This window comes from Vibrio sp. 10N.261.55.A10 (genome assembly GCF_041470825.1).
Taxonomy (GTDB): domain Bacteria; phylum Pseudomonadota; class Gammaproteobacteria; order Enterobacterales; family Vibrionaceae; genus Vibrio; species Vibrio crassostreae_C.
Map to the genome: position 1 here is coordinate 57,672 of NZ_JBFRNC010000016.1, position 54,723 is coordinate 112,394.

The window sequence follows — 54,723 nt, forward strand, 5'->3', positions numbered from 1 at the left end:
CCCAAATAAAGCAGACCAGCAAAAAATGCTTGAAGCGATCAACGCGACTAGCCTAGACGCACTGATCGACGAAACGGTTCCTGCACAAATCCGTCTTGAAAAACCAATGACACTTGCTGCGCCACTGAGCGAAATGGACATGCTGACCTCTCTAAAAGAGATCGCTAACCTAAACCAAGTGAAACGTACTTTCATTGGCCAAGGCTACTACAACACATTCACTCCAAACGTTATTCTACGTAACGTTTTAGAGAACCCAGGCTGGTACACAGCTTACACACCATACCAACCAGAGATTTCTCAAGGTCGTCTTGAAGCTCTACTAAATTACCAACAAATGGTCATGGACCTTACAGGTATGGAAATCGCGAACGCGTCTCTTCTTGACGAAGCGACAGCGGCTGGCGAAGCAATGACACTGTGTAAGCGTGCTGGTAAAAGCAAGAGCAAAGTATTCTTCGTTGCTGACGATGTTCACCCTCAAACACTAGAAGTTGTTAAAACTCGTGCTGAGTACATCGGTTTTGAAGTAATGGTTGGCGCTCTTGAAACACTTCCAGAGCAAGACGTATTTGGTGCGTTAGTTCAATACCCTGGCACAACAGGCGAAGTTCGTGATCTAACAGACATCATTGCGAAAGCTCAAGCTAACAAAACACTAGTTACAGTTGCTACTGACCTACTTGCTTCTGCTTTACTTAAGCCTGCGGGCGAGATGGGCGCAGACGTAGTTATCGGCAGCGCACAACGTTTCGGTGTTCCTATGGGTTACGGCGGTCCACACGCTGCATTCATGGGTACTCGTGAAAAGCATAAGCGTACAATGCCAGGTCGTGTAATCGGTGTTTCTATCGATACTCACGGTAACCAAGCGCTACGTATGGCAATGCAAACTCGTGAGCAACACATCCGCCGCGAGAAAGCGACATCGAACATCTGTACAGCTCAAGCACTTCTAGCAAACATGGCGTCTTTCTACGCGGTTTACCACGGTGCAGAAGGCCTACGTACTATCGCTCGTCGTACACACCACATGACAGCTATCCTAGCGGCTGGCCTGACTAAAGCGGGTTACGAGCTAACAAACAACAGCTTCTTCGATACCATCACAATCAACTCTGAAGAGAAGACAGATGCACTGTACGCGAAAGCACAAGCAGCAGACATCAACTTGCGCCTTCTTAAAGGTAAGATCGGTATCAGCTTAGATGAAACAACCACAGTCGACGACGTGAATGCCCTATTCGCTATCTTCGACGTAAAAGAAGACGTTCAAGCGCTATCTTCTGACATTGCATCAAATGAGTTTGCGGCAATTCCAGAAAACTGTCGTCGTGAATCAGAGTTCCTAACTCACCCAGTGTTCAACACGCACCACAGCGAAACGCAAATGATGCGTTACCTAAAACAGCTTGAGAACAAAGACTTCTCACTAACGCACGGCATGATCCCACTGGGCAGCTGTACGATGAAGCTGAACGCTGCTGCTGAGATGATTCCAGTAACATGGCCTGAGTTTGGTTCAATTCACCCATTCGCACCTCTAGAGCAAGCGGCGGGTTACACAGCACTAGCAAAAGATCTTAAAGAGAAGCTATGTGAAATCACCGGTTACGACGATTTCTCACTACAGCCTAACTCTGGAGCATCTGGCGAATACGCAGGTCTAATCGCGATTCAACGCTACCACGCAAGCCGCGGTGAAGGTCACCGTAACGTTTGTCTGATTCCAAGCTCGGCGCACGGTACTAACCCTGCAACAGCATCAATGGTTTCTATGAAGGTAGTGGTTGTTAAGTGTGATGAAGATGGCAACATCGACATGACAGACCTAGCAGCGAAAATCGAGAAGCACAAAGAAAACCTATCAAGCATCATGATCACTTACCCTTCTACGCACGGCGTATACGAAGAGCAAGTGAAAGAAGTGTGTGAACAAGTACACGCAGCGGGCGGTCAGGTTTATCTAGACGGCGCGAACATGAACGCTCAAGTAGGTCTAACTTCACCTGGCTTCATCGGTTCAGACGTATCTCACTTGAACCTACACAAAACATTCTGTATCCCACACGGTGGTGGCGGTCCGGGTATGGGTCCTATCGGTGTTAAATCACACCTAGCACCTTTCTTACCAGGTCACATCGAAAACGGTGTACAGGGATCAGACTACGCGGTATCGGCTGCAGATCTAGGTAGTGCTTCAATCTTACCTATCTCTTGGGCTTACATTGCAATGATGGGCGAACCTGGCCTAACAGACGCGACTAAAGTGGCGATTCTGAACGCGAACTACGTGATGGAAAAACTACGTCCTCACTACCCTGTTCTTTACCGTGGCACTAACGGCCGCGTAGCGCACGAATGTATTATCGATATTCGTCCACTGAAAGAAGACACAGGCATCAGCGAAGAAGATATTGCTAAGCGTCTAATGGACTTCGGTTTCCACGCACCTACTATGTCTTTCCCAGTAGCAGGCACGCTAATGGTTGAGCCAACTGAATCTGAAGATTTAGAAGAGCTAGACCGTTTCTGTGAAGCGATGATCGCAATCCGTCACGAAATGGCAGCAGTGAAAGCGGGTGAATGGCCACTAGACAACAACCCTCTAGTGAACGCACCGCACACGCAAGTTGACCTTTCAGGCGCAGAATGGGATCGCCCATACTCTCGCGAACTGGCTTGCTTCCCATCGAAAGCAACAAAGAACTCGAAGTACTGGCCTACTGTTAACCGTGTAGACAACGTATACGGCGACCGTAACCTAATCTGTTCTTGCCCAAGCATCGATAACTACGAAGGCTAATTCGTAGCGTTGTCACATCACAATAAAGTTTGTGACTAGATTAATTAAGTCTGTGACCGCAATTAAGTTTGTGACGTAAACCATATAGAAAAGCGAACCGAATGGTTCGCTTTTTTCGTCGTTGTATCGGTCTCTTTGGCCACCGCGTTCAATTATGGACTAAAAGTACAAAAGGCTTGTACATCCGTTAGCTTGTCTCATGAGTCTTAGGTAAACGCCCCATGAACCTACAGGGCGATATTACTAATGTTTGAAGTTCCAAGGCAGGAGTGCATCGATATCGGGCTCTGCTTTTGCTAGCTCTTTCATGCACTTGACCATATAGTCATAGAGGATAAGGCCGTTGGCTTTTGCAGTCTCGACGATACTGTAAAGCATCGCGCTCGCCTCAGCGCCATTTGGTGTGTTGGAGAATAGCCAATTTTTCCTGCCAATAACCAGCGGTTTAATTGCGCGTTCAGCGCGATTATTATCGATAGATAAGTGACCATCGTCGATATAACGAATGAGTTTAGGCCATTGCCCGAGCGTGTACTTTATTGCTTTGCCTAGTGGGCTAGAGCCTATCACCTTCTGGGTTGTCATCCATTGGTAAAGCTCATCCAGTATCGGCTTGGCATACGCTTGACGCTCTGCTTTTCGCTCTTCGGCAGGCACTCATTTTAAGCGTGATTCTATCCCGTAGAGCTTTTGGATTTTAGCCAGCGCTTTATCAGCCTTGCCCGATTTACCTTTCCCTTGAAGCTTCTTCGCGTCCATAAACTTGCGACGAGCATGCGCTAAGCACCCCACATTGGTGACGTGATGAAGTCCTTCATAGGCCGCGTAGCCATCGGTTTGTAGATAACCGTTGTAGTCACCTAAAAAAACACGGGACATGCCCTCGCGCGACTGTTTTGATAGTCGTACAAGGCGATGTTTTTCACATTCGGCAGTGCCGCTTCGGGCGAGTCAGCGCCTGAGCAGTAGAGCCACATATAACACTTCTTCTCTTCCTTGAGCACATTGAGCGGCGTTTCATCCGCCTGAACCACCACTTGCTGAAGTAGGTGGTCTTTCAAAGCGGCATAGAGTGGTTTGAACTTATCACTGACTTGGATAACCCACCTTGCCATAGTGGTTTGTGATAGCTCGATACCCTACTGGGTAAGCAGCGACTCTTGGCGGTACAGTGGCATCGCGTATTGATATTTACCAAGGGTGATGTTGGCCAACAAGCTTTCTGTGGCAAAGCTTTTAGGGATGATGCTCTGGGGCGCTGGCTTTTGAAAGATACGGCTGTTGTCTTCAGTTTGCTCGCACTGACGACAAGCATATTTAGGTTATCAAGCTGTCCGTTCTTAATCATAGTCCAAAGATCTACCCCTGCAAGAGTAGCTTTTGCTCCTTCATCAGATTTCCACCCTAGGCACTGGTGCATTTTACCTTTCACTCTACGGTGACTTTGTTCAGATACATTACCTGAAGCACTTCAATTAGATTGAGCATCTTCCCCGTTAACCAAAGGCTGACGTTGATATTATGTAACGCTAATGCGTTAGCACCACTCTTATCTATCACGACCTTTTCGGGCAAGCCATTATGGCTAATTTCCTGGTGAAGAAGGCGCGAGCTGCCTTCTCGTCACGGTATTCGCACAGTAAAAAATCAATCACATTACCGCATTTATCAACGGCTCGGTAATAATACTTCCACTGGCCTTTGACGTTAATGTAAGTCTCATCCATCCGCTACGAAGTAGCGACAGGCTTCTTTCTTCGGTTTCACGGTAGCTCAGCTTATAAGAAACGTAATAACGAACAGCCGGAAGAATGATGTCGGAAGGAAAGTGGCGCCTGTAAATTTGATGGCCATAGCGTCGGCAGTGGTGAATTTTGATGAAGAGTTTAACCTATCACCACTGTTTACGACATAACCTGTAATTGTAATATTGTCCACCTTTTCTGATTTTTAAGTCTAATATTAGAAGATTGATTTTGGTATTCAAAGCGTGATAGCAATGTTCTTTACTTTCGATATTGAAGAGGTAAGTGATGACAAAAGTATTTTTGGTCTTGATCGGAGTTGTACTTTTCGGTTGTCGTGATGATTCTACTGAGTTCAGCTTTACCCCTGCTCCTGAAGAGGAATCACCTCAACCCATTACTTTTGAGGCTCAAATAGGTGAAGTGACTATACAAGGCCTCAAAGAACCAATAATCACAGTCGCCCCTTCACTTTCTGCGACTGAAGACGGTACCTCACTGGTTACAATAGAAACGTTCAAAGGGATACCTTATGCTTACTCGGGCGATAGTAGCGAAGGTGATTTTTTCTTCGGTGCGCCTGACCGTTTTGAACACAGTGTGATGCTGCCTCTAGTACAAGCGGTGACCGAAAATAATTCGTATACAGACTTTGGGAACATATGCCCTCAGTTTGGCTCAACAGAATTGTACTCAGAGACCTGCCTTTACTTGAACGTATGGAGACCTAATAATGCGACTTCAGGTGATTTATTACCTGTGTATGTTTATATCCATAGTGGTTCGTTTGAAACGGGATCTGGACACCTGCCCAATATAATTCCAGATGTCGCCGTTGCACAAAGTACAATGAGTGATAACCCCTTTATCGCTGTTACTTTTAACTACCGTCTTGGTTTATTGGGAAAACGGTGGGTTGAAGATGCAGGTCAAACGAAAGGGGGCAACTTTGCGGTTGGTGATCAAAAGCGAGCTCTAGAGTGGGTTAGCCAACATATCGAAGACTTTGGCGGAGATAGTACAAACGTCACTGTATTTGGGCAAGGTGCTGGTGCGACATCAATTAATGCGCTTCAGCAAACAACCAGTGGAGAGCGCGATCCTGAAGATGATATTGCCGGTAATTTCTTTAGCAGAGCGATTATGCAAAGTTTACCGCTCGGACTTTCATTTGAATCATACGCTGCAGCGAAAGACCAATACGACACTTTAGAAACTGCAATGGCAACGCTGTATCCTGATTTAAGTATTAACCAATTGACGGTTGATCAGATTTTAGAACTACAAAAACAAGTAAAAGCAGAAATAACGGGACGCTTGTTTGGTTTACCTGACCAAACCATCGAAAGTATGGTCAGTGACATCTTGGGCTGGATTGAAGATGGCGATAGCACGGAATCGATTGTGGCGAAGCTTACTTTGAAATACGCATCGGATATTGCAGCAATCGAACCGAGAGCGAAATTACTTCCCTTTTCACCCTACATTGAGTCCCATCGTGAGTGCATAAAGACATTCCTTGGGGTTTGCACAGAATATGAGGAATACCCAGGCTATCACGTAACAAGCCTCGCTCATGAAGCTCCTTTAACCGTCCCTTCTATTATAGGATTTAATAACAATGAAACGGATAGTTATATAGCGGAGTTAAAGTTACTATTCTTGATTAATATAGAATTATTACCGGGTATTAAATTACTTGATGTTGTCCTATTTTTAATAGGAGATAGTGATGATATTCGTGATTTTCCACAAATAGCAGATATACCTGCGTACACGTTAATATCATCAATCCTATATGTAGATCGGTTGACCGACACGCCTTTACGCTTTGATGATTTCTCACCATCGGAAAATCCTACCACTTTAGATGGGGTATCAGAAGAGATAAGAAAGTTTAATCAATTAAATAATCAATTGATATATAAATGTGCTATTCGTGATTACGCAAAAGAAGTCGATCATGACATCACTCCTATCATTTATCATTTTGACTATGTCGCAAGTTTTAATAACCAGCTGATTGAAGACTCTATTTTTGACACAATAGGTAATTTGGCTTGCTTCGGTGGAAAAGCCTGTAACCAAGCTGAAATTCCTTTTGTATTTAATCGATTATATAACCAAAGCGGATCGAAGATAGCGCCTGATGAAGGTGACCTTCTTCTTATGGGAGAAGTATCGAGTTTGTGGTTTAGCGATGAATTATTCAACCCTGAATATCGATACCAAGAAGATACAGATAACATATTGGTGATAGTTAATAATGCCACGGATGATGGTGGCGAAATAAACAAGAATATTACAGCGTGGGATGCTACGATAAATATGGGTATTGATGCTAGCACATCACAAGGTATTTGTGATGCTATTTACTAAGTCGTCTTTTATTACAGTGAGGTAGGAATGATGCTACATATGCTAAATAGAGTTTGTTGGATAGAGATGAAAGTAAATCATCGAAATTTTTTTTTATTTTATTTCGTAGATCTTGGTGCGTAAGTTTCTTTTCTTTTATTTTGATACTCTCTAATATTGCTAATGCAAAAGAAGCTTCGATTTTTGAGCAGTATGGCATACCGGAGCACCTACCTAAGTATGGTATTAGTACTTTATCTCAAGGTGATCATATTGTTGAGCACGTTCGTAAAGTCACTTCAATTAATGAGGAGGCTTCATCTTCATCTTTTTATTTAGTGCAAACAACAGATTTAAAGGGAAATATTGATTTGAGGATTAAATATTTTCAGGATCAAATTTCTCAAATAGATGGTGAACCTTCACTCTCAGAAGATGGTGGAGCGATAGACTCCATTGAATATTTGACTAAAACAGAATATCGACTTCGCGCCTACTCAGATAGTTACGATCGGTCTTCGGTTACCGTTGAAGAATTAGATGAACGTCGTGCAATTGTACGTTTTAACTATTCTAAGTATCAACTACCTCAAGATGTCGCCTATTTTCGTTTCATGCGAGTTGAGATAAGTGTTGAAGATCGCAAGCCTGTTAAAATGGTGATCACTAATTCGCAACCATTTACCTATGGTACTTATAGAATTGAGGATTATAGACAAGAAATCTTAATCAGTGAGCGTTACAATGGTCAATTTTACGTTAAAAGCAAAACCATTGTGGCAAACGGAGTAACTAGAAAAAAAGAAAAGCTTACTCTGTCATTGCTCATGACTCCCGTCGCTTTTTATGACGATGTAGATGGTGTCGAAGTTCTAGATAGTGAAAAGCTTGAAGAAGCATCAGATCCTCGTATTCGAGAAGAAAAGGTCGAGGTCAGTAGTTTTTTCCCACTGATGGGAGACTTAGTCCGTAGACAAGGTATTGATATTCCTCTTCCATACGGTTTTTCTGTCGCTTATCGCAATCAAGATATGGATCTTGGCTTTCAATCTTTTAATTTAGGTCTCGGAGCATTAGGCCTTCAGAATTTAGATAAGGACTTTGAACCGACAGAGACCTTCGCCAAAGTTAATGCTGAGAGTTTTAGTATAAGGGGAGATGTCTATATTTTGCCTTTCTGGAATGTTTACGCTTTAGCTGGAAAGATTAAAGTTAAGGCAACCATTGATGCGCAATATACATCGGAGAGTTTAAACGAAGTTAAAGATAGTTTAAACGGCATCGATCCTGGATTAGGTGATGCCTTATGTAGTGCGCTAAGCAATGAAGGACTCCCTCTGTGTAGCCCTGGTCGATTGAAGCTTCCTTTAAGTCTTGACTATGATCTGTTAGGTGTGGGTACTACACTAGCCGTCGGGTATAAAGAATTTTTCGCCACGCTTAATATGACCGCATCTCAAACACGATTAGAGGGCTCTTCGAGCTGGGGTGATACTCTGTTTGTTGCTCAACCAATGGTTGGTTATCAGCTTGTTGATTATAGAGCTCAGTTATTAATTGGTGCTGAATATCAAGGCTTAGATTCTACGTTAGCCGGTAATCTAGGTTATGTAGATGCGTTACAAGGTGAGTTCACTTATGACGTTGATGTTTCTCTAAATCAATGGGCTTATTTGATTGGTTTTAATAAGCAAATAGGTAAACACTATAATATCACAGCCCTTTATAATAAAGGTGAAACAAGAGAAGCATATACAGTTAGTTTGGGCTATCGATGGTAAATGATTGTGTTAATACTAAGCTGAAATATGGGGAGTATCCGTAGCTCAATTTATTTAACATTAATCTAACAATGTGGCCATGAAACATCTTAGTTTCTTATGGCCATTTTTTTGTTCGGGTAGCATTCTGATTTAAAGGCTCTCCGCCACTTGAAACGCAACACCTCACCCGCGAGAAGAGATGCATCAAGCACTTGCGTATTTTCATCCAAGCACATCGAAGTTGATTATAATCGAACAAGAAGGACAGTGCTCTTGGATATCTAAGCCCAGTTAACTTTGAAAAACAATATGTCGCTTATGCGTATTTCGGTGATTGCGATCGGCTGTTTCCCCCCGTGTCAGCATAGTTGTCGTCTAGATTTTTAAGGGGATAACAATGCCAGCTAATCCGTAAGCGTGCCATGAACACCGCATTCTAATCCTTCAGCACGAAGAATAAGATCAACTCTCCAACCCAAAGGAGAGTTGAAATGGCAAAACGACGTACCAACCTAGAATGGCAATCACTGTTTGAGCAATATGAAAGCAGCAGTGTTACCCAACGCGCTTTTTGTGAAGAGCATGGACTGAGTTTATCCACGTTCTTTGCCAAACGGCGTCAACTCCAAACAGCAAGCCAATCGGAATCTGTCGGATTTGTTAAAGCCGAAATCGTTGAAAAGACAACCAAGTATCAGGCCCAGATAGCTACGGCGAACATGACACTTCTCATCAATGATGTGGAGCTGAGCATTCCTCAAGGCACGCCAGCCACCTATCTTGCTGAACTCATTGGAGCGTTGTCATGAAAGGTATGCTCAGCGCTTCAGACATTTACCTTTATCGTGAAAGCGTCGATTTTAGAAAGTCCATCAACGGCCTTGCAGCGATTATCGAAAATGATACTGACTTGCCTCTTGGCAGCGGTGCGCTGTTCCTGTTTACCAATAAACAGCGCGATAAGATTAAAGTGTTGTACTGGGATAAAACAGGCTTCGCCCTCTGGTATAAACGCCTTGAAAAAGCCAAGTATAAGTGGCCTTCAAAAGAGAAAAATCAGGTGTTTACCCTCACTCAATTTGAGCTTGACAGACTGCTTTCAGGCTTCACAATTATCGGCCACGAACCCATCAAAATAAACGATTTTACAATGAGTTAATCGAGAATAAAGCCTTATTCTCCAAGCGTTAACGGCACGATTTTAGTATAATCAATGCTATGAAAAAGACGCCAAATATCTACCCAGAAAGCCAAGATGTTGCCGAGCTACAAGCGATGGTAGCTGCTCTGATGTCGGAGAAAAATGAGTGGAAACAAGAGCGCCAATCGCTGCTTGAACAACTCAAACTCGCCTTCGACCGTCAGTTCGCGAAACGCTCGGAGGCATTAAAGCCTTACGATGAATCACAAGGTGACCTCTTCAACGAAGCGGAATGTGAAGCCGTTAAAGAGGACGAGGTTGAGGTGACAACCACGACCACAACGAAAAAGCGCGGTAAACGTAAATCTCTGCCTAAGACCTTGCCTCGTGAGGTTATCGAACTTGATGTAGACGACCATGAAAAGCAGTGCGCTTGCTGCAATCATAGCCTGCATAAAATCGGGGAAGACCGCAACGAGAAGCTAGAGTTCACGCCAGCGGTACTCAAAGTGTTGGAATATGTTCGTCCTAAGTACGCTTGCCGCCAGTGCGAGAAAACAGGCGACAGCAGCCGAATCGTTCAGAAGCCATCCCCTCAGAGCCCCATCCCTAAAAGCTTCGCCACAGAAAGTTTGCTGACCAACATCATTCTTGGAAAATACCAATACGCGATGCCACTTTATCGTCAAGAATCGCTGTTTAACCAGTCGGGTATCGAGCTATCACGTACCACCATGGCTAGGTGGGTCATCCAAGTCAGTGAGAAGTTCGCCCCGCTGTATGCCGCCTTGAAAGAGCACCTACTTCAACAAGTGGTGGTTCAAGCGGATGAAACGCCGCTCAATGTGCTCAAAGAAGAGAAGCAGTGTTATATGTGGCTCTACTGCTCAGGCGCTGACTCACCCGAAGCGGCACTGCCGAATGTGAAAAATATTGCCTTGTACGACTATCAAAACAGTCGCGCGAGGGCGTGTCCCGTGGACTTTTTAGGTGACTACAACGTTTATCTACAAACCGATGGCTACGCGGCTTATGATGGACTTCATCACGTCACCAAGGTAGGGTGCTTAGCGCATGCTCGTCGCAAGTTCATGGATGCTAAAAAGCTTCAAGGGAAAGGTAAATCGGGCAAGGCTGATAAGGCGCTGGCTAAAATCCAAAAACTCTACGGGATAGAATCGCGCTTAAAAGGTGCGCCTGCCGAAGAGCGAAAAGCAGAGCGTCAAGCGCTTGCCAAGCCGATACTGGATGAGCTTTACCAATGGATGACAACCCAGAAGGTGATAGGCTCTAGCCCACTAGGCAAAGCAATAAAGTACACGCTCGGGCAATGGCCTAAACTCATTCGTTATATCGACGATGGTCACTTATCTATCGATAATAATCGCGCTGAACGCGCAATTAAACCGCTGGTTATTGGCAGGAAAAATTGGCTATTCTCCAACACATCAAATGGCGCTGAGGCGAGCGCGATGCTTTACAGTATCGTCGAGACTGCAAAAGCCAACGGCCTTATCCTCTATGACTATATGGTCAAGTGCATGAAAGAGCTAGCAAAAGCAGAGCCCGATATCGACGCACTCCTGCCTTGGAACTTCAAACATTAGTAATATCGCCCTGTAGGTTCATGGGGCGTTTACTTTCCATCTTAGTTATCTGTGATCAGTAGATTTTAGATAAACAAAAGCGAACCACTTGGTTCGCTTTTTTGTTTTTGGAGAATCAATCATTTCAAGCTGAGAGGTAAAGATCGCGCCAGCTAACCAACAATCCACATATAGACTTTCTATTATCGTTGTTGAATATCTAAGTTTTGGTTCTATTTGTAACGCCAGTAATAAACTTATCTACTTCCGCATAGAACTTGGCCGGATCGTTTTGCACCCAGTGGTTTGCGCCCTCAAATGAAACGTTGTCTAACGTACTAATAAACTCTTTCGCACGCTCACAACCCTCTAGGCTGTCAGCACCCCAAAAATATACTTTAGGTATGGATAAGTTTTCGAAAATTTGTCCCCAGCCAACCACGCCACGGATATCTTGAGTCGCATGTTGTCCGTAGATTTCACTGGCGGTTTGACCAAGAACCTCTGGCTCACATCTTCTAACTGACGAAAGATACTTAACACCTGCTCCGTGTCCCCAAGCCATGGGAAAACGTTTTGAGAAACCTTCTCCTTTCACCCAGTTCGCAAACTCGTCAGTGCTTAGTTCAGAATATGTATCTGCAATAATCTGGGATAGGATGATGCTTTCTTCGTGCAGTCCGCCTTCAGCATTAATGAAACCACGCACGATGCCTCTCGTGTCGTATTCACAAATCAACGTCGATGTATCGCCTCCCCAAGAGTGCCCAAGTAGAAAGCAACCATGGATGCTCAATAAGTCGAGTGCTTTCAATATTCGATTTGCTTGAGTTTCTGTTGAGTGGGATATATTCGAAGCAGGAGAATAGCCATAACCACACAGGTCGAACATGACTAAGTTGTAATTCGGTAGCCAGTCAAACACATCGGCAAAACATAAATGCGACTCACCCAACCCATGAATCAACACCAGTGTTTCCTGAGACTCTTTGATATCAGTCGACAAGCAATAAAGCTGATCACCATCGATCTCTAACCACTTTTCTATCAACACATTATCCTCACACTTCTAATCGCAGACTTTGGATTTATCTTAACGAATCCAACACGATAAGAAAGGTTAATTTGGTTAAGTTTTATAAACTTATTGACCTTACTGTAAGGGGAAGGTTTAAGGTCAACTCACGAGCTCAATATAACTAGGAAACGATTATGGGATGTTGCAATAAAGCGCCAAAAGGTGGAGCCCCTCTTGGCTTACTTTTAAAAGTCACGCTTGGAATTGGGTTATTTGTGTTTCTGCTGGCATTGTGGCAATAGGAGAGTTATCCAGCACTAGATTTGAAGCTAAGACGTGGCGGTATATATCAGAGCAACTTGAACTCAATAAATCCAATGCTTGACCCTATACGGTAAGGTGTTTATATTGTCGCCCGCCCAACGGGGCACATCCTAAAATGCACACCGGCCATCCTGCCATCATTCGTGTATTTATATTGGTGTTGTGAACTTCCATGCTAACGAAACTTCGTCCTTTTACTCGTGAATCGGGTGCGCTTATGCATCTTTCGATTCCAATCATTTTGACTCAAATAGCTACCCAAGCGATGGGATTTGTCGATACGACAATGGCTGGCCAAGTAAGTCCTGCCGATCTTGCCGCTATTGCGCTCGGCACCAGCCTTTGGATTCCTGTATTACTGCTACTACGTGGCGTGATTATGGCGTTAACGCCTGTTGTCGCTTACCACCGTGGCGCACGTGACTTTCAAAGTATCTCTGTTGAATTCTTCCAGATGGTTTGGTTGGCATTAATCGCGAGTGTGCTGCTTATCGCTTACTTGGTGAGTGCGAAACCGATCCTAGAATGGATTGGGGTTGCCGCTGAAATCATCCCTATCGGCAGTGACTATGCGTTTGCCCTAGCCTTTGGTGTTCCGGGTATTGCCCTGTTCTACACCTTGAACGGCTTCTGTGAAGGTATGAACAACACCAAAGTGCCGATGATCATTTCGGTAATTGGTTTGCTGATTAACATTCCGGTCAACTACGTGCTTATCTACGGTAAGTTTGGTTTCCCTGAAATGGGTGCTGTAGGTTGTGGTTGGGCGACAAGCTTGGTGTACTGGTTAATGTCGGGAATGTTGTATTCCTACATTAAAGGTCATCACCATTACAAGACCATCATCAACTTTTCAGATGCGAAGCCAAAAGCAAAAGAGATGCTTCACCTTCTAAGGTTAGGTTTACCTATCGGGATGAACATCGCGGTGTGTGGCAGTATCTTTGCGGTTATCGCATTGATGATCGGCCGTATTGGTGCCGAGAATGTGGCAGCGGCGCAAATCGCTCTCAATATATCGAGCCTAACTTATGTGATCCCGATGAGTATCTCGTTTGGCATTACGATTCGTGTTGGACACGCTTTGGGTGAAAAAGATGAACTTGGCGCGATTGAGCGCAGTAAAGTCGGTATTTTGGTGGCAGCATTAATCTCGTTGCTTTCGGTAGCGATGTTCCTACTGTTCCCTGAATTAATCATTAGGCTTTACACCACTGACCCAGTAATCAGTGCAACAGCGGCAGTGTTATTGACCTTTACCGCTATGTACCAATTCAGTGATGCTCTGCAAACCTCTGCAAATGGTGCTCTGCGTGGCTATAAAGATACCAAGATCCCGATGATCTTAGCTATCGCTTCATACTGGGGCTTAGCGTTACCACTGGGTATGGTGTTGGGCTTAACAGACCACATTGTTCCAGCAATGGGTGAAGAAGGCTTCTGGATTGGTATTCTGACGGGATTAAGCGTATCAGCTGCGTTGATGTTGCTTCGCTTGCGATACGTAATTAAGAAGCGTGACTTACCACCAGCAAGTACTCCATTGTTATACTAAGATAGACCTATAAGCTAATACAAAAAAGCGCGTTATTGCTACTCGGCAATAACGCGCATCTATAATCGTTGTACGACTATCGCAACATTAGTTCACTGCTTTCACGTAAGGAAGCACTCGGAATCCATCACGTACTTTTTGGCTTGGAATGTAATGACGGAAAGCTAAGTTAAACACACCAGAATCGTTTTCTGTTTTGATGTTGTTTACTGCATCATCACCACAACCAAAGCTTACGGTGTAAGTGCCGTCTGCATTTTTCTCAGCCGTGTTTGAGCTTACGTTCGCCACTTCACCAAACATGAAACCTTGCTTGTTGTAGACCGTTACCGACCAAAACGCTTGGTTCTTAGGATCATCAAAGGTTGCCTGATGACAAGTGTCTGCTGGGAAGTTACCAGAGACTTCGTAAATATTGTCATCTAACTGCGCGCCACCCCAACCGATAGCCGCGCCCACTGCGTACTTCTCTTTGGTAAACATCTCTTTTGAAGCATCTTCAGGGCTGGTAAACATACCAAACGTCGCCTGAGCACCATCGCGTTTCAGTAGTTTCGGCATTTCCATTTTAAGGTTTTTCTCTACCTCATCGAATGATTTCTCATCCACTTGCATTGCCATAAATTTGCCGTCTGCTTTTGCATCAATGCTCATCTGATCTTGGATTTTATGAACTTCATCTTTGGTGAACGTCGCATCAGTACGAACGATGACATACACGTGGTCTCCACTATGAGTAGAAAGATCAAACGTACCAGAACCGTATTGCATTGGCTGAATGCGGTGGTCTTCTGTAATCACTTCCATCGACATGTATTTGCCTTCAGGAATCTCAGGTAGCGTAATCGTCGCGCCTTGCGAAACGTTAATCACAGCCATTGAGTAGTAAGTGTCTCGGTTCATTCGAACCACAGGCTGTTTATCGGTTGGCGTGAGTTCGCGTTTGTGTAGGAATTTATTAACGCCAACAAGCTCTTGGTTTTTCAAATATTGGCGTGACGTTTCGTACACCGCGTAATTGTCGACGGTAGTCACTTCACCATCGGCATTGAAGAACTCTGTCAGAGTTGAAACTTCTTCAGCTGCGTAAGAAGAAAGAGAAACTGCGCTTAAACCTAAAACTACTAATGCTAATTTTTTCATTGTTGACCTCTAATAAATCGATAACGCTAAATCAATACATAGTCCATTTGTTTTTGTTCGAACAGTTAGTTCGTTAACCGCTCAACTTGTGAACAATGTTATCAAGGCAGCATAAATTCACAAATGACATCGCCGTATAAGAGATATGCATGAAAGTTATGTCACCACTGTCGATTTATTCTTAAGATGAACGATTACCTTCAACAGGCTCACTGCTTAACAATAGACAGGTAGGGTAATTAATCCAGTTTAGGGCTGTCGTTGAAATTGGCTGAGCGCAAACCAACTGATGATTAGAAATAATAAAGCAGGAAAGGAAGACGTCATGTTATGAATCACAGGCGCTGAAGTATCTAAACCAGATCCATATGAAAACTGGAGGTCGGTTATTGCTCTAGCTGGTTATTGCTTAGGCCAGCTCTAAAGTCCGTAGTCTTAATCAACTGTCACAAACAACGTCTTCAATCACCGACACGACTAAGTTCTTGAACCATTGATGGGCTGGGCTAGTAACAGTTCTTTTATGCTCAATCAAAAACAGCTCGAACATTAACTCGGGAACATTATCTAGAGAGAATATCGGCACTATCTTGTCGCCTATTCCCTCTAGTTCCGTCAATTTGTGGGTCGCAACCAAAATTGTATTCGAACTCTGCATCACTTCCACTAACGTAAGAAGCTGTCCGCTTTTAAAAGCAATGTCTCTTTGCATTCCATTCTTAGCTAAAAAAGAGTCTACAGGGTGTTGCAGTCCGTAATTCGAGCGAATATCGAGCGTGAGATCGACAAAGCGAGATTCAAGGCACTGCTCAAGTGTGACATTTTCAGCTTTGGCTAAAGGGTGATGTTCAGAAACGTAAAATACTGGATAGATCTGCCCAAGACTCACGTATGGAAATTCGATTGGATTGCTCGGGGCTTCGATGTGAATCGTAAAATCCACATCTCGTGATAACAGCTGGCTAGTAGGCGTTTTTGCAATCGGATATTCGATAAGACTGGCGTTTGGAGCATCGTGCATGAACCGTTCAGCAAGGGGCACAGAAAGCATCCGACTCATTAATGGCGGTACAGAAACAACAAAGGTTTGAACACACTCAGCAGGATCAAACGCAGATTTCGTTACTAGGCTTCGCATCGCCAATAGCAACTCTTCTAAAGGTGCTTGCAGTTCTAACGCTTTTTGCGTGGGCACTAAGCCATTAGACTCTCGATAGAACAGTGGGTCATCAAACAACTCTCGCAAGCGACTTAAGGTACGACTCATCGCAGGCTGAGACAGATACAAGGTATTGGCAGCTCGCGTTACGTTCCTCTCTTTGATTAAAACACTTAACGACACCAATAAGTTTAGATCCAGCCGAGAAAGCTGTTGTTCGATAGTCATCATAAGACATGCATCTGAGTAATATCACTCGTTAAATAATTGCACCATTGTGACTAACAAACAAGTCTCTGTTTAAACGATGGCATTTATATCCAACTAAAAAGGCGAACCCATCGGTTCGCCTTTTTGTTTAAAGATTCGTATTTATCGATTGATCGCCAAATATGAGCCAGCAGCAATCATTATTCCACCAGCACTTTGGTTTAACCTTTTATGTGCGCGTGGCGTTTTTAACAAACCTGCCATTCTGCCCGCGCCCACAGCGATAAGCATTAAGCCTGACATCAGAGCAACAGATGCTAAAGCAGAAACTAATACGATATCTTGTGAGCGCAGAACAGTCAGATCAATAAAAGTCGGCAAGAACGAAATATAAAACAGAATCACTTTAGGGTTCGATGCTGAAATCAAAAAGCCTTGCGCGAAACTCGCGAGTTCAGATTTCTGACTCTGTTTGGCCGCAAGTTCCGCAGAGCCTTGCACTTCAGGCAGGCTCTTAAACATCTTGTAGCCCAAGTAAATCAAATAAGCTGCACCAACATAGCGAATCACCTCAAACGCAATCGACCAATTCTCGGCAATCGTTGCTAGACCGAAACAGGCAAGCGCAAGGTAAATAAGATCACTGCATATCATACCTAACGAAAGCGTGACGCACTTTCGCCATCCTTGAACCATAGCACGAGCTAAAATGGCAAAGACGCCAGGCCCCGGAGTAATACCAAATACAAACATGGCAATAAAGAATGTAATCGCACTTTCTAATGACATTGGACTGTCCTTTTCTATAACCCAACATAATTGATCATGAACGTATCATGGAGCTTCGATTCTGGTAAAGAACGTTTTTTACTAAATACGATTTACACAACTCATGTATTGAATAAGTGTCGCACGTAATTTACCCACCAGACTTAATTAAACCTAAACCTAAGTACTTTTCGTTAGGGCATAAAAAAGGCGAACCTATTGGCTCGCCTTAATCATTTTGTTCGCCAGAATCGTTTAGTCGTTACGAATGGGTGATAACAACTCAGGGTTAACCACCAAGTTTCTCACACCGTGGGCGTGATCTTCGTTAAAGTCATTGCCTTCACACCAGCTACCTACTGTCGCGATATTTACTTTCGCGACTTGTGGTCTAACGCTCCATGTTACTTGGAAAGGTGAACCTTGCTCATTATAACCAGGACCCGTTGTAGAGCCTGCGTATTGGATCGCTGAGCCCGTATCTTGTGGGATGTTTGGTGCTTGGTGTAAGCCGTTCACTTTTGAATGTTTAGCGAGCGCTTCAAAGTCGGGTGCTTTGTCGTCATTCACTAATACGTAAACTTGGGTTTCTACACGCAGTTGCGGGTTGGTAATCGCATCGTTAAAACAAGCACCCAGTGTTTCACCCGGTTCAACTTGAGCCGTTGAATAAACATAGTGAACTTCAATGGTGTCACCCGAATGCAAAGAACCATGCTCGCTCGGACAAACCTTGCCCTCAAATGGTTTCAGCTCAGCAGAACTCAGCTTGCCTGTGTATTTAAAGCCACTCTGGAATCCCTTACCATCACCGTTACCAGCGTATTGAGTAAACTCTCCACCTTTATGCTCAGCATTTTTATGGAAGTGAATATTACATAAGTTCATCGCTGTTGAATCAGGGGCATCCGAGAACAGCCTAGTATTTTTACCTTCTAATGAACCCAAATCTCGTGGAGCTTGCGGTCCAAAACCTTGTCCTTGGGTATTTTCAGAAAGCTTTGCTCTTTGTTCTGCGATAACACCATCTGATACAGACTCATGGTTCGCGTCTGATGCATTTGCATGAGCTGACAACATCACCAATGCGGCACTTAAAAACACACTCTTATTCTTCATTTTTCTTCCCTAGAATATTGATAACTAAACCCAAACCGACTTAACAGCAAACATCTTACTATGCTCATAAGTGAATATAAGGCTTGTCTTTGTAAGATTAGATTTCATTGCTTACTTTGGGATGAGTATTAGAACCCTTGATGCATATAACAAGTCAAACAGGGTAAATTCGGCGAGTCCCTTCCAGAACGAATAATTTCCTATTTACGTTAACCGTCGCCTGACTCAGCGCTCAGATAAGTGAGCACGATTCTTAGGAAGAACGGTGGCCAGATTTAGAAGATCAAAAAAGGCGAACCATCTGGCTCGCCTTCACGTTTCATTCTATCTATTAGGTTGTGGTTCTAAGTTAACGATTTAACCGTTACCGGTGGCAAATATCCCAAACGTCATGACGTTCAATGCATCTGTCACGCCCTCTAGTGATTTAATCACCGTCTTAGTCGGTTTATTATGACGAATAAAATAGCTTCCGATGCCTTTTTCACCGCCACTCTTAGCATCGCTTTCAGTTGTTTCTGTCGCTTCTATTTGAGAAGGCTCCACTGATTCTGGCTCTGCATTGGCGTGAGCTATCGTGTCTTTATTTGAATCAAGGTTAGTGAGTGGTTGATGATTAACGATTGAATCATGGGAAGAATCAACGCTGGTCTCAGCGTTTGTATCCTTTGAAGTCTCGAGATTACTCTCTCCCTCTATACTTTTCGACATAGCGTCTTCGTTGCTCAATGTCTCGTCGTCTAGCTGATGATTACTCGTTGAAGAACAGGCTGTTAAGAAGAACAGGCTAACGATGAATATGAGTAAGTTTCTCATCATAATGATAAAGCACGAATTAATAAAACATTGTTCGATTGTATTTTATTTGGCTGACGACATCCAGTGATAAGCGGAGTAAACACGAACAGTCACGGTCTTGAAGAGTAAACAAAAGCGTACGGGTTTAGTGCTTAAGAATAATAATTCGAGAGCTCAATTAGGTTGCCCGCCGCTTATCATCTGAAAGGTGGTGTCAGTTAGGCTTGGGGATTCACACGCTATAAGCTTAATCTTTACTGGAACACAGTTCAGAGATTCGGTCACACATGGCTTGGTTGACTGCGAAGTGGGTGTTGAGGAATGCTAGTTGGGCAAGTGCCGATTCAGCGGTGCGCTCGTAGCCTTGGGTAAAGGTTGGTAGCAATTGGGCAAACTTAGGGAAGCGTGCTTCTAGCCTTCTATCCGACATAAATTCATCAACGAATTCAGGCTCAGACTGTTCAGTTTGATCCACAAGATCGATCAAACGATCGAGTGCGTAAGATTGAACGAACCGACTGCCCGACAGCTTTTCGCCTCGGTTATAACGAGACATACCCACATAAAGATTGGTTAGAGCCTCACCAATGATCCAATCTTGGGAATTAGTGTCTGTCTCCCCTTTTATTGGTGAAACACAACACTGTGTATCAAATTCATGTTGCTGCCAAACAATACGCCCTTCAGCAAACGGAATGTGCGCTAACTCGTGGGGTTCAAACACTGCAAACTCACAAAAGATTCCGTCAGCGTACAGAACTTTATAGCCATCGACGGTATTTCTCACTGCGTAGTCGATTGAGTGAATATCAGATAGCCAATGCAAACTGTCTAAGAAATACTGCTTGTGCCCTGTTTGCACTATTGCGAAAAAATCGACATCTGAATACTGATCAAGTCGTTCTGTTTCAATACCTACTGAGCCCAATCCCAGCAAAGCATGAGCCTTACCCGATGCTTCCAAAGACTCCCCAATCGCATCTAAACGCTGGAGTAATTTTTCTGGTGTGTTTATGTGTCTTGTCTGTATCACTTTGTCCGTCTGCATTGCTCAATCCCTATCAAGTTGAATGCCACTCAACCTAACTGATAGTTAGAACATCTAAGAAGCTTAATTTATAAAATGTGTGTTTTGGATAACGATCTGTGCAAGTTATTGTTTGAATTAAGGTGGGATTTAGAGGTGAGAAAGAGTGTGTACAAGCTATAAACAACACTCTTCTATCATGACTTATCTTTTTAGCAGCTCATATTTGCAACAACGTTGACGCCATGCTCACGAAGTTTGCTTTTCTTCCAAGATCTCGCGTCTGCCGACATATGAACAGAGACCGTAAAACCCAATTTGGCACTCATGATACCGATCGACATGCCTAGATTACCCGTGGATCCTACCGCAATGCTGTATTGTTGGAAGAAGTCACGGAATTCAGGTTCGAGCAACTTACTATAGTCATCGCTCTCACACAGTAACCCCGCTTCAATCGCAAGCTTTTCGGCATGCGTTAGTACTTCATAGATACCACCGCGCGCTTTGATTGAACCTGAAATCGGTAAATGGCTGTCTTTCTTCATCATCAAACGCCCTTTTATTGGCTGCCGATAATGAGCTTCTAATGCTAACTTCATTGCAGGGATATCGATAAGCTCAGATTCGATGATGCCATTCGTCACATGAGTTTCAGGGAATGCCTTCACCAGATAAGGAGCAAACCTTTGTAACCTCAAACTCGCATCATGAATATCTTGTTCGCCTAAACCCACATAAAGCAAACCGCGCTCCAGAGTCGTCACATTTGGGTTAAACCAAACCACTTCTTCCAATGCAATCAATTGTTGAAGCAGTGGGAAGTCCGAGATGAGCTTGTCGATATTTAATACAGTCATGGGTGACCTTTTCTGGCTAAGCGCGTACTGCGCAGGTTCAATCATTAGTAAACCTATTTAAACGGTATTTGTGTAATCATTCAATGATCTGTAGGCTAGCCTGTCTTCTCATAAGCAAACAGTAGAACAACCTATGAGCGCCTCTCTTCGTAATAGCATTTTCGTCATGTTAGGGATTCTATTCCTAGCACTTAACCTTCGTGGGCCTTTTACGAGCTTGGCTCCTGTGCTTTCTCAGGTTATGGAAGGCCTCAACCTTACGTCGTCGGCTGCTGGCTTCTTAACAGCTTTGCCACTGTTAACTTTTGCCTTATTTTCACCATTAGTCACCAAGATATCCCAACGAATTGGTCTAGAACCAAGCTTGCTCTTAGGCTTAGTTTTGATCACTACGGGTATTACACTGCGCTCTTTTGGAGCAATTCCGACGTTATACATCGGCACAGTAATGATTGGACTTGGTATCGCGATTGGTAACGTGTTGTTGCCCGTTGTAGTGAAAATTAGCTTCCCTACTCGTATTGCGACAGTCACTTCTTTGTACATTTTTACGATGGGCATCGGTTCGACGTTAGGCTCAAGTTTGATGGTGCCGTTTTCAAATCTAACCTTATTTACGATCACGGGTTGGCAATTAGCGCTGTTAATGAACTTGGTATTTCCAATATTAGCTTTGATGATCTGGTTGCCTAAAATCAGAAAACGCTCATCTTCGGCCAGCAATAACAAGCAACAAGACAAACCTCTGCCGATGAAACAGATGATTAAAAGCGGCGTAGCGTGGCAAGTAACGTTAGCGCTTGGGCTTAACTCATTTACCTTCTACTCTTTGGCTGGCTGGTTGCCACAGATATTGAACGATCTTGGCTACAGCGAAATCGACGCGGGCTACATTTATGGATTTCTGCAATTTTCGACTATGGTTCCAGGGCTGCTGTTACTGCCGTTCTTAGCCAAAAGTGACAATCAACAATGGCTCATCACTCTGTGTGCATCGAGTGTATTTGTTGGATTGATTGGTCTTCTGTATTTGCCTGAGTTTGCGATCTTTTGGGTGGGACTGTTTGGATTAGCCAACTGCTCGACATTTATTATCGCGCTCTCTTTTGTTGGCTTGCGTACATCGAATAGCAGCCAAGCCGCATCATTGTCGGGTATGGCTCAGGGAATCGGTTATGCGTTGGCAGCCACTGGCCCAACGCTGGTGGGTAAGCTTCATGCTCAGACAGATTCTTGGAGTGTGCCGATTCTGTTGGTCGCATCTGTTGCCTTTGCGTGCACGATTTTCGCGGCATTGGCAGCACGAGATAAGAAAGTGAGCGTTTAGGCAAACAGAATGATTATGGTATCGCGACTTTATTTGCTCGCGACTCTATGGCTGACGACGGTTTTGATGTATTCACTTGGCGACAAACCAAATTTGCCTTTAAAGCGCTGACTAAAACGCCCTTCCGATTGGTAACCGCAAGACTGAGCCAACATCGCCACATTCTGCTGTCCGTTTTGCATCAGATAAAGCGCGTGACTCAAGCGAACTTCAGCCAGTACCTCTCGATATTGCATGCCTTCCAGTTTGAGCTTCCGAATCAATGTCCCTCGGCTCATCGCAAATCGCTCCGCCACCGACTCTAATGGATGTTTCTCATCTGGTGAATGTGAAAGGTAATGGCTGAGCTTTTGGCTAAACGAGACGTTGGCACTGACAAACAATAGATGCAACACCCCTTTTTCAGCTAATTGCTGGTACAAGCCCTGCAACCAAAACTGTTGAGTCTCTTTGCTCATGCTCTGTGTATCAAAAGAGAACAGAGCATTGAGTGAGTCTTGTAAGTTTCGATCCGCTTTTACTGTAGGCAGTCCCAGATCATTCGAGCGTTCCTCACTTAAATCAAGCATCGCCTGAGAAGGTTGGAATTGAAAGCTGAACACTCGCGACAAGAAGCGCCCTTTGTGGGGCATGTTCTCAAAACTTAGTGAAGCTGATGCCTCACACAACAACAGCTCAGAATGTGAGAGCTCTGCCGCTGAATCTTTCCAAAACAGGCGCTTACTGCCTGTAATAATCTGAATGATACTAGGGGATAGAATCCTCACATTACGCAGTTTTTGTAACTGCTCTGCACGAAAGATCGTCACTTGATATTGATGATTCATCTCATCCCCTTGTTTACTTATTATGTACGTGTATAAGCTTTAACGTACATAAGCTATTAACGTGTATAAGTTGCGGTCAGTTTAGCTTTGTCTAAAGCCATGCTGTTCAACGTGAATCCAACCACAGCCGACGGCGTATTTTCGTCGAGGTTAAGTTTGTCCGTTGGTAATGCCCAAACCGTGAACTGGTAACGGTGCATACCATCTTTTTCTGGAGGACAAACGCCACCGTAGCCAACTGTACCGTAATCAATGCGACCTTCTTTGCCACCGACTTTAGAGATGTCGACACCGCGAGGTAGCTCGTTCACAGTTGCAGGGATATCAAACGCAACCCAATGCCAGAAGCCACTTTCAGTCGGTGCATCTGGATCATAAGCTGTGATAGCAAAGCTTTTGGTACCTGCTGGTGCATCTTTCCACATCAATTGTGGTGATTGATTATCGCCGTCACAACCCCAACTAGAGTATTCAAAAGTCTTTGCCATTGGGTGACCTTCTTGAATATCGTTGCTGGTTAATTCGAACGCATGAGCAGAGCCTGTAGCCAAAATACTGATTGCCAATACTGATTTGATGATGAGTTTCATGATGGTTCCTCTTATTAGGTATGAGCCCAGTATAGTCCCCTCACTTCGCCTAATAATGACAGTAAGTACACAATTATCTATTTTATTTCAAATAAATGATACTTACTGTATTTGTACTTTATTATTTAAAAGCATGACCCACTCGACAATTTGTTGTTAAAAGAACACTTGTTGACATTCAGGTTACAAATCGCGCCCAAAACTCTTTAGACTCGCCCCACGACTTTTAACGAGAATGATTGGATGCGCAGGTTTACATTAGCTCTTTGCTTGATCTTTTGGCTCCCAACCCTAGTCAATGCCCAAAGTTTGCAAGATAAGTGGCAAACTCTGTATCAACTGAGCTGGCAATCATCCCCACTCTTAGTATCTCAACAAGAGTTGGCTCAGTATCCGAAAGTTCTGCTCCATGAAAATAGCCGCTATCCTGATTTCAACCAATTCAGTTGGGACGACATCGCAGCGTTAGCGTCAATACAAGATCACTGCCAAGCGATTGAAAGCAGTAACCCTTCATTACATGAAGCCATCGAGTTCGAGCTCGCTCTGTGTCAGCAACAAACATTGGATTCGATTTGGTTTGCAGCACACTCCAAACGTCACCCTGCCGGTGGCAGCTTTGCTGGTCGTTATTTAGCCGCTTACCCAGATGTGACCGAGCAGATACGCCCATTTTTGAGTCTTACCAACCCTCAGCACCCTTTATATAACAAACTAGAAAGCCTAAGTGCACAAGGCAGAGAAGCACTGCTCAATGGATACCGCGCTTGGCAACAAGATGATGTGCTTTGGTTAAGTGGCGAACAAGGCTGGAAAGCTATTCCCTTAGATGTTTGGCAACCTATCGCAGAGCAACAAGAGGTATCTTTGGCAGGTGAAACCTGTACTTTTCGTTACAGTAACGTGTGCTTAAACGAGCCTAGCAATGACAATCTGATCATGAAAACGTTGATCTTTACATTGCTGCTAACGTTGCTTTCCGGGCTCGCTAGAGTCTTATACCTAAGAACAAAACAACGAAAAGAGAGGCAGTTCGTTTTACAGCTTCTTACTCATGAACTGCGCACGCCTATTACTAGCCTAGGCTTAACCGTCGAAATGTTTAGAAATCGCTACGATGACTTTTCTGATGAAACTCAAAGTGCGGTTTGGCGTTTAATATCTGACTATCAAAGGCTTTCTCAGCTCACCGAAAACAGCAAAGTGTACCTAAGTTCGGATCAGTCAGAGCCTTTGTTGAAGCAAAACGCTTCATTAGAAGAGTGGCTCGATCATGTCTGTGAAAAGCACAATATTTCTTATCAATGTGAAGCGCGTGAAGTTGAACTGAACCTTCCCTATTACTGGCTAACCATCTGCTTGGATAATCTAATCAAGAATGCCAAACAACATGGTAAAGGTGAGGTTTTGGTAAAGGTCGAACTCGGTGACAAGCTGACGATTGAGGTACAAGACGAGGGGCACTTCCCTTCACCGATACAACGGCTCATGTCTGGTGTCACGCCAAGTGAAACGCACGAACTGGATAACATGGGCATTGGCCTGACTATTGTCGAGCACTTGATGAAGCAAGCGAATGGCCGCCTCATTATTCTTCGTAACCCAACCCGATGTATTTTGGAAATTGCTTATGAACACCCTACTGCTGATTGAAGACGACCAACTGCTTGGACAAGGCCTCGTCAGCTTCTTTGAGTCCAATGGTTACCCATGCCTTTGGGCGAAAGATTCAGAGAGTGCCAGTAAGCAATGGTTCCGCTCCGATCTAGTGATACTGGATCGACAACTCGAAGACGGTGACAGCTTGCGACACCTGCCGAATTGGCTACTCCTCAAAGCGCTTCCTGTGATTGTGTTAACCGCTAAAGTGGAAGTCCAGCAACGCGTAGAAGGCTTAATGGCAGGTGCCAAAGATTACGTCACTAAACCTTTCTCAAACGAGGAGTTGCTTGCTCGAGTCATTACCCAACTTCGTCCGTTAGGGGTGAGCCTACTAAATTACGCCAACATTGAAGTCCGCTTGTCTGAACGAATCGCTTATTTGGATGAAAGCCCGATCACGTTAAAACCTAAAGAGTTCCAGTTATTGGTCTTGTTTGTTCAGAACCAAAGTCGTGTGTTTCATCGTGATGAGTTACTCAATAAGATTTGGGGTTATCAAGCCTTTCCAAGTACCCGAACCGTGGATAATCACATACTGCGCTTGCGCCAGAAGCTGCCAACTCTAAAGATCGAAACACATCGCGGCGTTGGTTACCGCTTGGCCGGGGAATCATAATGAAAGTTACTTCGTTAACCGCACTGATCTACACATTGCCGCTCGCAAGTCATGCGGCATGGTTTACCGACACGCCATTGCAGCACACCTATCAATCTCTACTTGATGACCAACCTCAAGTTGCGTGGCAAGAGCTGCAAATCGCACTCGATCACAAATCACTCGATAGTGAGCTTTGGCTGCCAGTCAAACAAGAGATCCTGAGCCAGACTCAATGTGGAACCTTACTCAAACAAAGTGCTGAGCCAAAACACCACATCCAAGTCAGCTTCATTCGACGCTATGGCCTGTCGTCGCACGGTTATCAAATCAAAGTCTCTGCCGAGCAACTCAGCAAAGGCTCAGAAACTCAAACTCTTTCTTTGGTATCGCCTAAAGGTAAAGTCCTTCTCGATGGACAACTCGCTTCCAATAATGAGTATCAAGAGATTGAAACCAATGAAATGTTCATCAAACCCGAATCTGGTGTTTATCAACTAAAGATAGGTTCAAACCACTATCCTATTGTTGTCGCTTTAGGCAACAGCAAGCGATGGTTAACACTCGAAAGTAAACTCAGCGAACCACATATCGTGATCACGCCACCGAAGGTGATCGACAACTGCCCTAACGCCAATGTGAGTTGGCAATGGTTTGATGAAAACTACAACCTGCTGGGTTACAAAGTGCCAATCAAGACAGCGCAAGCACCCGTTCCCACAGAAAGTCCACTTGGAACCAAAGCCAAGCACTTGAGTGCTTCGGTTGAAATGTTTGAATACCAAGGCGCTATTGAAGTCCAATATGTGCAGCGCGTCGCCGTGCCTTTCTAATGGAAAACCACTAAAGCCAAACAGAAAATAGAGACATATAGGTGACAAAGCACTAGCGCTACTTAGGTGTAATAACCGTAGTTACCCTTTACGGAATCTAAATATGCTCAGCGTACGTCACCCACTCAATCTTTCTAATTTTGCCATTGTGGCTTTAACAACAGCTTGTCTGTTTTCATCCAACGCACAAGCGAGCCAAATAACGCTCACCAGTAACAACAATACCGTCGCTACCTCATCGAATACTTTAGAGGTCGATTGGAACGGCTTAAGCGTTAACAGTGCTGCTCTCACCGTTGATAGCCAACCACAGAAAGCGACCAATCTGGTCATTGGCTTTTCCGATAAAGCTGACTCAGCAAAAATCGCCACTTGGACCTTAGTACCCAGTGGAATAAACGTTAAGGCAGAGCTTAATCAAGACCAGCTCACTTTTCAGTTCAGCTTACCTTCAAATATACAGGTGAAACGAAACAAACCCATCGAATTGGCGTGGTTTGATCTTGCCGAACAACAAACTCAGACACTATTTCTTCCGTTTAGTGAAGGTATGCGCGTGCCTACTGACAACAAGCTTTGGGCAAGTTATCTCGTCGGTAACCATTCTGGAAGTAACACTACTCAAGACTTGAAGATGCCTTTTTGGACAGTACAGCAAAACAATCATTTCATTAGCTATCAAATGGTTAATGCAACCAACAATCAACTGCTCTTTTCAGATGCATCCTCTAATGCTTCCTCAAATACAAAAACCAAAATTGATATGAAGGCAGCACACCAATTTACGATGCTCAATCAGTCACAACCTTTTCTTGTTCGTATCACCCTCGGAGACTCGTGGTTAGATGGTGCCAAACAATACCGAGATTGGCGCATCAATAATGACCAGTCTGATACGCTTGTAGCAAAGCAAAAGCGCAATCCAGATGTAACTAAGTTGATCGGCGCGAGCCACGTTTACCTATTTGGCAAAGACCCATTAAGCATCCAAGATGTGAGTGACTGGTGGGGATTGAAAACATGGTATCTAGAGGGCTCTAAACTCAATGTTTCTGCGGAAGCGAAAAGAGAACTGTCGTCACTATCTAAGGGTAAAGGTTGGTTCAGTCAGTATCACAAACAACTATTGTTGGACTCTATTATCCAGTCATTGCAGGTGTTATATCCTGTTGGTAATCCGACACTCGAAGACAACACGATTAAAGCGCAATACAAAGCAGCACAGGATAAGAAGAACTGGTTGCTAAAGCACGCTTCCCCGTACCTAAGCTCGTCAGATACTTGGGGACAAGCGTTGTCTTCAGACATGGTCGCTAATCTAAATAAGGCAGGTTTAAAAAAACTGTGGCTAGGATTCGACAATTGGATGCCAGCATTCTATCAACCTAACGCTGTGGGTCTGGCAAAACAGTCCGGATATCTGGTCGGTACTTACGATTCCTACAACACCGCAATTCCTGCGAAGCTCAATGACAACTGGCTAACCGCTCAATTACCAGAGCCGATGCGTCAAAGTTGTGCGATTGAACTAGCGGATGGGAGTTTGAAAAAAGGATTTCGTGGAAACGGCTTTTACTTAAACCCGAACTGCCATTTAGAATACGTAAAACAGCGTGCTCAAGACATTATGAGATTCGGCAAATTCAACAGCTTGTTCTTAGATGTTGATGCAACCGCCATGGCACGTGAAGATTACCGCGTCTCTATAGACAGTAATGGCAATACAAACGACGAATCAGACATGCTTTCTGCGTTCAACAACCGAATGAAGTGGCTTAGCGAGCAACCTTCGTTAGTATTAGGCTCTGAAGACGGCAACAGCCTAACAACAAAAGGCATCGCGTTTGCACACGGCTTAGAAACGGTTGGTTTTGGTTGGACAGACAAAGACATGAAAGAGAACCGCCAATCTCCCTATTACTTAGGTCGTTGGTACCCAGACCACAAGCCCGACTTCTTCTTTAAGCCGGCCGAGGTTAAAGAGCCCTATAAGTCGCTACTGTTTTCGCCTCAATATCGAATTCCACTTTACCAAGCCGTTTTCCATGATGAAGTAATCAATACGCACCATTGGCATTCAGACAGCCTTAAGTTCACTAATGTACAAGCAGAACGTGACTTAACCGCCATGCTGTACAACACACCACCGATGGTTCACTTGACCAGAGATGAAGCTTTATCAAGTTCAAGCCAGAGAATCAAAGCACTCAAACACTATCAAGATGGCTTTGAACCAATGCACGAACAGTTATGGGATAAACAGTTAGTCGATTCCGAATGGTTAGATAAGAGCGGCGATGTTCAACAAACTGAGTTCAGTGACGGAAGTAAGATCATTGCCAATTTTTCAGATCAAACCTTTCATCAGAGAGGCCTTAAAGTCTCGCCGAGCGCTATAAAAGCCGTATTGAGCAACGGACAAACGTTAGAGTGGAAATCAGAGCCTAACTAGTTTGAACGTGCCGTTTTTAAGCCTCACCTTATTCACTATTACGGGTTAGCAGGTAGTGTTGTTAACGAGCAAAAATCCACACCTTTGACACTCAGGTACCAATCCCAATCGACACCTAATTCTCTCTATTTTTGTACAAGAAAATTGGGTGCCGACCACAATTTCAAACACAGATGTTTTCACATAAATCTCAAAAGTGATATCAATGCTTATATTGAATGATAATAATACAAAAGAGATATTTTTGATGAAAAAGACCCTACTCACTTGCTGTGCCCTTCTTGCCTTTTCTTCTTCGGCAATCGCTAATGTTCAGTTTTCGAATCCAGAAGGAGCTTTAGGCGAACCTTCTAATTACTCTCAATACCAAAATGTTTTGTCAGTTTCTGAACTTCAAATTTCAGATCCAAACGGAAAGAAAGGCAACAAAGACTATTTTGCGCTCGATAATAACTACGACGGCATTGTGAACAACAACTTCTATGTCGACAAAGAAAGTGAAGCGCTAGTCTTTACCATGAAGAATGACCACCTGCGCAACGAGCTACGCGTTCAGGAAAACTTCCGCACAGACTTAACAAATGAAACATACACATTAAGTTCGGAGGTGGAGATCATAAAACCTGAAGAGTCGATGAAGAACTCAGACTCTAAGCAAGACGAGATTACATTCCTACAAGTACATAACAAAGGCTTAGATGATCTTGGTACTCACAATGTCCCTCACCCTTTGCTTCGTGTTGTATGGAAACGTGACAATAATGGTATTGAAGGGCATTTCTGGGCAATCATTAAAAACAACGCTGTAATTTGTAAAGGATCGTTCGGCAAGAAAAACCAAGACAAGGAAATGTGCAAATCAGACGTAGCATATTCTCAGTATGATTTAGGCAAAGCACCACAAGGCAAACCAACAGCATTTGATTTAATCGTGGGTGATAAGAAACTTATTGTTGACGTAAACGGTGAACGTAAAGTTGAGCAGGATATTGACTACTGGCGTCACCTATTAAGCTACTTCAAAGCTGGCGTATACAACCAATTTACGAATGGACAAAGTGAAGCTCACTTCTACAAGCTAGAGTACACAGAGAAAAAGAGCTAGTTCGGTACTTAGCCTACAACTACATTAGCAATCAGCACTCGCTCAAGCAAACGCCCATTTAAGCGTCGTGCAATCAGACGTCAAAAATCTAGTGGCACAACAAACGTTACAACGTAGCAAGATCAATCAAGCAGAAAGCCGCGTTGATTCTGCACAAGCTGAATACGAACGCGCGATTCAACAAGTGGTACGTTCTCGTAGCTTACTAAAGCGTAACTACGCGTCTCAAGATGAAGTCGATAGCATGGTTGCACAACAAAAAGTAACTCAGGCAGATTTAGAAGAAGCAAAAGCAAACCTCGTTGCAACCAATGACCAATTAACCGTTATCGCTAGTGAGATTGAGCAAGCAAATGCATCCGTGACCGAAGCTCAAGCCCAGAGAGATCAAGCACAGCTTAACCTTGATTACACCAAAGTTTACGCGCCAGCAGATGGCGTGATTGGTAAACGCAGCGTACGTGAAGGCTTGCTGATTCAAGCAGGCGCACCACTGATGAGCTTGGTACCAAACAACCAAGTGTGGATTGAAGCCAACTTCAAAGAGACACAGCTAAGTGGTATTCACAAAGGTCAGACGGTTGAAGTAGAGCTGGATGCGTTCCCGGGGCAGCTTCTTGAAGGTGTGGTAGACAGTTTCTCCCCTGCGACTGGCGCTAAATTTGCGCTCCTACCACCAGAAAACGCGACCGGTAACTTCACTAAAATCGTTCAACGTGTACCGGTTAAAATTACTATTCCAGATCAGCAAGAGTTGAAAGGTCGACTGCTTCCTGGTTTGTCTGTGGTAGCGACCATCGATAAACGAGGCTAGACCATGAGTAACGCTGGTGTTGTCACCCAAACAAATGATGATGACGAGGTTTCGAGACGCCATTGGATCGCCCTATTTGGCGGCTTGATTGGCGCGTTTATGGCGATCTTGGATATTCAGATCACCAACTCGTCTCTCAAAGATATTCAAGGTGCGCTATCAGCCACCTTGGATGAAAGCTCGTGGATCTCTACGTCTTACCTAGTCGCAGAGATGATCGCTATCCCACTCAGTGGTTGGCTTTCTAAAGCGCTCGGTAAACGCCGTTATATCACGTGGACGACAGCCATTTTCACCATTTCATCTTTGTTGTGTTCGTTCTCTTGGAACATGACCTCGATGATCGTGTTCCGCGCGATGCAAGGCTTCAGTGGTGGTGCTCTAATCCCGCTTGCTTTCTCGCTGGTGATTCAGTTATTGCCGGTCAACAAGCGTGCTGTGGGTATGGCACTGTTTGGTGTAACCGCGACCTTTGCTCCATCGATTGGCCCTACCTTTGGTGGCTGGCTGACGGAGAACTTCTCGTGGCACTATATTTTCTACATCAATATTCCGCCAGCTTTGCTTGTGATCACCATGATCCGATATGGCTTGGACGATGAAAAGCTCGACCTTGGCACGCTGAAAAAAGCCGATTGGTTTGGTATCGCCACCATGGCATTAGGGCTAGGTTGTTTGGAAGTGGTGTTAGAAGAAGGTAACCGTGAAGAGTGGTTCAGTTCGAGCTTTATTATTGGCTTGAGTATCGTGTCGGCGGTGAGTTTGGTTTACTTCGTGATAAACGAACTCCAACACAAGAAGCCATTGGTTAACCTGCGGCTATTGCGGGATGGGCAATTTGCGATGTCTTGTATCGCCTATTTGATTCTAGGAATGGCATTGCTCGGCTCTATCTATGTTCTACCGATGTATCTCACTCAAATTCAGCAATATAACGCGATGGAAATTGGTGAAGTGCTAATGTGGATGGGTTTCCCACAGCTTCTGATATTCCCAATTGTTCCAAAGCTAACACAGATCATTAAGCCTAAGTACTTGGTTACCTTTGGCTTCGCGATGTTCGGTTTTAGTTGTTACGTAAATACACACATGACAATCGATTTTGGCGGGCAACAGCTGATTTTATCTATGGTTCTGCGTGCTATTGGTAGTCCGTTCATCATGGTTCCGCTGTCTTTGGTTGCCATGAAGAACATCAGCAAAATGGACACGCCAGACGCATCAACGTTAACCAACGTAATGCGGAACTTAGGGGGCGCTTTCAGCATCGCGATTATCGCTACGCTATTGGATAACAAAACCCGTGAGCACTTAGCACACATCAAGGAGTCGCTACCTTCAGTGAGTCAACTTGGTTGGCAGACGCTTCAGCAACAACAAGCGTTTTTCATTCAGTCAGGAAGTGATGCCGCAACTGCGATGCAACAAGCACAAGCAAGTTTGCTCGGCACAATGCAACGTGACGCAGCCATCATGGCTTACAACGATGTGTTCTTAATGATGACGGCGTTCTTGGCTCTAGCGGCAGTATTGATTCTAAACATGCGTGATTAACGCTAGAGTTTCGGTAAATAAAACTTCAAGCAAAGAACAACATTTCGAATAAAAACTCGAACAATAAAACAGAGAGGTGCGCTTATCGGCTTGCCTCTTTTTTATTTCTAAAACACGTATAACTCCACTAAAATCAGGTAAAAGTCACCTGCGTTTGAAGGCTTTCATAAATGTTATCTAATACTCTTTAATTACCAATAGTTTATTGAGTGTTTGTATGTGATATAGGCACCTTGACAATGTGCAACTTGACACCTAAATTAAACATAACATTTGGTATTAAGGAAAATGGATTTGACCTTACCAACAGACCTTCGAATTTTGATCGTCGACGACTCTAAAAGCGCAACAATACTTATTAAGCAGCAACTGGCTAGTTTGGGAGTTTCGCGCGACTGTATTTTTATTGCGACCGACTATCGAAAAGCCATTAAAGCGGTCGAGACACACTCTTTTCATGTACTCCTCATTGACTACCACTTAGAACAGTCTTTTACTGGCTTTGAGCTGTTGGGCATTCTGTATCGAAACCGCCTCATCGATCATACTGTGGCGACAATCTTGCTCTCTGGGGATATGCGTCAGGAAACAGTATTAACCGCCCTTTCAGGTGAAGCACACCACTTCGTTTCTAAACCGATTAATACTCAAACGTTGGGTAAAAAGATCCAAAGTGCCGTGTCCGTTTCAAAGAAACTCACCCAACTGAATGATTTGTATCCCATTGCCAGTCAAGAGAGATTAGCTCAAGCTTTGGCGATCTCCCCTAATGGTACTAGCGTTCAGTTCGAAGCGACATTGATTGAACATTTAATTGCAGGTAAGAAATGGCAGTTACTCTCTAGCGTCATTAACAACTCCAAAACCAACATGCACCCAACCAAATTGGTGGCTGAGGCGCTGATTCTCGACAGCTTAGGCAAGCCAAATTTAGCCATAGATAAGCTCCACAATTTTCTAATAGCACAGCCACTCTCATTGAGCGTGATTGACTGCTTAAGCTGTATCTATGAAAAACATAAAATGCTGCTGCCTGCTCTTAAATTAGCGATTCGTGCATTTGAGATGACTCCCAGCATCAGCCATCGTGCAATCAGGGCCATCGACTTAGCTGAGAACGCAGATAACACACATATGATCATAAAGTTAGGTGAGATGTATGCAACCCACATTTCAGCTGCTGACATTGATGTCATCCATTCCATTGGTGCGCACTTTAATTCCTTAAAAGCAACGTATCAGCGCGAGACGCAACTAAAGTACAAACGTATTTTGCTTGAGCACGCCAACCAATTCACCGAGTTGGTAAACCTGAAACTTCCGGTAAAACAACAGCAGCAAGTTTTGGCCAGCCTTGCCCTATTTCAGAGCAGCATATTGCTCATCGAAAATAGCCCTCAGATTGCCCACAAAAAAGTGATTAGAGCTTCGACACTGTTAGCGAACAATTTCCACAGCCAACCGACTTATTTGCTCACTCAGTTATTACCCATGCTCGCCCACTTTGGTGAGTACTCTCTTTATCATTTAACAGTGGAATGTCTCAAATCTCGTGGAGAAGCCATAAATCACCAACTTGAGTCCAAAAATGTCGACCCTTCAACGTGTATAAACATTGAAAATTTGGGTTCGATCCAAGAAATAAAGGACTACATTCACAGTTACCCATATTCAGTTGCCGCCAAACTTGACTATATATACGCCGTCAATAAAGCTCATATAGATGAGAAACTTAGCGACGACTATCTAGAAGAAATATTACAGTTAGAACTTCCTCCAAAATGGAATCAATGGATTAGTGATTCATCAAGGTATGGTTTTTCCACTAAGCCGCCTAGCCCATTTTCAACATTCAGCCGACAGGAGTCCACATGCTAGACTTTGATGCTTTAAACGCCTATTTAGACAATGACAGAGACGTCATTTACGCCGTTTTGTCTACATATCAAGAAGACCATGGCAATTCGCTACAAGAGATCGAAGAGTTGGTTCAACAACAAGATTGGGGCAAGCTTCATTTTACCGTGCACACCTTAAAAGGCATTTTAGCCAGCTTTGGTGAAGAAACGGCCACAGTTGCATTGGAAAGAGTAGAACAAAACACACTCAATAAGCTTGCGCCGCAAGATGATGATCTTTCGGTTATCTACAGCGAAATGAAGATCATTAATCAGCAAATCGATGAGGTTCTTAGCACTTATTAGTCGATAGAATTAAAACGTGCATGGCGATACTTAACAGCCGACACAGCTAAAAGAGTTGAGGTGCTTGGAAACATTGAACCTCGACTCTTAACATTTTTCTCATCATTTCTCCTCTCAATTATAGTTCTAACCCACACCTATAAATTCACGTCATTTATCTAGATAAACCGATGTATAACACATGCTTTATAAACTATCCGTCTTAATGTTTTAAACGAAAAACCAACACACTTGATGAGATGCAAAATAGTTAAATATTTGTAGATCTTTTTGTGACATAAACATACGAAATTGCATTTTATTTATTGGTAAAGAAGAAATTGTTATCTACACTCTAATGAAACCAAGCGTTAATCACTTGGTGGCATAATAAAAAAACTAAAACGTTCAGTCGGCTAGATAAGGACAAGGAAATGAACAACGATAGTTTTGCTGCGTTTCAGGGGCTCACGGATGAAACACCCATTACCGAATCATTTTCTACCAGTGCAGACCCTTATGCTCATTATCTGAAAGATATTGTTGGCATTGATCTGCTGTCGCGTGAAGATGAGGTGTATTACGCAAAATTGAATCGCGCGGGTGATAAAAAAGCGCGTGATGTCATGATCGAATCAAACCTGCGCCTTGTTGTGAAAATCGCAAAGAGTTACCTAAAACGTAAAGGCAATAATTTCACCCTGCTCGACCTGATCGAGGAAGGCAACATTGGCTTGATTAAGGCCATCGACAAATACGATCCAGAACCAGGCTATCGTTTTTCAACCTATGCTGTTTGGTGGATCCGCGAAAACATTGAAGCCGCACTCATGAACACGGGTCGAACCGTTCGATTGCCAGCCCACGTGTGTAAAGAAATAAACAGCCTCGCCTCAAAAAAGCTCGATGCAAGCAAAAAAATGAGTAAAGAGGTTTCAATTTCTGAGCTATCAGACAGTTCAGGTGTAAAGGCCGAACGCGTCGATCAACTGGTGGCGTTAAGCGGGTTTATTGACGTGACGACAACGGTTGGAACTAGCCATGCGCCTATGGTGCTTGATCAATGCGAAAGTGAATATATCCCAGACCCTCAACAAGATTGTGAGGATCAATCCTTTACCCAAGCTCTAGAACAAATCATCTATACACTTCCTCCAAAATTACAAAAGGTGCTCATCCACCGTTTTGGTTTCTTTGATAACAAGGTGAAAACGCTGTCTGAGGTCGGACAAATGTTGGATGTGAATGTTTCTAATGAACGTGTTAGACAAATGCAGAAAGAAGCGGTCGAAAGAATTCAAAAACGACTCAAATTTGATGGTTGGGTGTAAGTCGTAACCCAGTTGAGAATTAGTTGAAAATAACGTTAAGCCAAAACAAAGACCTTTAGGGTGAGCCTCCAAGCTTGCCCTTTTTGTTTGCTGATTCGTTAGAAAAATAAAAAGATCGTAAGCACACGAACCCTAAGTCGCTAATCCCTAATGCCTAATGCCTAATGAAAAATGACAAATGCCACACCATTAACTTACCTTAAAGAAGTGACTCGCTCACTGCGCAAAATGAGATAATTGATATAAGTGGTTTCAAGACAATCTTGTTCCCACACTGATAAAATCCGTTTAGCCGCAAAATAATAATCTTTGTTTCTCAACAACATCCCAACGGTGCGGCTAAGCTTTTCAAATCGAACGTGATCGCTCGCAGAGATGTAGTCATCTTCACTTTCAATAATGGGCGCTAAACCATCAGCAAACCAATTATTCAATATTTCTCGCATCTCTAATTCGGACTCAGGCACATCCACACTCGACAACTCTCGATGTTGAGGTGGTGGCACTATGTACTTCGACGCTTGCGGTGAACTGACATAACGATACATGCCCTCACTCCTGTCTAACTGACCCTTCTCATAATTAAGGACATATTTACCTGTTCTCAAGTTTATTTATCGAAACAAACAACAAAAAAATTAAAAAAAGCCATGTATCAATAACTCTACATGGCTTTAATGAGGGCAACTTTACGCTGCCCTATCTCCTTGTTGGCTTAGACTAAATGTCGGTTTAGACTAAAACTAAGCTCTCTCGATTAAATCGAGCTTTGGTCGAAGTCGTTGCCTTGATCAGTTCCAGTTTGAGAATCTGAATCGAAGCTTCCAGAGTCGTCCGTGAAGTCAACACCTTGGTCTTGACCACCTGAACTTGTCCAGTCGCTGCCACCAGATTCCATACCCGCCATGTCCGGTTGCTGTTCTTGCGTAGAACCTTGCATGGTGTATTGATCATCGACCTCAACTTCAACAGAACCGCTAGCACCGTCTATTGAGCTACCCAATTCGTCGTAACCTTGGAATTGGATCTCGCTAGTACCTTCATAACCTTCTGGAAGTTCAACGGATACAGGCTGCTCTAGGTTGCCACTGATTGTGAAGCTACCATCACCGTTATCCAGTGCGTTGCTCACAGTAGCGCCCTCAGGTAAGCCAGACATATCAGCGTAATCAACCGATTCGTTACCACTCACCTCATCTGGAATCGAGATAGAGATGGTATCGCCCGGTGCCGCGGTTACATCGGCTGTACTGTCTTCAGTTTCAGCATCTTGAGCTTGGTCATCAGCTTGTTGAGCCACTTCCACTTGTTGCTCTTCTGTTTCTTGAGCAGCTTGGACTTGTGGTTCATCACTTTGTACTGAATCATCTTCAACTTGGATGCTTAAGCTGTGACTTGATACTTCACCGCCGTCGTTAACTTCAACATTCATCGCTAAATTGCCATCGAAGTCTTCGTTCGGCCAGTAAGTCCACTCACCTTCACCTGATTCGGCAAAGAAGCCAGCATCGTTCGCGTCTGCAACATCAACAACTTGTGCAGAATCACTGACGCCTAACTCATCCACCAGCTGTGCATCCGTGATAGTTAGTGAACCATCATCAGCTAAGGTATAACCTTCGCTCGCCGCTGCTTCATCGCCACTTTGGATATCCACATTGAAGAAGCTTTCGATGCGATTTTCGCCATCGGTCGCTATAAACCCAACTTGAACATCGCCGGTGTAGTCTTCAGCAGGAGTGAATTGATAGTTACCTTGGTTATCGCTCTCAATTACGCCCTGACCTTCCATCAAGCTTACTGACTCAATGCTCAAGCTGTCGCCTTCTGCATCGCTCAGATTCGCTAACATGTCTTCATCAGTGAACGACAAGGTGGCATCCGCTGCGATTTCCGTCGTTGTGGTGCTGTTAACTTCTGGTGCTGCATTCTCTTGCGAGTCACCTTCTTTCACGACTACGCCAGTTTGCTCATCATGAAGCACGCCATCTTTATCAACTACGTACGCAATGTCTGCTTCGCCCGTGAAGCCTGGTGCAGGTGTGAACGTCCAAGTGCCATCGCCATTATCGACAATCTCACCTTGGCTGCGGTCGGCAAGATGAACCAGTTTCACTTCATCATCGCTGTCTGCATCCACATTCTCAGCCAAAGCAATTAGGTCGTCCGCCGTTAGGATGATGGAATCACCCGCCACAGTTTCGAAATCACCTGAATCGATACCATCATCAAACGCTTCCGGCTCATCTCCGTAATCAACCGTTGTTGCGCTTACGGTTACGAAGAACTCACCATGGAAGTCTTCAGGCGGCGTCATTTGAATGTTTGAGATATCCCAGTCGAACAGGTCGATGTATTGACCCGGCTCGGTGATCATCACGGTATTGACACCATCTGTTACCTCGAATCCAACAGGGAAACCTGTCATCACCAAGTTACTTAGTGTTTCTGAATCATCGACTAGGCCAACGTTCAGTCCCAAGTGACCCGTTTCATCTTCGCCGAAGACTAATGGACCGTCATGGTCAGTTGAAATAACCGCGCCATCTGCGACAGGACGTACGTACACAGGAACATCGAGAACCGTTTCGAACTCACCGTCACTCACGACAACTTGTAGGTCAGAAACACCCGCAAAGTCGCCTGTTGGTGTGAATGTCCAAGTACCATCACCGTTGTCTGTAACTTCTCCGCCATCTTCACCGTCTGCGGTGATAATGCGAGAAACAACAAGATCTGCGGTATCAATGTCACCGAACAAGTTCATCAAGTCGCCAGCATCGAAGGTGAACGCGCCATCTTCGTCTGTGGTCATCATTGCGTTGCCGACATTGAATGGTGCGTCGTTAACCGGAATGACATCCACATTCAGCGAGCCATCAACCACTTCTTCACCGTCAGTAGCTTGATAACCGAGTTCTACTAAGCCATTAAAGTCTTGAGTAGTCACTAAGTGATACATGCCGTCTGGTTGCTGAGTTAAGGTCGCATTCGCTGGTGCTCGTACTGTGATGCTCTCAATGCTGATCTCGTCGCCATCAAGGTCTGTCACTTGACCCGCGATGTAAGCAGGGTCAATCACCATGACCACATCTTCTTCGCCTTGCATCTCAATGGTTGGCGCTTCAGGTGCATCATTCACTGGCGTAACATCGATGTTGCCGTCGACTGAAATTGTCTCTTGGCCATCGCTAACGTTAAACGTCATTGGCACATCGCCATTGAAGTTTTCGTTTGGTGTAAATGACCAAGTACCATCTTCGTTATCTAGCAACTCACCCAAGCTAGGGTCGATTTGTAGACCAGAAGCCGACAGCTCGTCTGCGGTGTTATCGATGTCGGTAGCTTGAGCTAACAACATGTCTTGTGTGATAAGAATGGTGCTGTCTTCGGCTGTGGTTAGTTTCACATCCTCCGACTCAGGTCCATCGTTCACAGCCAGAACTTCGATTCCTGCCGTTGTTGTAGCAGTCGCACCGTCATCATCGGTCACGACCACATCTAGGCTGATATCACCATTAAAGTTCTCGTTTGGCGTGAAGGTCACAGACCCGTTATCGTTTTGAACCAAGGTGCCGTCAGAGCCTGTGTAAGTCACACTTTCAAGCGACACTTCACCATCAACGTCAGAGCTATTAGCAATTAACTGCTCAGGGCTGATTGTGATGGTGCCATCTTCGTTCATTTGGTAAGACGTAGAACCCGCTACCGGCGCATCGTTAACATCCGTTACCGTCACACCAATATTGGCATCGACTGTCTCAGTGCCATCAGTCACTGTGAAGCCTAGGTTGACATCGCCATTGAAGTTCTCGTTCGGAGCAAAGCTATAAGTGCCGTCACCGTTATCAGTGAACACACCTTCTGCGCCCGTGTAAGACACGTCAACGATAGACAAGTCATCGCCGTCAATGTCTGCAGCACCTGCTAGTAGGTCTGCATCCGTGAAGATTAGCGTTCCATCTTCCTCAACAGTAAAGTTTTGGTCTTCTGCTGTTGGTAGGTCATTGACTGGGTTAACCGTTAGGTCGACTCCAGCTTGAACAGTTTCAAGGCCATCTGACACATCGAAGCTCAAATCAATGTCACCGTTGAAATCAGCATCCGGAGTGATAGTAAATGAACCATCTTCGTTCGCTGTTACGGTCGCATTGTCACCTGCAGATAGGTTGCTTGCGGTTAGTGCATCACCATCAACATCGGATGCGTTAGCCAGCAACTGCTCTTGAGATAGCGTAATTGAACCGTCTTCATCAACCGAGTAAGCCACGTTTCCGGCCACTGGTGCGTCGTTAACTGCAATAACTTCAATACCAGCGGTAGTCTGAGCCGTTGCACCGTCGTCATCAATAACCGTCACATCAAGGTTGATGTCGCCGTTAAAGTTTTCGTTTGGTGCGAACGTTACCGACCCATCTTCATTTTGAACCAAGATACCGTCTGCACCTGAGTAGCTCACGCTATCAAGCGACACTTCACCGTCCACATCGGAGCTATTAGCAATCAACTGCTCAGGGCTCAATGTGATGGTGCCATCTTCGTTCATTTGGTAAGACGTTGCGCCTGCCACTGGTGCATCGTTAACGTCTGTTACCGTTACGTCGATGTTAGCATCGACCGTCTCTGTACCGTCAGATACTGAGAAGTCTAGGCTTACGTCACCGTTGAAGTTCTCGTTCGGTGCAAAGGTGTAGGTTCCATCGCCATTGTCGGTAAACACACCCTCTGCGCCAGTGTAAGACACGTCGGCAACTGAAAGCTCATCACCATCAATATCAGAAGCACCTGCTAGCAGTTGCTCGTCCGTAAAGGTAAGCGAACCGTCTTCTTCAATGGTGTAAGCGACATCTTCTACAACTGCGATGTCATTCACTGGATTCACAGTAAGGTCAGCCGTTGCAACAACCGTTTCAGTACCATCAGAAAGGTCGAAGCTTAGGTCAATATCGCCATTAAAGTCAGCATCCGGGGTAATGGTAAATGAACCATCATCGTTTGCCGTAACGGTCGCGTTATCACCGGCGGTTAGGTTGGCAGCGGTAAGATCATCGCCATCCACATCAGATGCTTGAGACAGCAACTGCTCTTGAGTCAGAGTAATCGAACCATCTTCATCAATGCTGTATGCCAAGTCACCCGATACTGGTGGATCATTAATTGGAAGAACATCAATACTTGCGCTGGTGGCTACTGTCGCACCGTCTTCATCTGTCACCACTACATCTAGGCTAACATCGCCATCGAAGTTTGCGTTCGGTGCAAAGCTGAATGTGCCGTTGCCGTTGTCAGTAAAGATACCGTCAGCGCCTGTGTAAGTAACACTATCAATCGCCACTTCACCTTCAATATCAGAAGAGTTCGCCAACAGTTGCTCTGCACTGATGGTGATAACTTCATCTTCGTTGACTGAGTAGCTGGTTGAGCCTGCGATTGGCGGATCGTTCACCTCAAGTACGGTGATTCCCGCGGTGGTCGCTTCTGTTGCCCCTTCTTCATCGGTAACAACAACCGCTAAGCTCACATCACCATTGAAGTTCTCGTTTGGCGAGAAGGTGTAAGTGCCGTCACCGTTGTCTTCGAACACACCGTCACTGCCAGTGTAAGTCACGCTATCAATCGCAACCTCACCTTCAATATCTGAAGAGTTGGCTAATAGCTGTTCGTTACTGATCGTGATTGAGTTGTCTTCATGCACAGTGTAAGACGTGCTACCCGCCACTGGTGGATCGTTCTCAGGCGTCACGCTCACATCAATGTTGGCTTGAACCGTATCCGTGCCATCTGACACATCAAAGCTGAAGTTCACATCACCATTGAAGTTCTCGTTTGGCGCAAAGCTGTAGCTTCCGTCACCATTGTCGGTAAGCACACCATCAGCACCAGTGTATGTCACACCTTCGACTGTTAGGTCATCACCTTCAACATCCGTCGCACCCGTTAACAGGTCAGCGTCAGTGAAGTTAAGAACCCCATCTTCACCAATAGTGAATGCTTGGTCTTGTGGCTCTGGCGCATCATTGACAGGTGTTACCGTCAAGTCTAGGCCAGCAGCGACCATGTCCTCTCCATCGGTGACATCGTAACTAAATTCGATATTACCGTTGAAGTTTTCACTCGGTGTAATGGTGAAACTGCCATCGTCGTTCATTTGAACGGTCGCATTTTCATCATTGGTGGTTAGGTTGATTGCTGATAGGTCATCACCATCAATGTCGACAGCGTGCTCTAGCAACTGCTCTTGAGTTAGCGTGATGCTGTTATCTTCGGCTGTAACGGCACTAATATCACCGTCAACTTCTGGAGCATCGTTCGCAGGTGAGATGTGAATCGTCACGTCTTGCGTAGCTGTTGCGGTTGTACCGGTATCAACATCTGTTGATGTTGCATTCACAGTTAGAACCACATCACCATTGAAGTCACCTGAAGGGATAAACTCTAGCCCTTCTAGCTCGCCTGGTTGCAATGACCAAGTGCCATCACCGTTATCGGTACCTGCAGAAAGCGAGCTGCCTTCCGGCACATCTTCAATCAAAATAGTAAGGTTTTCTGAACCATCGGTATCAGTAAGCGCCGCATCAATATCAAGTGGTACAGGTGTATCTTCGGTACCAATGATTTGGTAATCCGCGTCAGACACTGTGATTTCAATGTTATCGATGCCAAACGACTCATCACTTACACCTTGATTCAAGGTTGAACCGAAGCCTAACTCAAGTTGGCCGTCTTCAACGGGTACCGTTAGGTTGATTTGGTGTGCTTGGTCGTTCCAACCACTGAAGCCTTCACCTTGCGACACGCCGTGAACCACTTCGCCGACTTCATTTCCTTCTGAATCGTAAAGCGTTGTTGTGCCATCTTGAGTACGGAACGCAGAATTATCTAACGAAGTAAGCTCTTCGCCACCAACAAAGATTTGGAACGACTCACCATCCCAAGAGTCAATTTCGTAGAAGCTAAACGAGATATTAACTTCGCTCACATCACTTGGAATGTCGTAAGTTTTGCTGACGGCTTCATCACCGCCCGTTCCACCAATACGACCTAGCATGTCACCCGACTCGAAGCCTTGAGAGCTTTCTGTGCCTGTATTCCAACCGTTTGAGCCAGACTCGAAGTTGTCTGAAGCAATCACTAGGTCAGAAGCAATCGACAGCTCTGGCATATCAACCACAGATTGAACATCAATTGTCGCTTCTGCTGGTACTGTCGCGGTACCGTCATTCACGTCGAACGTCACATTCACATTACCGTCGAAGTTTTCATTCGGTGCGAATGTGTAAGTGCCGTCGCCGTTATCTACCAAAGTACCGCTATCTGAAGCCACATTTTCAACCGATAAGTTATCGCCATCAATGTCGCCCGCATTTTGCAGCAGTTGCTCTTCTGTGAAGGTAAAGCTGGTGTCTTCTTGAGTCACAAATTGTGGCTCACCGACTGTTGGCAAGTCATTAACTGGATTAACCGTTAGGTCAGCCGTTGCTTGAAGCGTCGCATCACCATCGGTAATGTCGAAGTTCAAATCAATGTCGCCATTGAAGTTAGCATCTGGCGTGATAGTGAAACTACCATCATCGTTTGCTGTAACTGTCGCATCACCACCAACAGTTAAGTTAGCCGCTGTTAAGTCATCGCCGTCAACATCACTCGCTTGAGCAAGTAATTGCTCTTGGCTCAAGGTAATTGAGCCATCTTCGTCCACGCTGTACGCCAAGTCGCCCGATACCGGAGCATCGTTAACAGGCAGAACATCAATGCTTGCGTTGGTCGCTACGGTTGCGCCTTCTTCATCAGTAACGACAACATCAAGGCTTACGTCGCCATCGAAGTTAGCGTTAGGTGCGAAGCTGAATGTTCCGTCACCATTGTCGGTAAAGATACCGTCTGAACCTGTGTAGTTAACGCTATCAATCGCCACTTCACCTTCGATATCAGAAGCGTTTGCCAACAGTTGCTCTGAACTGATGGTGATAACTTCGTCCTCGTTGACTGAGTAGCTGGTTGAGCCTGCGATTGGTGGATCGTTCACTTCAAGTACAGTAATACCCGCGGTGGTCGCTTCAGTTGCGCCCTCTTCATCAGTTACGACAACATCAAGGCTAACTTCGCCGTTGAAGTTTTCGTTTGGTGAGAAGGTGTAAGTACCGTCACCGTTGTCTTCAAAGACACCGTCAGCGCCAGTGTAAGTCACGCTATCGACTGCCACATCACCTTCAATGTCAGAAGAGTTAGCAAGTAACTGTTCGACACTGATGGTAATTGAGTTGTCTTCATGAACGGTGTAAGACGTGCTACCTGCAACCGGTGGATCGTTCTCTGGTGTCACGCTGACATCAATGTTGGCTTGAACTGTATCCGTGCCATCTGACACATCAAAACTGAAGTTCACATCACCATTGAAGTTCTCGTTTGGCGCAAAGCTGTAGCTTCCATCGCCATTATCAGTAAGAACACCATCCGCACCTGTGTAAGTAACGCCTTCAACCGACAGGTCATCCCCATCAATGTCAGTCGCACCTGTCAGCAAGTCTTCATCAGTGAAGTTCAAGATGCCGTCTTCGCCGATGCTGAACGTATGATCTTGTGGTTGTGGAAGGTCATTGACTGGGTTAACGGTTAGGTCAGCCGTCGCAACCAGCGTATCTGTACCATCGCTAATGTCGAACGTTAGGTCAATGTCACCATTGAAGTTCGCATCTGGCGTAACGGTAAAGCTGCCGTCATCGTTAGCAACAACCGTCGCGTCTCCATCAACAATCAAGTTAGAAGCAGTAAGGTCGTCGCCATCTACATCACTCGCTTGCGAAAGAAGTTGCTCTTGGCTCAAGGTAATCGAACCGTCTTCCTCAACACTGTATGCAAGGTCACCTGATACTGGTACATCGTTGATTGGTAATACATCAACCGTAATAAACGTATCAACCTGAGCGCCGTCTTCATCTTGAATGGTTACATCCAATTGAACTTGGCCGTTGAAGTTTTCATTCGGAGCGAAGCTACATGTACCGTCACCATTGATAGAGAAGATACCGTCTGGACCGTCGTAGTTGATCTCAACAAGCTCAACATCACCTTCAATATCAGAAGCGTTCAACAGAACTTGAGACTCATTGAAAGTCAGTACTGAATCTTCATCGATGGTGTATGACGTTGGGCCAGCAACTGGCGGATCGTTCACCTCAAGGACTGTAATACCCGCCGTTGTTGCTTCAGTCGCACCATCTTCATCCGTCACGACAACATCTAGGCTAACTTCGCCATTGAAGTTCTCGTTTGGAGAGAAGGTATATGTGCCGTCACCGTTGATTTCCAGAACACCGTCGCTACCACTGTAAGTCACGTTATCAATTGCGACTTCGCCTTCGATATCCGAAGAGTTCGCTAGCAATTGTTCGTTACTGATCGTAATAGAGTTGTCTTCATGAACCGTGTAAGACGTGCTACCCGCAACCGGAGGATCATTCTCTGGCGTCACGCTCACATCAATGTTAGCGGTTACCGTATCGGTTCCATCTGATACATTGAACGAGAAGTTCACATCGCCATTGAAGTTTTCATTCGGCGCGAAACTGTAGGTGCCATCGCCATTATCGGTTAGGACACCATCTGCGCCAGTGTAAGTTACACCTTCAACACTTAGGTCGTCCCCTTCAATGTCCGTTGCACCTGTTAATAGGTCTTGGTCATTGAACGTTAACACGCCATCTTCGCCGACTGTGAATGCGTGGTCTTGTGCTTCTGGACCGTCATTTACTGGTGAAACTGTTAACTCAAGGTTGGTAGAGACAACATCATCACCATCAGACACATCAAACGTAAAGCTCACATCGCCATTGAAATCAGCATCTGGCGTTAATGTGTACGTACCATCACCGTTATCGGTAATCGTAACGCTCTCATCATCGGTTGCTAAATTCAGAGCCGTCAACTGATCGCCATCTAAATCACGCGCATTAGCCAATAAGTCTTCTTGCGTAATGATGATTGAACCATCTTCTTCAACCGTTGCAGAAACCGGAAGTGCTTCAGGTGCGTGCTCAATGTGTGCGCCTGTCGCGTTAATGTAGATGGTTTGAGATACCGTTTCAGAATCATCATTCGATAACTCTGTCGCAGTTGCGGTTACATGAACTTCAAGCTGCTCATTGAAGTCTTCTGGTAACTGGATTTGTAACGCATTTTCGATAGCCGTTGTTGGTAAGTTCACCGTACCATCAGGGCCAACCGTTACTTCACCGCTGTAGATTTGGCTGTTCACTTCACCGACATCGATTGTGAAGTTGAAGTCAGAATAGTCAGCATCACCGCCGCCATACAAATCTTCAAATCCGTAAACTAGCTCGCCGTCTTCATTAACCGTAGTACGAGTATGTTCGATACCATCTTGGTTTAGCTGAGAGCTTGAACCACCATGGAAGATCGCGTCACCATTTTGGCCTTGAATCACTGTCTCGGTTCCATCAGCAGCCACAAAGACAAGTTGAGGATCAACCGTATCCATGTTCGCAGGCGAACCATCCTCAGCACGGAACTCGTACTGACCGTCTTGCATCGCATCAAAGTCGTTGTGCTGATGTCCGTTTGGAATTAAGAACAGGTTAAAGCTTTCGCCTTCCTCGACTTGGAAGCTGAATTGATCTTGCCCTGGAACAAGGTCGCCGCCACCACCAACTTGTGATGCGTTTTCGTAAACAACTTCAACACCTGTGATGTTGCCATCTTCGTCTACTTTGTAGTAACCCGCAGCGTTTTGGTAGCCAGCCGTCTCACCTTCAAACGTTACTGTGATTTCAGTGTCGTTGTAACTGGTGATACCGTTCTCTTGGTCATTCAGAACGCCTTCGTTATCGTATTGAATAACCGAACCTTCTGGCACACCATCTACTGTAACAGTGAGTGTTTCAGACAAGTCTTGGTCGACAAGTGCCGCAGCAATGTTCAGTTCAACAATACCGCCTGGCTCAACCAAAATCGCCTGGTCGTCGACGTTAACACCATCACCATCCGTGATAACTAAGTCAGGCGCATCAGCAACTGCTTCAATGTGAACATTAATGTCTTGTTCAACTTCATCCGTACCGTCTGTCACAGTAAAGCTGAACTGCAGATCACCACTGAAGTGCTCTTCAGGAACGAAGCTGAACGTGCCATCGCCGTTGTCGGTTACTGTGCCTTCATCACCAGAGTAATTGATGCTGGTAACGCTTAGGTCGTCGCCATCAATATCAATTGCAGCACTCAATAGATCTTCTTGAGTGAACAGGATGCTGCCATCCTCTTCGATGTGGTACATTCCTGGAGCAACAATTGGAATGTCATTCACCGGATTAACGGTCAATGTCATATCATTAGACGTGCTCAGCTCACCGTCGCTCACCTCATAAGTGAATGCAATATCGCCATTGAAGTTCTCTGAAGGTGTCACTGTGTACGTGCCATCACCATTGTCTACAATGCTGGCATTTGGATCGTTAGTTTCAAGCGCGCTTGCAAACAACTCATCGCCATCTTGGTCGCTCGCGTTCTCCAACAACATTTCTTGTGTAACGAGGATTGAACCATCTTCGTCGACATCTGCCACCATTGGCGTCGCTTCTGGCGCATCGTTGACGAACTCAACTTTTAGGTCGATGTTTGCGGCAACCACATCAGTGCCATCGCTCACATCAAACGCTAAGTCAACGTTACCGAAGAAGCCCTGCTCTGGTGTTAATGTGTATGTTCCATCGCCATTGTCTGTGACTTCTACCGTGTCGCTTGCACTCGTCACATTCACAACTGACAGTTCGTCGCCTTCAATGTCTGTCGCTTGTTCTAATAGTTCAGCTTCGGTAATGGTAATCGCTTGACCGTCTTCCGTAGTGAAAGACATGTCAGGCACGTCTGGAGCATCGTTGATAGGGTTTACGGTTAGGTTGAGGTCAGCCGCAACAGTTTCGATCGCGTCAGTGACATCATAAGTAAACTCAATCTCACCAAAGAAATCTGCACTTGGTGTAATAGTGAAGCTACCGTCTGGGTTTTCTACAACAACCGCATTTGGATCGTTGGTCGCTAAGTTAACGGCTTCAAGGTTGTCGCCATCGACATCCGTCGCATTCGCTAACAGATCCTCTTGAGTGATAGTGATTGAACCATCTTCATCAACAGCGGCTTCAATTGGACCACCAACCTCTGGGCCTTCATTGACAATTTCAACGTCAACTCTTGCTGTACTTGGTGCGCTTGCTTGGCCATCACTGATATCGAAAGTCAGATTCACTTCACCGTAGAAGTCTTCTGCAGGTTCGAAGGTAAAGGTATTATCACCGTTATCCGTTAACGTACCTTGCGTTTGGTCTGCAAGTAATAGGTTTTCGACATGAAGAATGTCGCCATCAACATCGGTAGCACCAGACAATAGGTCTTTCGCTTCGATGATCATGGAGCCGTTTTCAAGCATTTGGGTGTGCAATGGTTCACCCGGAACCGGCACATCATTGACTGGTACGACCGTTAGGTCTAGATGCGTTGCAACTTCATCAGTTCCATCAAACACCTTGTAGTCGATGTCGATTTCACCATTGAAGTTTTCATTCGGCATGAAGGTAAACGTACCATCGCCGTTATCAACTAGCTCACCGTTATCACCACCGTAAGTGATGTCAGAAATAGACAGCGTATCGCCTTCCACATCTGTGGTGTTCGCTAGCAAGTCATCTGCACTGAACGTGATACCTTCATCTTCATCTGTCGATAGAACAATCGGGCCAGAAACGATTGGCGCATCATTTACTGATTCGAAATTGATATTGATGATATTGCTGTCTGTCAGCTCACCATCGGTAACTTGGTAACCAAGTTCGATTTCACCATGGAAGTTTTCATCCGGTGTTACCGTCCAAGTGCCATCACCATTATCGGTGAGTGTTGCATGCTCTGAGTTTTCACCCACTAGCTCTAGATTTTCAATATCAAGGTCGTCGCCATCAATATCAGATGCTTGCGCCAGTAGTTGCTCTTCGGTAATCACAACCGAAGCAAACTGGGCAGAACCATCGGTATCGACAGTAATATTCGGAAGATCAGCCGTTAACTCGATTTCGTTGTCACCCGCATGGATATTCAACTCAACCGTTTCAGTAATCTCTGAGCCATCGACACCAATCGATGTAAACACCGCTTCATCATGACAAGTTTGTGACACTGTCATGTTTTGAACGACGTAAGTACCATTACCTTGCACGGTACCGAGCTCAAAGTAGGACACTGGTTGATCAACCGTTAGCGTGTAATCTGTCTCGAAAGTACCACGGTCTTCTTTGTGGTAAGTCATCGAGTCAATTAGGTCGCCATCCTCATTGAACGCTTTGATTTCTACTTCTGTAAAGTGACGAGACTCTTCCATGAACCAGCCACCCAAACCATCTAGGTGGAAACTGATTTCATTGATGTCTTGACCTTCAACTGAAACCGTCAGTTTCTCATCACCACTTAAGCCTTGGCGGTCAGTATCACCGATACCATGACCAATGTGGGTGTTGCCATTCCAGGCACCAAGAGGGTCATCGTTACTTTGAACAGTTACCGTTAAGTCACCATCTGAGAACTCACGCGTATAAGGGTCAACTTCTGTACCCCAATCATCCACACTCGCGTTATCGTCAAACGTACCGATTTGTGTGGTGTGTGTACCTTCAGCAAGAGCATCTTCACTTGGAACAAAGCGCACTTCGGTATCTGCAGGAACTTCTTGTCCTACTTCCAGTACCACCCATTCGTCATTAACATTTGCTTCAATGATGCCGTTTTCTGGCGCTTGGTCTAAACGTAGTGCTGGTTCTTCACGAAGTGTCACACCAACTGTTTGGTCTTCTTGCGCTTGGATGAAGATTTCATCGCCCGCTTCTGGCGCATCGTTGACAGGGTTAACCGTCAAGTCGAGTGTCGTCAGAACTTCATTCTCACCATCACTGATACTGTATGTGAAGTCCAACTCGCCATTGAAGTTTTCTGTGTGCGTAATAGTGAATGAACCATCGTCATTAGTAACAATTGTCGCATCTGGATCGTTGGTTTGTAGGTTAGATGCCGTTAACTCATCACCTTCAACATCGGTCGCATTAGCGAGTAACTGCTCTTGAGTAATGGTGATTGAATTATCTTCGTCGACTTCAGCCTGAATACCAGATGTTTCAGGGCCGTCATTCACAGCAATAACATCGATGCCAGCGGTTGTAGTTGCGGTTGCACCGTCTTCGTCAACGACAACAACGTCTAGTGAAATATCACCATCGAAGTTTTCATTTGGCGTAAAGGTGTAAGTACCATTGCCATTATCAACAAAAGAGCCGTCATCACCGGAGTACGATACTCCAGACAGTGATACATCGCCTTCTACATCGGAAGAGTTTGCCAATAGTTGCTCATCACTGATCGTGATTTGGCCATCTTCTTGAACGGTGTACGATGTTGAACCTGCAACTGGTGGATCATTCTCAGGCGTTACGCTGACATCAATAACAGCTGATGTTGAATCAGTACCGTCAGAGACATCGAATGAGAATTGAACATCACCATTGAAGTTCTCGTTTGGAGCAAAGCTATATGTGCCGTCGCCATTATCGCTAAGAACACCATCTGCACCAGTGTAGAGCACGTTTTCAATCGACAGCTCGTCACCATCAACATCCGACGCGCCTACAAGCAGGTCAGCATCGGTGAAGAGTAACGTACCGTCTTCTTCAATCGTGAACTGTTGATCTTGCGCTTGTGGCAAGTCATTAACCGGATTCACGGTAATGTCTAGGCCAACTTGAACTGAACCACCATCGTTATCGATGATATCGAAGTTCAGATCTAGGTCACCGTTGTAATCTGCGTTCGGTGTGATGGTGTAGCTGCCATCATCATTGTGTTGGATGGTCGCATTTTCATCAGTAGATAGGTTGATAGCTTCTAAGTTGTCGCTATCGATATCACCTGCTCTTGCTAGCAATTGCTCTTGGCTTAGCGTGATGGAGCTATCTTCATTGATGGTGTAAGCCAAATCGCCCGATACTGGCGCATCATTGATTGGCAATACATCAACGTTAATGTGTGTTTCAACCGTTGCGCCATCTTCATCTTGAATGGTCACACCCAGTTGAACCTGACCATTGAAGTTTTCGTTGGGTGCAAAGCTGCATGTACCATCACCATTTACAGTGAAGATACCGTCAGAGCCATCGTAGTTAATGCCAACAAGTTCTACATCTCCTTCGACATCCGAAGCATTCACAAGAATCTGAGATTCACTGAACGTCAGAACCGAATCTTCGTCAATGGTGTATGACGTTGGACCCGCAACTGGTGGATCGTTCACTTCAAGAACGGTAATACCTGCTGTGGTTTCATCAATTGCACCTTCTTCATCTGCAACAATCACATCAAGGCTGATATCACCGCTGAAGTTTTCATTAGGAAGGAAGGTATAGCTGCCATCGCCGTTATCTTGGAACACACCATCAGTGCCACTGTAAGTCACAGTATCAACCGACACCGCACCTTCAATATCCGAAGAGTTAGCTAGCAACTGTTCATCAGAAATTGTGATGGCATTGTCTTCATTGACCATGTATGAGGTTGAACCCGCAACTGGCGGATCGTTCTCAGGAGTCACACTCACATCAATGTTAGCGCTAACGGTTTCTGTGCCATCAGACACATCGAAACTGAAGTTCACATCGCCATTGAAGTTCTCGTTTGGCGCAAAGGTATAAGTACCATCACCGTGGTCGGTCAGTACGCCATCACCACCTGTATAGCTAATACCTTCAACGGTTAAGTCGTCGCCATCAATATCGGTGGCACCGGTAAGTAAGTCGGCGTCTGTAAATTGAAGCGTACCGTCTTCTGCGATACTGAATTGTTGGTCTTGAGGAACCGGCAAGTCATTAACTGGGTTAACAGTAAGATCGGCGGTTGCTTGAACCGTGTCAGTACCGTCAGTGATGTTGAATTGAATATCAATGTCACCGTTGAAGTTTTCATCTGGCGTAATCGTGAAACTGCCGTCATCGTTAGCTACAACCGTCGCATCACCACCAACTGTTAAGTCACTTGCGGTTAGATCTTCGCCTTCTACATCGGACGCTTGAGACAACAGCTGATCTTGGCTCAGTGTGATTGAACCATCTTCGTTAACGTTGTAAGCCAAATCACCAGACACTGGCGCATCATTGATTGGTAATACGTCAACATTGATGACGGTTTCCACTTCTGCACCATCTTCATCACGAATGGTGACATCAAGCTGAACTTGGCCATTAAAGTTCTCATTTGGAGCGAAGCTGCAAGTGCCGTCACCATTTACTGAGAAGATACCCTCAGGGCCATCGTAGCTAATACCAACAAGCTCAACATCCCCTTCTACATCTGAGGCGTTAAGCAACACTTGAGACTCACTGAAGGTAAGTACTGAGTCTTCATCAATGGTGTAAGACGTAGGGCCTGCAACCGGCGGATCGTTCACTTCAAGAACATTGATGCCCGCGGTCGTTGAGTCGGTCGCACCATCTTCATCAGCAACAACCACATCCAGTGCAATTTCACCGCTGAAGTTCTCATTTGGCGAGAAGGTGTAAGTGCCGTTACCATTGATTTCGAGGACACCGTCGCTACCAGAGTAAGTCACGCTGTCTATCGATACATCACCTTCAATATCTGAAGATGTTGCCAATAGTTGTGCATCAGAAATGGTAATCGAATTATCTTCATTCACCGTGTAGGACGTTGAGCCCGCAACAGGCGGATCGTTCTCAGGAGTCACGCTAACATCAATGTTTGCAGACACGGTATCGGTACCGTCTGACACATCGAAGCTAAAGCTCACATCACCATTGAAGTTTTCGTTTGGAGCAAAGCTATATGATCCCTCACCCAAGTCAGTCAGTACGCCATCAGTGCCTTCATAAGTGATGCCCTCAACCGTCAGGTTATCACCTTCAACGTCTGTCGCGCCTGTAAGCAGATCCGCGTCTGTGAACTGTAAAGTACCGTCTTCTGCAATACTGAACTGTTGATCTTGAGGTACTGGTAGGTCGTTTACTGGGTTAACCGTTAGGTCAGCCGATGCTTGAACGGTATTGGTGCCATCAGAGATATCGAAGCTGATATCAATGTCGCCATTGAAGTTCTCATCTGGCGTGATGGTGAAACTGCCATCATCGTTAGCTACAACCGTTGCATCACCACCAACCGTTAGGCCGCTAGCCGTAAGGTCATCGCCCTCTACGTCAGATGCTTGAGAAAGCAATTGCTCTTGGCTTAGACGAATCGAACCATCTTCATCGATTGAGTACGCTAGGTCACCCGATACAGGCGCATCATCAACCGCTGTTACGCTTACGTCGATGTTCGCTGACACTGTATCGGTACCGTCAGATACATCGAAACCGAAGTTTACATCACCATTGAAGTTCTCATTTGGTGCGAAGGTGTAAGTTCCATTACCGTTGTCAGTAAGAATGCCGTCACCACCATCGTAGGTCACACCTTCAACCGTTAGGTTATCACCTTCAATGTCGGTAGCGCCTGTTAACAGGTCGGCATCAGTAAAGATTAACGTGCCGTCTTCTTCAACGCTGAACTGTTGTTCTTGAGGTACTGGCAGGTCATTAACTGGGTTAACGGTTAGGTCAGCTGATGCTTGAACCGTATTAGTACCATCTGAGATATCGAAGCTGATATCGATGTCACCATTGAAGTTCTCATCTGGCGTGATGGTGAAGCTGCCGTCATCATTAGCTACAACCGTCGCATCTCCACCAACCGTAAGGTCGCTAGCTGTCAGGTCATCGCCTTCAACATCTGACGCTTGCGATAGCAATTGCTCTTGGCTTAAACGGATAGAACCGTCTTCATCGATTGAGTACGCTAGGTCACCAGACACAGGCGCATCATCAACCGTAGTCACACTTACATCGATGTTGGCAGAGACCGTATCGGTTCCGTCTGACACATCGAAGCCGAAGTTTACGTCGCCATTGAAGTTCTCATTTGGCGCAAAGGTGTATGTACCATTACCGTTGTCGGTAAGAATACCGTCGCCACC

Annotated in this window: 28 protein-coding genes and 4 pseudogenes (1 of these 32 cut by a window edge); 18 read left to right on the forward strand and 14 right to left on the reverse strand. The window is 45.0% G+C overall.

What is annotated here, in order from left to right:
• Positions 1 to 2,806, forward strand: the 3' portion of a protein-coding gene (gene gcvP, locus AB4274_RS04570; RefSeq protein WP_372111167.1) for an aminomethyl-transferring glycine dehydrogenase. Its footprint begins 74 nt before the window's first position; only the last 2,806 of its 2,880 coding nucleotides appear in the window; the start codon falls outside the window, past its left edge; the stop codon is at positions 2,804 to 2,806.
• 243 nt (positions 2,807 to 3,049) lie between these two features.
• Here gcvP and tnpC (AB4274_RS04575) read toward each other — a convergent pair.
• Positions 3,050 to 4,128, reverse strand: a pseudogene (gene tnpC / locus AB4274_RS04575) (IS66 family transposase); the annotation flags it as partial.
• An 89-nt stretch (positions 4,129 to 4,217) separates the two neighbouring features.
• A pseudogene (locus tag AB4274_RS04580) lies at positions 4,218 to 4,649 on the reverse strand (transposase); the annotation flags it as partial.
• 190 nt (positions 4,650 to 4,839) lie between these two features.
• On the opposite strand from AB4274_RS04580, the gene AB4274_RS04585 reads away from it, so the two are divergent.
• The 5 genes from AB4274_RS04585 (at position 4,840) to tnpC (AB4274_RS04605) (ending at position 11,420) form a co-directional block, all read left to right on the forward strand.
• On the forward strand, positions 4,840 to 6,930 hold the full coding sequence (locus tag AB4274_RS04585; RefSeq protein WP_372111169.1) for a carboxylesterase family protein: 2,091 nt from the start codon (positions 4,840 to 4,842) through the stop codon (positions 6,928 to 6,930).
• A gap of 56 nt (positions 6,931 to 6,986) precedes the next feature.
• The gene (locus AB4274_RS04590) at positions 6,987 to 8,690 is read left to right on the forward strand and encodes a hypothetical protein (protein ID WP_241910562.1); all 1,704 of its coding nucleotides are present in this window, start codon (positions 6,987 to 6,989) and stop codon (positions 8,688 to 8,690) included.
• Positions 8,691 to 9,163: 473 nt separating this feature from the next.
• Entirely contained in the window at positions 9,164 to 9,481 is a 318-nt protein-coding gene (tnpA, locus tag AB4274_RS04595) for an IS66 family insertion sequence element accessory protein TnpA (protein WP_017068715.1), read from the forward strand.
• Entirely contained in the window at positions 9,478 to 9,831 is a 354-nt protein-coding gene (gene tnpB, locus AB4274_RS04600) for an IS66 family insertion sequence element accessory protein TnpB (protein WP_017062948.1), read from the forward strand. Before tnpA ends, tnpB begins: the two co-directional genes overlap by 4 nt.
• Positions 9,832 to 9,890: 59 nt before the next feature.
• A complete protein-coding gene (gene tnpC / locus AB4274_RS04605; protein ID WP_372111171.1) occupies positions 9,891 to 11,420 on the forward strand; it encodes an IS66 family transposase in 1,530 nt (509 codons plus the stop codon).
• A 199-nt stretch (positions 11,421 to 11,619) separates the two neighbouring features.
• Here the strand turns inward: tnpC (AB4274_RS04605) and AB4274_RS04610 are convergent, their stop codons facing one another.
• Positions 11,620 to 12,453 carry an alpha/beta fold hydrolase gene (locus AB4274_RS04610; RefSeq protein ID WP_017071757.1) on the reverse strand — a complete coding sequence of 278 codons (834 nt, stop codon included), beginning with the start codon at positions 12,451 to 12,453 and terminating at the stop codon, positions 11,620 to 11,622.
• Between the two features lie 460 nt (positions 12,454 to 12,913).
• Here AB4274_RS04610 and AB4274_RS04615 point away from each other — a divergent pair, with 460 nt between their 5' ends.
• On the forward strand, positions 12,914 to 14,296 hold the full coding sequence (locus AB4274_RS04615) for an MATE family efflux transporter (protein ID WP_372111173.1): 1,383 nt from the start codon (positions 12,914 to 12,916) through the stop codon (positions 14,294 to 14,296).
• Between the two features lie 87 nt (positions 14,297 to 14,383).
• Here AB4274_RS04615 and AB4274_RS04620 read toward each other — a convergent pair whose 3' ends face one another.
• The 7 genes and pseudogenes from AB4274_RS04620 to AB4274_RS04650 form a co-directional block, all read right to left on the reverse strand.
• Complete coding sequence (locus AB4274_RS04620; RefSeq protein WP_136973497.1) at positions 14,384 to 15,439, reverse strand: DUF1254 domain-containing protein; 1,056 nt, start codon at positions 15,437 to 15,439, stop codon at positions 14,384 to 14,386.
• Positions 15,440 to 15,878: 439 nt separating this feature from the next.
• Positions 15,879 to 16,829 carry a LysR family transcriptional regulator gene (locus tag AB4274_RS04625; protein WP_372075023.1) on the reverse strand — a complete coding sequence of 317 codons (951 nt, stop codon included), beginning with the start codon at positions 16,827 to 16,829 and terminating at the stop codon, positions 15,879 to 15,881.
• A 141-nt stretch (positions 16,830 to 16,970) separates the two neighbouring features.
• Positions 16,971 to 17,597: a LysE family translocator gene (locus AB4274_RS04630; RefSeq protein WP_017066602.1), complete on the reverse strand. Its 627-nt coding sequence runs from the start codon at positions 17,595 to 17,597 to the stop codon at positions 16,971 to 16,973.
• Positions 17,598 to 17,831: 234 nt separating this feature from the next.
• Positions 17,832 to 18,695 carry a delta-class carbonic anhydrase gene (locus tag AB4274_RS04635; RefSeq protein WP_017072180.1) on the reverse strand — a complete coding sequence of 288 codons (864 nt, stop codon included), beginning with the start codon at positions 18,693 to 18,695 and terminating at the stop codon, positions 17,832 to 17,834.
• 357 nt (positions 18,696 to 19,052) lie between these two features.
• The gene (locus tag AB4274_RS04640; protein ID WP_029235242.1) at positions 19,053 to 19,514 is read right to left on the reverse strand and encodes a hypothetical protein; all 462 of its coding nucleotides are present in this window, start codon (positions 19,512 to 19,514) and stop codon (positions 19,053 to 19,055) included.
• A 226-nt stretch (positions 19,515 to 19,740) separates the two neighbouring features.
• Positions 19,741 to 20,541: a hypothetical protein gene (locus AB4274_RS04645; RefSeq protein ID WP_065583740.1), complete on the reverse strand. Its 801-nt coding sequence runs from the start codon at positions 20,539 to 20,541 to the stop codon at positions 19,741 to 19,743.
• Positions 20,542 to 20,750: 209 nt separating this feature from the next.
• Positions 20,751 to 21,380, reverse strand: a pseudogene (locus AB4274_RS04650) (D-serine ammonia-lyase); the annotation flags it as partial.
• A gap of 133 nt (positions 21,381 to 21,513) precedes the next feature.
• On the opposite strand from AB4274_RS04650, the gene AB4274_RS04655 reads away from it, so the two are divergent.
• Positions 21,514 to 22,707: a CynX/NimT family MFS transporter gene (locus tag AB4274_RS04655; protein WP_136978136.1), complete on the forward strand. Its 1,194-nt coding sequence runs from the start codon at positions 21,514 to 21,516 to the stop codon at positions 22,705 to 22,707.
• A 29-nt stretch (positions 22,708 to 22,736) separates the two neighbouring features.
• Here AB4274_RS04655 and AB4274_RS04660 read toward each other — a convergent pair whose 3' ends face one another.
• Together AB4274_RS04660 and AB4274_RS04665 are read right to left on the reverse strand one after the other, a co-directional pair.
• Positions 22,737 to 23,534: a helix-turn-helix transcriptional regulator gene (locus AB4274_RS04660; protein WP_017060497.1), complete on the reverse strand. Its 798-nt coding sequence runs from the start codon at positions 23,532 to 23,534 to the stop codon at positions 22,737 to 22,739.
• 56 nt (positions 23,535 to 23,590) lie between these two features.
• Positions 23,591 to 24,124: a YbhB/YbcL family Raf kinase inhibitor-like protein gene (locus AB4274_RS04665; RefSeq protein ID WP_017060498.1), complete on the reverse strand. Its 534-nt coding sequence runs from the start codon at positions 24,122 to 24,124 to the stop codon at positions 23,591 to 23,593.
• 243 nt (positions 24,125 to 24,367) lie between these two features.
• Between AB4274_RS04665 and AB4274_RS04670 the strand changes: the two genes are divergently transcribed.
• The 10 genes and pseudogenes from AB4274_RS04670 (at position 24,368) to AB4274_RS04715 (ending at position 36,653) form a co-directional block, all read left to right on the forward strand.
• Positions 24,368 to 25,777: a DUF3404 domain-containing protein gene (locus tag AB4274_RS04670; protein ID WP_017066450.1), complete on the forward strand. Its 1,410-nt coding sequence runs from the start codon at positions 24,368 to 24,370 to the stop codon at positions 25,775 to 25,777.
• Entirely contained in the window at positions 25,755 to 26,402 is a 648-nt protein-coding gene (locus AB4274_RS04675; protein ID WP_372111176.1) for a response regulator transcription factor, read from the forward strand. Before AB4274_RS04670 ends, AB4274_RS04675 begins: the two co-directional genes overlap by 23 nt.
• The gene (locus AB4274_RS04680; protein WP_372111178.1) at positions 26,402 to 27,214 is read left to right on the forward strand and encodes a DUF2861 family protein; all 813 of its coding nucleotides are present in this window, start codon (positions 26,402 to 26,404) and stop codon (positions 27,212 to 27,214) included. Before AB4274_RS04675 ends, AB4274_RS04680 begins: the two co-directional genes overlap by 1 nt.
• A 103-nt stretch (positions 27,215 to 27,317) precedes the next feature.
• On the forward strand, positions 27,318 to 29,666 hold the full coding sequence (locus AB4274_RS04685) for a glycoside hydrolase (RefSeq protein ID WP_372111181.1): 2,349 nt from the start codon (positions 27,318 to 27,320) through the stop codon (positions 29,664 to 29,666).
• A gap of 247 nt (positions 29,667 to 29,913) precedes the next feature.
• Positions 29,914 to 30,771 (forward strand): polysaccharide lyase family 7 protein, encoded by an 858-nt coding sequence (locus tag AB4274_RS04690; protein WP_017060503.1) that lies wholly within the window; start codon positions 29,914 to 29,916, stop codon positions 30,769 to 30,771.
• A 28-nt stretch (positions 30,772 to 30,799) separates the two neighbouring features.
• Positions 30,800 to 31,585 (forward strand): annotated as a pseudogene (locus AB4274_RS04695) (HlyD family secretion protein); the annotation flags it as partial.
• A gap of 3 nt (positions 31,586 to 31,588) precedes the next feature.
• A complete protein-coding gene (locus AB4274_RS04700; protein WP_017060506.1) occupies positions 31,589 to 33,139 on the forward strand; it encodes a DHA2 family efflux MFS transporter permease subunit in 1,551 nt (516 codons plus the stop codon).
• Between the two features lie 288 nt (positions 33,140 to 33,427).
• Complete coding sequence (locus tag AB4274_RS04705) at positions 33,428 to 35,017, forward strand: response regulator (protein ID WP_017064673.1); 1,590 nt, start codon at positions 33,428 to 33,430, stop codon at positions 35,015 to 35,017.
• Positions 35,011 to 35,343 (forward strand): Hpt domain-containing protein, encoded by a 333-nt coding sequence (locus AB4274_RS04710; RefSeq protein WP_017060508.1) that lies wholly within the window; start codon positions 35,011 to 35,013, stop codon positions 35,341 to 35,343. Before AB4274_RS04705 ends, AB4274_RS04710 begins: the two co-directional genes overlap by 7 nt.
• 413 nt (positions 35,344 to 35,756) lie before the next feature.
• Positions 35,757 to 36,653 (forward strand): RNA polymerase sigma factor RpoD/SigA, encoded by an 897-nt coding sequence (locus AB4274_RS04715; RefSeq protein WP_017060509.1) that lies wholly within the window; start codon positions 35,757 to 35,759, stop codon positions 36,651 to 36,653.
• A gap of 194 nt (positions 36,654 to 36,847) precedes the next feature.
• On the opposite strand, the gene AB4274_RS04720 is transcribed toward AB4274_RS04715, so the two are convergent.
• Both AB4274_RS04720 and AB4274_RS04725 read right to left on the reverse strand, forming a co-directional pair.
• Complete coding sequence (locus AB4274_RS04720; RefSeq protein ID WP_017072193.1) at positions 36,848 to 37,201, reverse strand: hypothetical protein; 354 nt, start codon at positions 37,199 to 37,201, stop codon at positions 36,848 to 36,850.
• Positions 37,202 to 37,410: 209 nt separating this feature from the next.
• Positions 37,411 to 54,723 (reverse strand): tandem-95 repeat protein (locus tag AB4274_RS04725; protein ID WP_372111184.1); only part of this gene is annotated, 17,313 nt, incomplete at its 5' end.

Bases quoted from the DNA above. Each gene is read 5' to 3' on its own strand.
- AB4274_RS04585 (WP_372111169.1), top strand. From the start codon at position 4,840: ATGACAAAAGTATTTTTGGTCTTGATCGGAGTTGTACTTTTCGGTTGT.
- tnpA (WP_017068715.1), top strand. From the start codon at position 9,164: ATGGCAAAACGACGTACCAACCTAGAATGGCAATCACTGTTTGAGCAA.
- tnpB (WP_017062948.1), top strand. From the start codon at position 9,478: ATGAAAGGTATGCTCAGCGCTTCAGACATTTACCTTTATCGTGAAAGC.
- tnpC (WP_372111171.1), top strand. From the start codon at position 9,891: ATGAAAAAGACGCCAAATATCTACCCAGAAAGCCAAGATGTTGCCGAG.
- AB4274_RS04615 (WP_372111173.1), top strand. From the start codon at position 12,914: ATGCTAACGAAACTTCGTCCTTTTACTCGTGAATCGGGTGCGCTTATG.
- AB4274_RS04620 (WP_136973497.1), bottom strand. From the start codon at position 15,439: ATGAAAAAATTAGCATTAGTAGTTTTAGGTTTAAGCGCAGTTTCTCTT.
- AB4274_RS04625 (WP_372075023.1), bottom strand. From the start codon at position 16,829: ATGATGACTATCGAACAACAGCTTTCTCGGCTGGATCTAAACTTATTG.
- AB4274_RS04630 (WP_017066602.1), bottom strand. From the start codon at position 17,597: ATGTCATTAGAAAGTGCGATTACATTCTTTATTGCCATGTTTGTATTT.
- AB4274_RS04635 (WP_017072180.1), bottom strand. From the start codon at position 18,695: ATGAAGAATAAGAGTGTGTTTTTAAGTGCCGCATTGGTGATGTTGTCA.
- AB4274_RS04640 (WP_029235242.1), bottom strand. From the start codon at position 19,514: ATGATGAGAAACTTACTCATATTCATCGTTAGCCTGTTCTTCTTAACA.
- AB4274_RS04645 (WP_065583740.1), bottom strand. From the start codon at position 20,541: ATGCAGACGGACAAAGTGATACAGACAAGACACATAAACACACCAGAA.
- AB4274_RS04655 (WP_136978136.1), top strand. From the start codon at position 21,514: ATGAGCGCCTCTCTTCGTAATAGCATTTTCGTCATGTTAGGGATTCTA.
- AB4274_RS04660 (WP_017060497.1), bottom strand. From the start codon at position 23,534: ATGAATCATCAATATCAAGTGACGATCTTTCGTGCAGAGCAGTTACAA.
- AB4274_RS04665 (WP_017060498.1), bottom strand. From the start codon at position 24,124: ATGAAACTCATCATCAAATCAGTATTGGCAATCAGTATTTTGGCTACA.
- AB4274_RS04670 (WP_017066450.1), top strand. From the start codon at position 24,368: ATGCGCAGGTTTACATTAGCTCTTTGCTTGATCTTTTGGCTCCCAACC.
- AB4274_RS04675 (WP_372111176.1), top strand. From the start codon at position 25,755: ATGAACACCCTACTGCTGATTGAAGACGACCAACTGCTTGGACAAGGC.
- AB4274_RS04680 (WP_372111178.1), top strand. From the start codon at position 26,402: ATGAAAGTTACTTCGTTAACCGCACTGATCTACACATTGCCGCTCGCA.
- AB4274_RS04685 (WP_372111181.1), top strand. From the start codon at position 27,318: ATGCTCAGCGTACGTCACCCACTCAATCTTTCTAATTTTGCCATTGTG.
- AB4274_RS04690 (WP_017060503.1), top strand. From the start codon at position 29,914: ATGAAAAAGACCCTACTCACTTGCTGTGCCCTTCTTGCCTTTTCTTCT.
- AB4274_RS04700 (WP_017060506.1), top strand. From the start codon at position 31,589: ATGAGTAACGCTGGTGTTGTCACCCAAACAAATGATGATGACGAGGTT.
- AB4274_RS04705 (WP_017064673.1), top strand. From the start codon at position 33,428: ATGGATTTGACCTTACCAACAGACCTTCGAATTTTGATCGTCGACGAC.
- AB4274_RS04710 (WP_017060508.1), top strand. From the start codon at position 35,011: ATGCTAGACTTTGATGCTTTAAACGCCTATTTAGACAATGACAGAGAC.
- AB4274_RS04715 (WP_017060509.1), top strand. From the start codon at position 35,757: ATGAACAACGATAGTTTTGCTGCGTTTCAGGGGCTCACGGATGAAACA.
- AB4274_RS04720 (WP_017072193.1), bottom strand. From the start codon at position 37,201: ATGTATCGTTATGTCAGTTCACCGCAAGCGTCGAAGTACATAGTGCCA.